50 protein-coding genes, 1 tRNA gene and 2 pseudogenes (1 of these 53 cut by a window edge) are annotated in these 56,098 nt (G+C 72.2%); 36 read left to right on the forward strand and 17 right to left on the reverse strand.

What is annotated here, in order from left to right:
• Positions 1 to 24 precede the first annotated feature (24 nt).
• The 12 genes and pseudogenes from ABZ898_RS21120 to ABZ898_RS21175 form a co-directional block, all read left to right on the forward strand.
• Positions 25 to 1,032 carry a permease gene (locus ABZ898_RS21120; RefSeq protein WP_361661257.1) on the forward strand — a complete coding sequence of 336 codons (1,008 nt, stop codon included), beginning with the start codon at positions 25 to 27 and terminating at the stop codon, positions 1,030 to 1,032.
• Positions 1,029 to 1,781 (forward strand): TIGR03943 family protein, encoded by a 753-nt coding sequence (locus ABZ898_RS21125; protein WP_361660914.1) that lies wholly within the window; start codon positions 1,029 to 1,031, stop codon positions 1,779 to 1,781. Before ABZ898_RS21120 ends, ABZ898_RS21125 begins: the two co-directional genes overlap by 4 nt.
• A 164-nt stretch (positions 1,782 to 1,945) precedes the next feature.
• Positions 1,946 to 2,428: a CrcB family protein gene (locus ABZ898_RS21130; RefSeq protein ID WP_361660917.1), complete on the forward strand. Its 483-nt coding sequence runs from the start codon at positions 1,946 to 1,948 to the stop codon at positions 2,426 to 2,428.
• Entirely contained in the window at positions 2,425 to 2,799 is a 375-nt protein-coding gene (locus tag ABZ898_RS21135) for a DUF190 domain-containing protein (RefSeq protein ID WP_361660920.1), read from the forward strand. Before ABZ898_RS21130 ends, ABZ898_RS21135 begins: the two co-directional genes overlap by 4 nt.
• On the forward strand, positions 2,796 to 3,170 hold the full coding sequence (crcB, locus tag ABZ898_RS21140) for a fluoride efflux transporter CrcB (RefSeq protein WP_361660923.1): 375 nt from the start codon (positions 2,796 to 2,798) through the stop codon (positions 3,168 to 3,170). Before ABZ898_RS21135 ends, crcB begins: the two co-directional genes overlap by 4 nt.
• Positions 3,171 to 3,563: 393 nt before the next feature.
• Positions 3,564 to 4,019 carry a helix-turn-helix transcriptional regulator gene (locus ABZ898_RS21145; RefSeq protein WP_361660926.1) on the forward strand — a complete coding sequence of 152 codons (456 nt, stop codon included), beginning with the start codon at positions 3,564 to 3,566 and terminating at the stop codon, positions 4,017 to 4,019.
• Between the two features lie 344 nt (positions 4,020 to 4,363).
• The gene (locus ABZ898_RS21150) at positions 4,364 to 4,942 is read left to right on the forward strand and encodes a regulator component (protein ID WP_361660929.1); all 579 of its coding nucleotides are present in this window, start codon (positions 4,364 to 4,366) and stop codon (positions 4,940 to 4,942) included.
• Complete coding sequence (locus tag ABZ898_RS21155) at positions 4,939 to 6,162, forward strand: MAB_1171c family putative transporter (RefSeq protein WP_361660932.1); 1,224 nt, start codon at positions 4,939 to 4,941, stop codon at positions 6,160 to 6,162. The genes ABZ898_RS21150 and ABZ898_RS21155 overlap by 4 nt, the downstream gene beginning before the upstream one ends.
• The gene (locus tag ABZ898_RS21160) at positions 6,159 to 7,337 is read left to right on the forward strand and encodes a cytochrome P450 (RefSeq protein ID WP_361660935.1); all 1,179 of its coding nucleotides are present in this window, start codon (positions 6,159 to 6,161) and stop codon (positions 7,335 to 7,337) included. The genes ABZ898_RS21155 and ABZ898_RS21160 overlap by 4 nt, the downstream gene beginning before the upstream one ends.
• Before the next feature lie 120 nt (positions 7,338 to 7,457).
• The gene (locus ABZ898_RS21165) at positions 7,458 to 9,560 is read left to right on the forward strand and encodes a PA14 domain-containing protein (RefSeq protein ID WP_361660938.1); all 2,103 of its coding nucleotides are present in this window, start codon (positions 7,458 to 7,460) and stop codon (positions 9,558 to 9,560) included.
• 114 nt (positions 9,561 to 9,674) lie between these two features.
• On the forward strand, positions 9,675 to 11,849 hold the full coding sequence (locus ABZ898_RS21170) for a VCBS repeat-containing protein (protein ID WP_361660941.1): 2,175 nt from the start codon (positions 9,675 to 9,677) through the stop codon (positions 11,847 to 11,849).
• Positions 11,850 to 12,938: 1,089 nt separating this feature from the next.
• A pseudogene (locus ABZ898_RS21175) lies at positions 12,939 to 13,205 on the forward strand (tyrosine-type recombinase/integrase); the annotation flags it as partial.
• A 97-nt stretch (positions 13,206 to 13,302) separates the two neighbouring features.
• Here ABZ898_RS21175 and ABZ898_RS21180 read toward each other — a convergent pair.
• The 3 genes from ABZ898_RS21180 to ABZ898_RS21190 form a co-directional block, all read right to left on the reverse strand.
• Positions 13,303 to 13,376 (reverse strand) — tRNA-Pro (locus ABZ898_RS21180).
• A 65-nt stretch (positions 13,377 to 13,441) separates the two neighbouring features.
• Entirely contained in the window at positions 13,442 to 14,215 is a 774-nt protein-coding gene (locus ABZ898_RS21185) for a Pr6Pr family membrane protein (protein ID WP_361660944.1), read from the reverse strand.
• Between the two features lie 112 nt (positions 14,216 to 14,327).
• Positions 14,328 to 15,254 carry a metallophosphoesterase gene (locus tag ABZ898_RS21190; protein WP_361660946.1) on the reverse strand — a complete coding sequence of 309 codons (927 nt, stop codon included), beginning with the start codon at positions 15,252 to 15,254 and terminating at the stop codon, positions 14,328 to 14,330.
• Positions 15,255 to 15,360: 106 nt separating this feature from the next.
• Here ABZ898_RS21190 and ABZ898_RS21195 point away from each other — a divergent pair, with 106 nt between their 5' ends.
• Complete coding sequence (locus tag ABZ898_RS21195) at positions 15,361 to 15,828, forward strand: GatB/YqeY domain-containing protein (protein WP_361660949.1); 468 nt, start codon at positions 15,361 to 15,363, stop codon at positions 15,826 to 15,828.
• A gap of 63 nt (positions 15,829 to 15,891) precedes the next feature.
• Here the strand turns inward: ABZ898_RS21195 and ABZ898_RS21200 are convergent, their stop codons facing one another.
• Positions 15,892 to 18,171, reverse strand: coding sequence for a transglycosylase domain-containing protein (locus tag ABZ898_RS21200; protein WP_361660952.1), 2,280 nt, complete (start codon positions 18,169 to 18,171; stop codon positions 15,892 to 15,894).
• 585 nt (positions 18,172 to 18,756) lie between these two features.
• Here ABZ898_RS21200 and wblA point away from each other — a divergent pair.
• A complete protein-coding gene (wblA, locus tag ABZ898_RS21205) occupies positions 18,757 to 19,095 on the forward strand; it encodes a transcriptional regulator WblA (RefSeq protein ID WP_361660955.1) in 339 nt (112 codons plus the stop codon).
• Between the two features lie 219 nt (positions 19,096 to 19,314).
• Here the strand turns inward: wblA and ABZ898_RS21210 are convergent, their stop codons facing one another.
• Complete coding sequence (locus tag ABZ898_RS21210; protein WP_361660958.1) at positions 19,315 to 20,673, reverse strand: ArsA-related P-loop ATPase; 1,359 nt, start codon at positions 20,671 to 20,673, stop codon at positions 19,315 to 19,317.
• Positions 20,670 to 21,647 carry an ArsA-related P-loop ATPase gene (locus tag ABZ898_RS21215; RefSeq protein ID WP_361660961.1) on the reverse strand — a complete coding sequence of 326 codons (978 nt, stop codon included), beginning with the start codon at positions 21,645 to 21,647 and terminating at the stop codon, positions 20,670 to 20,672. The genes ABZ898_RS21210 and ABZ898_RS21215 overlap by 4 nt, the downstream gene beginning before the upstream one ends.
• Positions 21,648 to 21,718: 71 nt before the next feature.
• On the opposite strand from ABZ898_RS21215, the gene ABZ898_RS21220 reads away from it, so the two are divergent.
• The 5 genes from ABZ898_RS21220 to ABZ898_RS21240 all read left to right on the forward strand — a co-directional run bounded on the left by ABZ898_RS21220 (position 21,719) and on the right by ABZ898_RS21240 (position 24,757).
• Complete coding sequence (locus ABZ898_RS21220) at positions 21,719 to 21,877, forward strand: DUF4177 domain-containing protein (RefSeq protein WP_018547934.1); 159 nt, start codon at positions 21,719 to 21,721, stop codon at positions 21,875 to 21,877.
• Entirely contained in the window at positions 21,874 to 22,338 is a 465-nt protein-coding gene (locus ABZ898_RS21225) for a RidA family protein (RefSeq protein WP_361660964.1), read from the forward strand. The genes ABZ898_RS21220 and ABZ898_RS21225 overlap by 4 nt, the downstream gene beginning before the upstream one ends.
• Positions 22,339 to 22,400: 62 nt before the next feature.
• Positions 22,401 to 23,282, forward strand: a complete 882-nt coding sequence (locus ABZ898_RS21230) for an NUDIX hydrolase (RefSeq protein WP_361660966.1) — start codon at positions 22,401 to 22,403, stop codon at positions 23,280 to 23,282.
• On the forward strand, positions 23,279 to 24,109 hold the full coding sequence (locus tag ABZ898_RS21235; protein WP_361660969.1) for an MBL fold metallo-hydrolase: 831 nt from the start codon (positions 23,279 to 23,281) through the stop codon (positions 24,107 to 24,109). The genes ABZ898_RS21230 and ABZ898_RS21235 overlap by 4 nt, the downstream gene beginning before the upstream one ends.
• 33 nt (positions 24,110 to 24,142) lie before the next feature.
• Positions 24,143 to 24,757 carry an ankyrin repeat domain-containing protein gene (locus ABZ898_RS21240; RefSeq protein ID WP_361661260.1) on the forward strand — a complete coding sequence of 205 codons (615 nt, stop codon included), beginning with the start codon at positions 24,143 to 24,145 and terminating at the stop codon, positions 24,755 to 24,757.
• Here ABZ898_RS21240 and ABZ898_RS21245 read toward each other — a convergent pair whose 3' ends face one another.
• A complete protein-coding gene (locus ABZ898_RS21245; RefSeq protein ID WP_361660972.1) occupies positions 24,758 to 25,594 on the reverse strand; it encodes a nucleotidyltransferase domain-containing protein in 837 nt (278 codons plus the stop codon). It abuts the gene before it with no gap.
• Positions 25,595 to 25,681: 87 nt separating this feature from the next.
• The gene (locus ABZ898_RS21250) at positions 25,682 to 26,356 is read right to left on the reverse strand and encodes a Crp/Fnr family transcriptional regulator (protein WP_361660974.1); all 675 of its coding nucleotides are present in this window, start codon (positions 26,354 to 26,356) and stop codon (positions 25,682 to 25,684) included.
• A gap of 335 nt (positions 26,357 to 26,691) precedes the next feature.
• Between ABZ898_RS21250 and nth the strand changes: the two genes are divergently transcribed.
• Genes nth through ABZ898_RS21265 form a run of 3 tightly spaced genes read left to right on the forward strand, consistent with a single transcriptional unit; the run spans position 26,692 to position 29,511 of the window.
• Entirely contained in the window at positions 26,692 to 27,507 is an 816-nt protein-coding gene (gene nth / locus ABZ898_RS21255) for an endonuclease III (RefSeq protein WP_361660977.1), read from the forward strand.
• 51 nt (positions 27,508 to 27,558) lie between these two features.
• Complete coding sequence (locus ABZ898_RS21260; RefSeq protein WP_361660980.1) at positions 27,559 to 28,254, forward strand: CoA pyrophosphatase; 696 nt, start codon at positions 27,559 to 27,561, stop codon at positions 28,252 to 28,254.
• Between the two features lie 57 nt (positions 28,255 to 28,311).
• Positions 28,312 to 29,511, forward strand: coding sequence for a MarP family serine protease (locus tag ABZ898_RS21265; RefSeq protein WP_361660983.1), 1,200 nt, complete (start codon positions 28,312 to 28,314; stop codon positions 29,509 to 29,511).
• A gap of 43 nt (positions 29,512 to 29,554) precedes the next feature.
• Here the strand turns inward: ABZ898_RS21265 and ABZ898_RS21270 are convergent, their stop codons facing one another.
• The 6 genes from ABZ898_RS21270 to ABZ898_RS21295 form a co-directional block, all read right to left on the reverse strand.
• A complete protein-coding gene (locus ABZ898_RS21270) occupies positions 29,555 to 29,737 on the reverse strand; it encodes a hypothetical protein (RefSeq protein ID WP_361660986.1) in 183 nt (60 codons plus the stop codon).
• 139 nt (positions 29,738 to 29,876) lie between these two features.
• Entirely contained in the window at positions 29,877 to 30,812 is a 936-nt protein-coding gene (locus tag ABZ898_RS21275; protein WP_361660989.1) for an alpha/beta hydrolase, read from the reverse strand.
• Positions 30,809 to 31,288: a phage holin family protein gene (locus ABZ898_RS21280; protein WP_361660992.1), complete on the reverse strand. Its 480-nt coding sequence runs from the start codon at positions 31,286 to 31,288 to the stop codon at positions 30,809 to 30,811. The genes ABZ898_RS21275 and ABZ898_RS21280 overlap by 4 nt, the downstream gene beginning before the upstream one ends.
• A 54-nt stretch (positions 31,289 to 31,342) precedes the next feature.
• Complete coding sequence (gene nhaA / locus ABZ898_RS21285) at positions 31,343 to 32,785, reverse strand: Na+/H+ antiporter NhaA (protein ID WP_361660996.1); 1,443 nt, start codon at positions 32,783 to 32,785, stop codon at positions 31,343 to 31,345.
• Between the two features lie 151 nt (positions 32,786 to 32,936).
• Positions 32,937 to 34,892, reverse strand: a complete 1,956-nt coding sequence (gene acs / locus ABZ898_RS21290; protein ID WP_361660999.1) for an acetate--CoA ligase — start codon at positions 34,890 to 34,892, stop codon at positions 32,937 to 32,939.
• Between the two features lie 126 nt (positions 34,893 to 35,018).
• Entirely contained in the window at positions 35,019 to 37,430 is a 2,412-nt protein-coding gene (locus tag ABZ898_RS21295) for a bifunctional SulP family inorganic anion transporter/carbonic anhydrase (protein ID WP_361661002.1), read from the reverse strand.
• A 347-nt stretch (positions 37,431 to 37,777) separates the two neighbouring features.
• Between ABZ898_RS21295 and ABZ898_RS21300 the strand changes: the two genes are divergently transcribed.
• A complete protein-coding gene (locus ABZ898_RS21300; RefSeq protein ID WP_361661005.1) occupies positions 37,778 to 39,043 on the forward strand; it encodes a hypothetical protein in 1,266 nt (421 codons plus the stop codon).
• A 3-nt stretch (positions 39,044 to 39,046) separates the two neighbouring features.
• On the opposite strand, the gene ABZ898_RS21305 is transcribed toward ABZ898_RS21300, so the two are convergent.
• Complete coding sequence (locus ABZ898_RS21305; RefSeq protein ID WP_361661008.1) at positions 39,047 to 40,027, reverse strand: ATP-binding protein; 981 nt, start codon at positions 40,025 to 40,027, stop codon at positions 39,047 to 39,049.
• 139 nt (positions 40,028 to 40,166) lie between these two features.
• Here ABZ898_RS21305 and ABZ898_RS21310 point away from each other — a divergent pair, with 139 nt between their 5' ends.
• The gene (locus ABZ898_RS21310; protein WP_361661011.1) at positions 40,167 to 40,991 is read left to right on the forward strand and encodes an oxidoreductase; all 825 of its coding nucleotides are present in this window, start codon (positions 40,167 to 40,169) and stop codon (positions 40,989 to 40,991) included.
• 350 nt (positions 40,992 to 41,341) lie between these two features.
• Here ABZ898_RS21310 and ABZ898_RS21315 read toward each other — a convergent pair whose 3' ends face one another.
• Positions 41,342 to 42,172 carry an HAD family hydrolase gene (locus ABZ898_RS21315; RefSeq protein ID WP_361661014.1) on the reverse strand — a complete coding sequence of 277 codons (831 nt, stop codon included), beginning with the start codon at positions 42,170 to 42,172 and terminating at the stop codon, positions 41,342 to 41,344.
• A 582-nt stretch (positions 42,173 to 42,754) separates the two neighbouring features.
• On the opposite strand from ABZ898_RS21315, the gene ssd reads away from it, so the two are divergent.
• From ssd to ABZ898_RS21350, 7 genes and pseudogenes are all read left to right on the forward strand, one after another.
• Positions 42,755 to 43,861 (forward strand): septum site-determining protein Ssd, encoded by a 1,107-nt coding sequence (gene ssd, locus ABZ898_RS21320; RefSeq protein WP_361661017.1) that lies wholly within the window; start codon positions 42,755 to 42,757, stop codon positions 43,859 to 43,861.
• A complete protein-coding gene (locus tag ABZ898_RS21325) occupies positions 43,858 to 45,060 on the forward strand; it encodes a TadA family conjugal transfer-associated ATPase (protein WP_361661020.1) in 1,203 nt (400 codons plus the stop codon). Before ssd ends, ABZ898_RS21325 begins: the two co-directional genes overlap by 4 nt.
• On the forward strand, positions 45,053 to 45,928 hold the full coding sequence (locus ABZ898_RS21330; protein ID WP_361661023.1) for a type II secretion system F family protein: 876 nt from the start codon (positions 45,053 to 45,055) through the stop codon (positions 45,926 to 45,928). Before ABZ898_RS21325 ends, ABZ898_RS21330 begins: the two co-directional genes overlap by 8 nt.
• Positions 45,925 to 46,710, forward strand: coding sequence for a type II secretion system F family protein (locus ABZ898_RS21335; RefSeq protein ID WP_361661026.1), 786 nt, complete (start codon positions 45,925 to 45,927; stop codon positions 46,708 to 46,710). Before ABZ898_RS21330 ends, ABZ898_RS21335 begins: the two co-directional genes overlap by 4 nt.
• A gap of 62 nt (positions 46,711 to 46,772) precedes the next feature.
• Complete coding sequence (locus ABZ898_RS21340) at positions 46,773 to 46,973, forward strand: DUF4244 domain-containing protein (RefSeq protein WP_361661029.1); 201 nt, start codon at positions 46,773 to 46,775, stop codon at positions 46,971 to 46,973.
• Positions 46,960 to 47,442: a TadE family type IV pilus minor pilin gene (locus ABZ898_RS21345; RefSeq protein ID WP_361661032.1), complete on the forward strand. Its 483-nt coding sequence runs from the start codon at positions 46,960 to 46,962 to the stop codon at positions 47,440 to 47,442. The genes ABZ898_RS21340 and ABZ898_RS21345 overlap by 14 nt, the downstream gene beginning before the upstream one ends.
• Positions 47,439 to 47,795, forward strand: a pseudogene (locus ABZ898_RS21350) (Rv3654c family TadE-like protein); the annotation flags it as partial. The gene ABZ898_RS21345 and the pseudogene ABZ898_RS21350, both read left to right, overlap by 4 nt.
• 90 nt (positions 47,796 to 47,885) lie before the next feature.
• Here ABZ898_RS21350 and ABZ898_RS21355 read toward each other — a convergent pair.
• Complete coding sequence (locus ABZ898_RS21355) at positions 47,886 to 50,393, reverse strand: DEAD/DEAH box helicase (protein ID WP_361661035.1); 2,508 nt, start codon at positions 50,391 to 50,393, stop codon at positions 47,886 to 47,888.
• Between the two features lie 82 nt (positions 50,394 to 50,475).
• Here ABZ898_RS21355 and bldG point away from each other — a divergent pair, with 82 nt between their 5' ends.
• The 5 genes from bldG to ABZ898_RS21380 all read left to right on the forward strand — a co-directional run.
• Entirely contained in the window at positions 50,476 to 50,817 is a 342-nt protein-coding gene (bldG, locus tag ABZ898_RS21360) for an anti-sigma factor antagonist BldG (RefSeq protein ID WP_010986038.1), read from the forward strand.
• 169 nt (positions 50,818 to 50,986) lie between these two features.
• Entirely contained in the window at positions 50,987 to 51,424 is a 438-nt protein-coding gene (locus ABZ898_RS21365) for an ATP-binding protein (RefSeq protein ID WP_361661039.1), read from the forward strand.
• 478 nt (positions 51,425 to 51,902) lie between these two features.
• A complete protein-coding gene (locus ABZ898_RS21370) occupies positions 51,903 to 54,305 on the forward strand; it encodes a sodium-translocating pyrophosphatase (RefSeq protein WP_361661041.1) in 2,403 nt (800 codons plus the stop codon).
• A gap of 213 nt (positions 54,306 to 54,518) precedes the next feature.
• Positions 54,519 to 55,109, forward strand: coding sequence for a small secreted protein (locus tag ABZ898_RS21375; RefSeq protein WP_361661044.1), 591 nt, complete (start codon positions 54,519 to 54,521; stop codon positions 55,107 to 55,109).
• Positions 55,110 to 55,173: 64 nt separating this feature from the next.
• On the forward strand, positions 55,174 to 56,098 hold the 5' portion of the coding sequence (locus tag ABZ898_RS21380; RefSeq protein ID WP_361661047.1) for a class I SAM-dependent methyltransferase. Its footprint extends 596 nt past the window's final position; 925 of the gene's 1,521 nt are visible here — the first part of the coding sequence; it begins with the start codon at positions 55,174 to 55,176; its stop codon lies beyond the right edge, outside the window.

Raw genomic sequence — 56,098 nt, forward strand, 5'->3', positions numbered from 1 at the left:
CCAAGTACATCCAGTACGAGGGAGATCCGGGCGCACGCCGAGAGCACGCACCAGACGCCGCGGGCTGCTCCACGAAGATCCACCGGACAGGCCCTAGCCCTCACCGCGGCGGCCGCCACCGGGATCGCGGTGCTGCTGCTCGCCCGCGCCGGGGTGCTCGACCGGCCCGCCGTCCAGGCGTGGCGCACCGTCTGCCTGGCGATCACCGTGCAGGCGCTGCCGTTCCTGATCCTCGGCACCGTGCTCTCCGGCGCGATCAACGCCTTCGTCCCCGCCGACCTGTTCACCCGCGTCCTGCCCAGGCGGCCCGCGCTCGCCGTACCGGTGGCCGGGATCGCGGGCGCGGTGCTGCCGGGGTGCGAGTGCGCGTCCGTGCCGGTCGCCAACAGCCTGATCCGGCGCGGGGTGACCCCGGCCGCCGCCTTCGCCTTCCTGCTGTCCGCGCCCGCGATCAACCCCATCGTGCTCACCGCGACCGCCGTCGCCTTCCCGGGCGACCCCGCGATGGTCGCCGCCCGGCTGGCCGCCTCGCTGGCCACCGCCGCCGTGATGGGCTGGCTGTGGCTCTGCCTCGGCAAGGAGAAGTGGCTGCGCCCGGCCGTACGGCACACCGGCCACCAGCACGGCCACAGCCGCTGGGCCGAGTTCCGCCAGGGCTTCCAGCACGACTTCCTGCACGCCGGGGGCTTCCTGGTGCTCGGCGCGATGGCCGCGGCCACCTTCAACGTCGCCGTGCCGGGTTCCGTGCTCGACGCCTTCTCCGGCTCGCCCTGGCTCTCCGTGCTCTTCCTCGCCGGACTCGCCGTACTCCTCGCGGTCTGCTCGGAGGCCGACGCCTTCGTGGCGGCCTCGCTCACGGGCTTCTCCCCCACGGCCAGGCTCGCCTTCATGGTGGTCGGCCCCATGGTGGACCTGAAGCTGATCGCCCTTCAGGCGGGCACCTTCGGCCGGGCCTTCGCCGTACGGTTCTCCGCCGCGACCACGGTCGTCGCGATCGCCGCCAGCGCCCTGACCGGAGGTCTGCTGCTGTGAGACGCCTCGCCCAGACCGCCCTGCTCGCCCTCATCGGCGCCGGCCTGCTGCACACGGCCCTCCTCACCGACCTCTACCTGCGCTACGTCAAGGAGGACCTGCGCCCCGTCCTGATCGCCTCCGGCGCCGTCCTGCTGCTCCTCGCCGCGGTGAACGCGTACGCCGACCTGCGCCGGCCGGAGCCCGCCGGACACGCGCACGCGCACGCCCATGAACACGGGCACGACCACTCGGCCGCCCCCACGGTGGCCTGGCTCCTCGCCCTGCCCGCCGTGAGCCTGCTGGCGTTCGCCCCGCCCGCGCTCGGCGCGTACACGGCCGCCCACTCCGCCGGGAAGCCGGTCACGACCACCGCACGGGAACGCTTCCCCCCGCTGCCCGCGACCTCCCCGCTGCCCCTCACGCTCACCGGCTTCACCCGGCGCGTCCAGCAGGACCCCACGCGGGCGATCGAGGGACGGCAGGTCCGGCTCACCGGCTTCGTCACCCCGGCCGCGTCCGGCGGCGGCTGGTACCTGACCCGGATCATCTTCACCTGCTGCGCCGCCGACTCCCAGACGGTCAAGGTCCGCGTCTACGGCACCGGCGCCCCGCCCGCCGACACCTGGCTCGCGGTCACCGGCACCTGGCACCCGGCGGGCCGGCTCGGCACGAGAACCGCCGAGGCCGCCCTCGACGTCCACGAGACCCGCCCCATCCCCCAGCCGGTCAACGCCTACACGGACGACCTCCCTCTCACCCCCTCCTAGCTCCTGGCCCACCGCGATACTCTGGAGGCTGTCCGCGCCTCACCGCGCGGCGCGGCGGTGGGGCTCGCCGTACCCGAACCGCGGCATCGAGGCCGCCGACAGTCCCTACTTGCGATGGAGCGCGCCCGCCTGCGCGGGCCCCGGCGAGTAGGAGACGTACGCCCATGACACCCCCACGACCCTCCACGAACGAACCCGTGGACCCCGACATCGACCTGCGCGCCCCCGCGCAGTGGCAGGAAGCCTGGCGGGGCCAGGGCCCGGTGGTGGCCGCGGTCTCGCTCGGCGGCGCCATCGGCGCGACCCTCCGGTACGCGGCGTCGCTGCTGTGGCCGGTGGCGGACCCCGGCTTCCCGTGGACCACCCTGCTGGTCAACGCGACCGGCTGCGCGGTCATCGGCGTCTTCATGGTGCTGATCAGCGAGGTGTGGACGGCGCACCGGCTGGTACGGCCGTTCTTCGGCACCGGCGTGCTGGGCGGCTTCACCACGTTCTCCACGTACGCCGTCGAGATCGAGCGGCTGACGGCCGCGGGTCAGGCCCGTACCGCCCTCGCCTACCTGGCCGCGACCCTGTTCGCGGCCCTCGGCTCGGTCGGACTCGCGGTCGCCCTCACGCGCCGCGTCCTGGCCTGGAGGCAGCGATGACCACGACACGTCCGGCCGGCGACGCCCTCAGGGCGACGATCATCGTCGGCGAGCACGACACGTACCACCACAGGCCGCTCTACAGCGAGATCGTGCACCGCGCGCACGCGGCCGGCCTCGCGGGCGCCAGCGTCTTCCGGGGCATCGAGGGCTTCGGCGCGTCCTCCCTGATCCACACCGCCCGGCTGCTCTCCCTGAACGAGGAACTGCCGGTGGCGATCGTCATCGTCGACACCGAGGAGCGCGTACGGGCGTTCCTGCCGGAACTGGACGGGCTGGTGGAGTCGGGGCTGGTGGTCCTGGACGAGTGCCGGGTCATCCGGTACGGGGGCGGGCACACGGGCCGTCCGGGCAAGGAGAGGAACGCGTGAACTGGCTGCTGGTGATCCTCGGAGGCGCGGCGGGAGCGCCCCTCCGCTACCTCACCGACCGCGCCGTGCAGAAGCGCCACGACGCCGTCTTCCCCTGGGGCACCTTCACCGTCAACGTCCTCGGCTGCCTCGTCCTCGGCCTGCTGACCGGCGCGGCGACGGCCGGCGCCGCCTCCCCCCACGTCCAACTCCTCGTCGGCACGGGCCTGTGCGGCGCCCTCACCACCTACTCCACCTTCTCCTACGAGACCCTCCGTCTCACAGAGGACGGCGCGAGGTTCCTGGCCGCGGCCAACGTGACGGCCAGCGTGGTCGCGGGCCTGGGCGCGGCCTTCGTCGGCACGGCCCTGGCGGAGGCGGTCTGGGGCTGAGGAGAGGGTGGGGCGGGCCTCGTACGATGCCCCCTGTGTCCTGGCTCGCGCGTCTCCTCAACCAACTCCTCGGCCGGCCGCCGGGTGTCGTGGACGAAAGAGCAAAACTGGCCGACCTCATCGATGAATTCATCTCGGGCTCCGGAACCCGCATGGATGAGGGCCGGGTTCACCCCCGTCGAACCCGGCCCCGTGCCTGGTGTCGTGCACAGCCCAGGCCAATGAAGAAGCTTCTGACCAGCGACACAACACTCTGGTGCGAGCAGCTCCACCAAGAACGTACACCCTGGTTGCGGGTGTTGGGCAACTACAGTGGTGCGCACACCAGGGTGCTCCCCGCCGAACACGCACCAGAGTGGACGAGGGGACGATCACGACAAGGACGTGCCGGACGTGACTGACGACGAGCCGCGCAGCTTCGCGGAGTTGCTGGACTACCTGTTCAGGCAGGTCCATCCGGACAACCGCGGTCCCTACACGTACGCCGAGGTCGCCGAGGGCATCCAGGAGGCTTCGGGAGGTCAGGGCAAGGGGCTCACCGCCAGCGCGATCCAGCAGTTGCGCACCGGCGCGAAGAAGAACCCGACCCGGCACACCATCAAGGCCCTCGCCGACTTCTTCGGTGTGCCCGCGGGCTACTTCGTCGACGAGGAGGCCGCCCACCGCACCCGCGCGGAGATCGCCGTGCTCGCCGCCATGCGCGACCGCGACGTCCGTACGGTCGCCCTGCGCGCCAACGGCCTGAGCACCGAGACCCTCCAGATGGTCGCGGCGGTGATCGAGCAGGCCCGTGTCCTGGAGGGGCTGCCGGGCGAGACCGTGGCGGACGGCCTCGACCTGGACGACTAGGGCCTGTCCGGCGGATCACGGCGCGGACGCGGGGTCTGGCACGCCCTCCCCCAAGCTCTCGACTTCGCTCGAGCAGGGGGGACCCCCACCGCTCCGCGTCGACTCCCTCCTCCGCCTTGCAGCTGCACGCACCAGACCCCGCTCACCTGGGTCGACGGGCACCGTTTCTCACCCGCACCCTGATCCGCCGGACAGGCCCTAGACCGCCGCTTCCCTGGAGCGTGCTCGAACACTCGTCTAAGCTTCGGGTGATCCGGCGCGGGGGCTTCCGGATCAGCAGATCCCATCCGGGCGTCGCGGCCGCCGTACGTCCGACCCGCGCCCGAGCGACGTCAGGACCGACCATGGACCTCGAGCGGCTCCGCACCGCGTGCGAGGAGCGCGTGGCCGCCCTGCGGCTGCCCCACCGGTTCAGCACCCGGGACCTCTGCGACGCCGTGGCCGCCGAGCGGGGCAGGCCGATCGTCCTCAGGCCGCTGCGGACGCTGGGCGCGATCGACGCGCCGTGCGGAATCCGCCTGGAGACCCCCGAGGCCGACCTCCTCTTCTACGAGGAGGGAACGTCCGCGCTGCACCAGAACCACATCCTGGCGCACGAGGTCAGCCACATCATCTGCGACCACCCCGGCAGTCTGGAGCTGGACCCCGAGGCGTTCCGCGCCATCGGCTTCGACCCCACCCTCGTCCGGCGGATGAACGGCCGTACCGGCTACTCCACGGACGACGAGCGCGAGGCCGAGATGATGGCGACCGTCATCCGGCAGCACATCTACCGCGGACGCGTACTTCCCCCCAGCGCGCCCGCCAGGGGCGCCGAGCGCTGGGAGGCCCTGTTCGCCGAGCCCGGCAGAAGACCGGGCGGCAGACCCGGCAGCCCTGACAGACACGACAGACCCGACAGAAGAGGCCGGCGGCACCCATGATCACCCTGTTGTTCTCGGGGGTGGCCGCCGTGCTGCTCGCCGCCGCCGGTTACTGGCTGCGCGGGCGGGGCGGGCCCAGACCCACCGGCACGTGGGCGATGGCCGCGCTGCTGGTCTCCTTCGCCTTCGCCTTCCTCTCCTACACCCCGCTCGTGGAGAGCGCCGCCGAGAGCGTCGTGCCGCACGTGGGCCGGCTGCTCAGCAACTCCTTCACGCTCGCCGCCGCGACCTCCGTACTGGCGTTCATGCTCCAGCTCAACCTGGAGCCCGAGGACGCCCGGCGCAGCATCCGCCTGCGGGTGCTGTTCCTCGGCGTCTCCGTCGCCGGCATGACCGCGCTGTTCGCCGCCGAGCAGCTGAACGACCGCTCGCCGCAGCTGTACGCGCTCTACGTGCTGATCTACATCACCTACCTGGGCGCCACCGCCAAGGACTTCTGCCTCCAGACCTGGCGGCAGTCCCACCGCTCACGGCGCCGCAGCCAGCGCATCGGACTCCGGGTCACGGCGGCCGGCTGCGTGTCCGCCCTGCTGTACACGGCGTACAAGGTGTTCGCCCTGGTGTCCGTAGGGCTGGGACTGGGGCTGGTCCCGCAGGGTGCCCGGTGCTCGACGCCGGTGACCCCCGGCCGCTGTGTGTTCAGCGTGACCGCGCCCGCCCTGGCCGTCCTCCTCATCACCCTGGGCCTCACCCTGCCCGCGGTGGTCTGGCCCGTCAGCCAGTTCCTGCGGCGGCGGTGGGAGGCGCGGTCGTACGCCGCGCTCGGCCCCCTGTGGGAGCACACCACCGGCGCTACTCCCGAAGTCGTCCTGGCCCCGGCCGAGTTCGACGGCCAGGACCACGCCGCCGACTCCGACTTCTTCCTCCACCGCCGCGTGATCGAGATCAACGACGCCGTCCTCGCCCTGCGCCCCCACCGCTCCCCGGACGTCCTCGGGCGGGCCGGAGCGGCGGTCGCCGAGCGGGGCCTGGCCGGTACGACAGAAGGGGAGGCGATCGTGGAGGCAGCCGTGCTGCGCGCCGCCGTAGCGGCGAAGAAGGACGGAAGCGAGCCGAGGAGGGAGGTCGCGCCGCCGACCCCCGGAGGCCCGGCCCGGGCGGGCAACCTCCACGCGGAGACGGAGTGGCTGCTCCTGGTCTCCCGCGCCTACGCGCACAGCGGGCTCGTCGGCACGGTCACCGCGACGGCGGACCCCGCCGGGACGGGGGCGCGGGCATGACCGACCCGCTGCGCGACCCGCGCTTCTTCGCCGACCCGTACCCGACCTACGCCCTCCTGCGGGACGCCGCCCCGGTACGGAAGGTGCCCACCGGCTCGGGAGGACACCACAGTTACCTGGTCACCGGCTACGAGGAGGCCCGGCAGGCGTTCACCGATCCCCGGCTCTCCAAGGACACCGCCCGCTTCTTCGCGGGCCGGCCGTCACAGCGCGACCTGCATCCGGCCGTGTCCCGGAACATGCTCGCCACCGACCCCCCGCGACACGGACGCCTGCGGTCGCTGGTGACGAAGGCGTTCACCACCGGGGCCGTCGCGCGGCTGCGGCCGTACATCGCCGGGCTGGTCGGTGAACTCCTCGCCGCCTGGCCGGAGCACGGGCCGGTGGACCTTGTGGAGAGCGTGGCGGTGCCCCTGCCCGTCACCGTCATCTGCGAGATGCTCGGGGTGCCCGAGGCCGACCGCGCGCTCCTGCGGAGCTGGTCGGGCGAGCTGTTCGCCGCCGGGGAGCCCGGGCGGATCGACGCCGCCTCCCACGCCGTCGGCGACTACATGACCGAACTGGTCGCCGCGAAAAGGAAGTCGCCCGGCGAGAGCCTGCTCGACGACCTCGTCGCCGTACGCGACAGCCAGGACCGGCTGTCCGAGGACGAGCTGGTGTCGATCGCGGTGCTCCTGCTCGTGGCGGGCCACGAGACCACCACCAACTTCATCGGCAACGCCGCGCTGGCCCTGCTGCAACACCCCGACTCGGCGGCCCGGTTGAGGCAGGACCCGCAGTCGCTGCCGGGCACGCTGGACGAACTGCTGCGCTTCGACTCCCCCGTCGGCATCGCCACGTTCCGCTACAGCACCGAGGAACTCACGCTGGGCGGCACGGTGATCCCCGCCGGAGTGCCCGTCCTCATCGCGCCCGGCGCCGCCAACCGCGACCCCGCCCGCTTCCCCGACCCGGACCGCCTGGACCTCGACCGGAGCGCCACGGGACACCTCGCCTTCGGCCACGGCATCCACCGCTGCCTGGGAGCACCCCTCGCACGGGCGGAGGCCGAACTCGCCCTCGGCGCGATCCTCTCCCGCTTCCCCGAGGCCCGGCTCGCGGTCCCCGCCGAGGACCTGAAGTGGCGCCACACCCGCCTGATGCGCGGCCTGACCGCCCTCCCGCTCCTCGTGTGAGGCGGTGCCGGGCAACTCGTGGCCGGCCGGTGTACAACTATCCGCGGCCTGGCGAGGTCTTGATCGTCGGTGGGAGGCCGTGCCCGGTGCTGCCGCCGCCGATCAAGAGTGAAGGAAGGCATGAAGCGACCCATGCGCCCCCGGCCCGCCCAGCCCCTCGGCCGTCGTACCGCCCAGGCGCTGGCCGCAGGTGTCGTGCTGTCCACCGCCGGTGGCCTGACCGGCCTCACGGCCGGTACCGCCGAAGCCGCCGTGACCTGTGCCTCCCCCGTCTTCAAGCGGACGTTCTACGCGAACACCAGCTTCTCCGGGACGCCGAGGAAGACGGACTGCGACTCCGCCGTCGACCAGAACTGGGGTACCGGAGCCCCGGCGTCCGGTCTGCCCTCGGACCGCTTCGGCGTCCGCTGGACGGTGACCCGGGACTTCGGCTCCGGCGGCCCCTTCACCTTCACCGCCGCCGCGCGTGACGGCGTCCGCGTCTACCTCGACGGCGTGCGCAAGATCGACCTCTGGAGCGACGTCTTGGCCACCCGGTCGAAGACCGTGAACCTCACCGTCCCGTCCGGCACGCACACCCTGCGCGTCGACCACGTCAACTGGACGGGCTCCGCCGACGTCAAGTTCACGTACGGCCCGCGCACCACGGCCGGTACCGACAAGGTGAAGCCGCTGGTCCCGACCGCCCCGACCCTGTCGTACTCCTCGTACAACGCCACCTTCGCCTGGGGCCGCAACAAGGAGATGGACCTCGCGGGCTACCGCGTCTACCGCCGCCTCAAGGGCACGTCGTACCCCGGCAAGCCGCTCGCGACGACGACCGCCACCTCGTACAAGGACACCTCCCTGCCGCGCGACGGCTCGGTCTACTACTACGAGGTGCGTGCCGTCGACAAGCAGGGCAACGAGTCGGCGGGTACGGCGGACATGGGCATCACCACCACCGACACCAAGGCACCGGCCGCGCCGAAGGGCGTCGACCGGAACTGGGCGATGGGCGACGTCGAGAAGGTCTCCCTCTACTGGGACGGGAACACCGAGCCCGACCTCGCCGGCTACCGCGTCTACCGGGGCACCACCTGGACGGTGGCCGCCACCCCGGCGAACCTGGTGAGCGGCGGCACGCTCCGCACCAGCTCCTGGTACGAGGAGGCGCCGCCGAGGACCGGTGACTGGTACCACTACGTCGTCACCGCCGTCGACACGCACGGCAACGAGTCGGCGCCGTCCGCCGCGAGCCAGGAGTTCATGACGCGCGACGAGACGGCCCCGGACGAGACGGCGCTCAACGCCCGCGCCTCGGTGAGCGAGGCCGGGGTGACGCTGACCTGGGACGAGTCGCAGGCCACGACGCACGACTTCGACGGCTACCGCGTCTACCGGTCGAAGAACCCCCGCCCCGCCGGGACGAAGATGCAGGGGGATCTCGTCGGCGAGCACGTACGGGGCACCTCCTTCACCGACCGGGCCCCGCAGCCGGGCACCTACCACTACTGGGTCGTGGCCGTGGACCGCGCCGGGTGCCACGGCACGCCGTCGGTGGACATGGAGGTCCAGGTCCAGGGCAACACCACCGCACCGCCCGCGGTGACCGGCCTGACCGCCGCACCGAAGGCGAACGGCGTCACACTCGACTGGGACGCGAGCGGCGACCCCGGCCTCGACCACTACGAGATCCTGCGCGGCACGCTCAGCGAGGGCGAGTGGACGTACAAGCCGCTGATCGACCCCGTGACCCTCCGGGCCCGGGTGATCACCGGAACGCACCACCACGACCGTACGGTCGCCGACGGCGAGCACGTCCGCTACAGCGTCATCGCCGTCGACCAGTACGGCAACGCGCTCACCCCGGACACCGGAGCCACGGTCACCGAGACGACCGAGGCCGACCTCGGCCCGGACGCCACCGCGACCCCGGCCGCGACCGGCGCCCCCTTCACCTCGCTCGGCGCCCAGTGGCACGGCGACACCGCCTGGGTCCCCTGGATCCTGTCCCCCGAGGCCGACCAGCCCGGCCGCAAGGCCATCGGCTTCAACGTCCACCGCTGGAACCCCACCACCCACACCTTCGACAGACTCACCACGACCCCGCTGCCCCGCACGGACAACGGCTACGCGGACATGCACCTCCCCCAGCACACGACCACCTTCTACCGGGTGACGATCGTCTTCGACGACGGGACGGAGTCGGGGGCGGCGGAGACGGCGGTGGCGGCGGACTGACGACGGGACCACACCACGGTGCGGATCGCGGACGACACCAGCGTCCGCGCCTGACTTGATCGAACACATCGGCGTATCCGTGTCATCGGGTACGCCCTGCCTGGGGGCATTTACATGACTTCGCAGTTCCGCGCGGTGCTCGGCATCGCGCTCACTCCCGTCCTCGCCCTGGCTGCCGCGGCCCCGGCCGCCGCCGCCCACACCACGCTCACGGCCGCGGCCACCGGCACCACCGCCACGGTCGGCGGCACCACCCCGGCCGCCGTCGAGACGCGTGCGCCGGGCCCGTGGGGGACCCGCACCCCGCACGCCCCGAACCCCGACCCCGTCTCCGCCTCGGGCGGGGTGAACGCCCTGGAGTCGGCCGGGAACGGCGCCCTGGTCTCCCTCACCGGCGACGGGCTCTCCCGCTCCACCCGCATCCGGCCCGCCGGCAGCACCGGCTGGCTCGCCCCGCAGACCTGGCCGGACGCCGGCGGGTACAACACCGAGCTCGTCCCGCTCGGCGACGGCTCGGTGCGCCTGGTCTGGCGGGCCAAGCGTGCCGACGACCACGACAACTACTGGCTGAAGGTGGCCACCCTCGCGCCCGGCGCGACCGCCTTCTCCGAGCCCGAGTACATCGCCGCGGTCCCCGAGAAGGGTTACCACCACCTGGCGGCGGCCCCCGACGGCCGGCTGGTCGCCGTCTGGTCGGTCTCCGGTGTCGTGAAGTCCGCGGAGAAGGCCGGCCCGCGGGCCGCGTGGACCGCACCGGCCGACCTCAACGCGCAGCCCCCGTCCGGCAGCCGGGACATATCCAGCATGGACCTGGCGGTCGCCAAGGACGGCACCGCCCTGCTGGTGTGGCAGTGGCAGGCGAGCAAGGCCGTCGTCGCCCTGGAGAAGGCCCCCGGCGCGTCCGCCTGGACCGCGGTCCAGGGCTTCCCGGTCCCGGGCGTGGACCTGGCGCGCCCGAAGGCGTTCGCCGATCCGCAGGGCGGCTTCGACGTGTTCTACGACGACACCGCGCACCTCATGCACACGCACCGGTCCGGCGGCGCCACGCAGTGGAGCACCCCGCGGTCCGCGGCCGTCTCCGGCAGCACGTCCGGGATGGGGGCGCCCGTCCACCTGCCCAACGGTGACCTCTTCGTCGCCGGCGGGACCGGATACTCGACCGGCCCCTGGTACGCGGTGCGCTCGGCGGCCACCGGCACCTGGCAGCCGTACACGCAGCCCTTCTCCACGCACAAGAAGGTCAGCGCGGTCGACGCCGCCGCCACCTCGGGCGGCACGGTCACGGTGACGTGGCGGGAGGGTTACTCGGGCGCGGAGTACGCGATGGCCGCCGTCTTCAAGGGCGGCACCTGGTCCGCTCCGCGGCGACTGAGCGCGACGAGTGCCCAGTTCACCGGGGCGCCCCAGGTGGCCGCGGACGCGCTCGGCCGGCCCGTCGCGCTGTGGGACGAGTACAAGCTGACCGCCACGAACAGCTTCGCCCTGGACGGCGTCTACGAGGCCACCACCACCAGCCGTACCTCGCCCGTGTGGCGCGACCACACGGACGACGGCAAGGCCGACCTGTTCGGCCGCGACGGCACCGCGCTGAAGGTGTACGCGGGCGACGCGACGAAGCTGTCCGCGGGGCAGCGCGCGAGCAGCTGGCCGACGGGCACGCTCGTGCTGCCGTTCGGCGACCTCGACGGCGACCGCTGCAACGACGTGTTCGTCCGCTACCCGAACGGCGAGGCCCGCGTCTACCCGACGGTCTGCGGCGGGCTGCCCGACCAGCAGTCGTCCCACGTCAAGGTCTCCTCCGACTGGAGCGGCTACGACGCGGTCCTCTCGCCCGGCGACGTGACGGGCGACGGGCGGGCCGACCTGCTGACCCGGTCCGCCTCGACCGGTAAGCTGTACGTGTACGCGAACAACGGCGCGGGCGGCTTCAAGGCCCGCGCACTCGCCGGGTCCGGCTTCGGCGCGTACAAGAGGCTGATCGCCGCCGGGGACCTGGACGGCGACGGCAAGAACGACCTGCTGGCCGTCGACGCGTCCAACGAACTGTGGCGGTTCAGGGGCACCGGCACCGGCACGTTCACGTCCCGGTCGCTCGTCTTCAAGGACTGGGGCACCTCCTACAAGGACGTGGTCGGCGGCCTCGACCTGTCCGGAGACGGCCGGCCCGACCTGATCTCCCTGGACAACGACGGCCACGCCTGGCTGAACCGAGGCAACGGCCACGGCGGCTTCGACAACCGGACACAGGCGGGCAAGACGACGAACTGGTCCGGCATCCGCATCTCCTGACGCCCCGAAGCCCGGCCCCCCCCGGGAACACCTGAGGGCCCTTACCGATCCGGTAAGGGCCCTCAGATTTTGCTGTACGGCGGTCGGGGTGGCGGGATTTGAACGTACGACCTCTGCGTCCCGAAGCAACTCGGGCGCTGGTACTGCCTTGGATAGACGCGCCACTCACCCGCGCTGATGGTCCGCTGACGTCCGCGCTCGTCCGCCGTTGTTCGTCGGCGAGCCCGTTGTTCGTGCCGGCGTCTATGGTCTCAAACGCGCGGTCGGCTTCCGGGGGTTCCAGCTCTGAAGAGAATGGTTTGCATCCCCGGCCTGTCTGGGGGCGGCCCGGAGAACGTCCGGGACCTCACCGACGGTCGGGCCTCGTCGATGGCCAGCGGATGACCTGCCAGCGCCGACCGCGCACCCCCTTCCCCATGGGCAGACGCACGCTTTCCAACTGTGTTGGTGGGGTCGCGGGCTGCGTGCGGGGGCGTTCACCTGCGTTCATTGGCGGCTGGCCGCCGATGCGGGTACGGCTTCAGGACTCGCCTGAACGATCGTGGACGGGGCTGAATGAGACGGAAACTGAGACGGCCGTCCATGCTCCTAGAGCCGACCTCGCCACCATGGCGCGTCCAGACTGTCAGCCGGGATGACCTTGGCCCTGGCCAGGATCTTCACGTCCAGGGCCCGCACCAGGGCCCGCAACTCACGCGCGCTCCTCCTCGGCAGGGCGTGAATCACGGCTTCAAGGTGACCGCGGAAGTCGACGCCGTAACACCCGCACTCAAGGATGCCGCAGTCAGGACCTAGTGGGTCCGCAAGCTGTCTGAGAGGGCCGTGGGCCAGGGCCTTCCAGTGCCAGAACGCCTCTTCCGTGGCTTCGGGCCAGAAACGGGTCCTCTCAAGCCGCCGTATGTCAGCAGTGCAAGATCCGGAGAGGCGATCAATGAACGGGTACCGTCGCTGCCTCGGCCGGCGGCTAGGAAGGTCGCCCCGCAGGGCTGACGGGCGCCTACGCGGCATTGCCCCTTCGGTTGTGGGTCATGGGGGCAAGGTACAGAACGACTTGCTCGGTGGCCACCGTGTATCGGGTGGCTGAAGCTCGCCGCCAACGTCCGCCGCGCCTTCCGCCAGGCGCTCAAGGGCATCGACGGGATCCACGCCGAGGAGTGGACGCCGAGGGAGCTCCGGCACAGCTTCGTGTCCCTGCTCTCTGACCGGGGCGTCCCGCTGGAAGAGATCTCCCGGCTCGTCGGGCACTCCGGGACCGCCGTCACAGAGGAGGTCTACCGGAAGCGGATCCGGCCCGTGATCCAGACCGGTGCCGTGGTCATGGACGGCATCTTTGGCACGCAGGAACGGCGGCCGTAGGCACGCGGAAAGCGGTAGTCACTCAGATAGACACGCAAGCAGAAACAGGTGAGGCACCTAGGAACGCTCCTAGGTGCCTCACCTGGTGTTTCAGCTGTCGGGGTGGCGGGATTTGAACCCACGACCTCTTCGTCCCGAACGAAGCGCGCTGCCAAGCTGCGCTACACCCCGATGTCGCTGCTGTCGCGGCGACGTCGTTTACTTTAGCCCACCGGGGGCCGGAGGCGAAATCCGGTTCAGACGCGGCGGCGGACCGGGGTGGGGCGGGCGTGGTCGAGGATGATCAGGGCCAGCGCGGAGGCGTAGATCGCCAGGCCGATCAGGAGCGCGTTGGCCAGGGAGTGCCGGTAGCCGTGGGCCGTGACGTCCAGGAAGGGGTAGAGGTAGCGGGCGGGGGAGGACGTGGGGACGAACATCGCCCGGCCCAGCGTGAAGATCAGGTAGGCCAGCGGGAACAGCAGCCACGCCGCCGCCTGGCGCAGGTGCATCCGTGAGGCCGGGGTCAGCAGGAGCCAGTCCAGTACCGCCGCCAGCGGGACCAGGGTGTGCAGGACCTGGAGTGCCGCCCACTGGGCGTGCCAGCGGGCCGGCGGCGTCGTCGCGCCCGTCATCGTGAACGGGGGCGTCGTGTGGGCCAGCAGTACGTGGTACACCGCCGCGCCGATCACCACGTACAGCAGCACCGCGCCGGTGACCGACGCCGGGAGTGCGCGGCGCGGGCGCCAGGAGCGGGACGCCGCGACGAGCATGACCACCGCCAGCAGGGCCGTGCTCTGCACGCTGAAGTAGCTCAGCGCGCGGGCCGGGCCGGCCAGGAGGATCTCCAGGGCCACTCCGCCCGCCGCCAGCAGCGCGGTCAGCAGGCGGAAGGCGGCGACCAGGGGGCGGCGGACCGGGGCCACCACCGCCGACACCGGGACGTAGGACGGCTGCAGCACGGGGGTGCTTTCCCAGGGGATCGCGGGCAGATCCGGGATCTCCCTGGGAATGGGCGGTATCGGTGCGGTCATGCCCTCACGCTAGGCAGGAGGGCGAAATGCGGCCATTCGGTGCACTCCGGATGGGTTACGCACCTCCGGACGGGCTACGCACCCCGGGACAGGGCCCGCACCCCGCGACGGCTTACGCCCGTTCCACCAGCGTCAGCAGCGTCGCCTCCGGCGGGCAGGCGAAGCGGATCGGGGTGTAGCGGTTGGTGCCGCAGCCGGCCGAGACGTGCAGGTAGGAGGTGTTGCCGTCGGCCGTGTGGGTGGACAGCCCCTTCACCCGGTCGGTGTCCAGGTCGCAGTTGGTGACCAGCGCGCCGTAGAAGGGGATGCAGAGCTGGCCGCCGTGGGTGTGTCCGGCGAGGACCAGGGGATAGCCGTCCGCCGTGAAGGCGTCCAGGGTGCGCAGGTACGGCGCGTGCACGATGCCCATCGAGAAGTCGTACGTACCGGAGGGGCCGCCGGCCACGCGGGCGTAGCGGTCGCGCTTGATGTGCGGGTCGTCCAGGCCCGTCAGCTCGATCGACGCACCCTCGACCTTCAGCACGCCCCGCGTGTTGGTCAGGTTCAGCCAGCCCGCCGTGTCGAAGCCGTCCCTGAGGTCCTCCCAGGGGTTGTGGACCACGCCGACCGCGGGCGCGTTGCCGTTGAGGCCGTGCTTGCCGCTCGCCTTCTCCAGCAGGTACCGCGCGGGGTTGCGGAGCTTGGGGCCGTAGTAGTCGTTGGACCCGAAGACGTACGCGCCGGGGAACTCCATCAGCGGCCCGAGCGCGTCCAGCGTCTCCGGGACGCCCTCGGGGTCGGAGAGGTTGTCGCCGGTGTTGATCACGAAGTCGGGGCGCAGCCCGGCCAGCGACTGCAGCCAGCGCTGCTTCTTGCGCTGGCCGCTCACCATGTGGATGTCGGAGACCTGAAGCATCCGCAGCGGACGCATGCCCGGCGGGAGGACCGGCACGGTCACTCGTCGGAGGCGGAAGGAGCGGGCCTCGAAGCCCGCCGCGTACGCCACTCCGGCGGCACCGGCCGCCATGATTCCCAGGGGTACTCCGTATCGCGCGCGCATACGCCCATCGTGTCAGACGCCGCCGGAGCCTCAAGAGCGGGCGCCCCCTGATCAAGGCCCTTTAATCAGGGGGCGTTCGGCCGTACGCACCTGCGACAATCGCTGCATGACCACCACCCTCAAGTCGAAGCTCCACGACGACCTCAACTCCGCGATCCGTGAGCGTGACGAGCTGCGCTCCGCGACGCTCCGGCTGACCCTCGCCGCGATCACCAAGGAGGAGGTCGCGGGCAAGGAGAAGCGCGAGCTGTCCGACGACGAGGTCCTCAAGGTGATCACCAAGGAGGCCAAGAAGCGGCGCGAGGCGGCCGACGCCTTCGCCCAGGGTGGCCGTCCCGAGCAGGCCGAGCGCGAGAAGGCGGAGGGCGAGCTGCTCGCCACGTACCTGCCCAAGCAGCTCTCCGACGACGAGCTGACCGCGATCGTGGCCCAGGCCGTCGAGGAGGCGAAGGCCGGCGGCGCCGAGGGGCCGCGGGCCATGGGTGCCGTCATGAAGATCGTGAACCCCAAGGTGGCCGGGCAGGCCGACGGCGGCCGGGTCGCCGCGATCGTGAAGCAGCAGCTCCAGGGCTGAGAGACGGCAGTGGGGCCGCACCTTGTCGATCAAGGTGCGGCCCCACTGCCGTGAGCGCGGCGATCAGTTCCGGCGTCCGCCGTTGGTGTTCCCCTGCAGCAGGTTCCCCGGCGTCTTCGGCTTCGGCTTGGGCTGGACGGCGCCGGGGCGGCCGTTGTTGCCGCCGTCGAAGCCGCCGGTCAGCCCGCCGAAGAGGCCGCCGATGAGGCCGCCGCCCGGAGTGCCCTGGCGGCCGCCGTCGTCACCTTCGCGCCGGCCGTCGCCCCGGTCCTCGTCGTCCGGGATGTCGATCGTGTTGAAGTCGGGCGCGTCCTTGCCCACGAGGGCGCCGGACATCGCGTCCCGCCAGATCGGACCCGGCACGCCACCGCCGAAGACGAGGGGGTGGTACGACCCGCCGATGGTGATGTTGATCATCTTCACGTCCTGCCGGGCGCTGCCGACCCAGACCGCGCCGGACATGTTCGGGGTGTAGCCGACGAACCAGGCGTTCTTCCGCTCGTCGGTCGTACCCGTCTTGCCCGCGCTGTCCCGGTCGTTCAGGCCCGCCTCCTGGCCGGTGCCGGAGTCGATCACGTCCCGGAGCAGGGTGTTGACCGTGTCCGCCGTCTTCTCGTTCATCGCGCGCGAGCACGTCGACTTCGGCACGGGCAGCGACTTCTCCTCGTCGCCGGACCGCTCGGTGATCGACTCGATGGCGACCGGAGTGCAGTACATGCCGCGCGCGGCGAAGGTGGCGTACGCGTTGGCCATGGTCAGCGGGGAGAGGCCGATGGAGCCGAGCGCGATGGACGGCTCCTGCGGCAGCTTGGAGCCGTCGCCCTGCACGACGTGCAGCTTGTCGGCCATCTTGGCCACCGGGCACAGCCCGATGTCGGAGATGAGCTGCACGAAGTAGGTGTTGACCGACTTGGCCATGGCCTCCTTCATGCGGTACGGGCCCTTCTCGGACTCGTTCTCGTTCTCCACCGTCTCCTTCTCGGTGTTGCGGTAAGGCGTGGCACCGCAGCGCTGGACGGGGCTCGGGTAGTTCATCTTGTACGGCGCCGAGTACGCCTGGGTCGGCGGCTTGCCGCCCTCGATCGCGGCCGCCGCCACGAACGGCTTGAAGGTCGAACCGGTCGGGAAGCCGAAGTTGGAGCCGCCCAGGTCCCGGTCGACCGAGAAGTTGTACTCCGTCTCGTCCTTGGCGTAGCCGAGCGGCTTCGACTGGCCCATCGCCAGCACCTTGCCGGTGCCCGGCTGCACCAGGGTCGCGGCCGCCGCGACCGAGTCGGACTTGTAGACGTGGTCCTTCAGCGAGTCCTGCACCGACTTCTGCGCCTGCGGGTCCAGCGTCGTACGGATCGTCAGGCCGCCCTTGTTCCAGACCTTGGCCCGCTCCTCGCGGGTCTTGCCGAAGACCGGGTCGGTGAGGAAGACGTTCTCGACGTACTTGCAGAAGAACCCGGAGTCGCGGGTCGCGGTGATGCAGCCGTTCTTGGGGCGGCTGACGTGCAGCCCCAGCGGCGCCTGCCCCGCGAGGTCGGCCTCGGCCTGCGAGATGTCGCCCAGCTCGGCCATGCGCTGGAGCACCGTGTTGCGCCGCTTGGTGGCCTCGGCCTCGTCGTTGACCGGGTCGTAGCGGCTCGGGGACTGCACGATGCCCGCGAGGAGGGCGGATTCCTGGAGGTTGAGGTCCTTGGCGTGCTTGGAGAAGTAGCGCTGGGCCGCGGCCTCGACGCCGTACGCCTGCTCGCCGAAGAAGGTGATGTTGAGGTAGTTCTCCAGGATCTTCTTCTTCCCGAGCTTCTCCTCGATCTGGATCGCGTACTTCAGCTCGCGGACCTTGCGGCCGAGGGTCTGCTGGGTGGCCTGGGCGACCTTGGTCGGGTCGTCGCCGGCCTCCTCGATGAAGTAGTTCTTCACGAGCTGCTGGGTGAGGGTGGACGCGCCCTGGGCGACGCCCCCGCTCTGCGCGTTCTTGTTCAGCGCGCGCAGCACGCCCTTGAGGTCGATGGCGCCGTGCTGGTAGAAGCGCGAGTCCTCGATGGCGACGATGGACTTCTGCATGTACGGCGAGATGTCCTTCAGCTCCACCACCGTGCGGTCACGGGAGTAGACGCTGGCGATCTGGTTGCCCCGGCTGTCCAGTATGGTCGTGCGCTGGCTGAGCTGGGGGCTCTTGAGGTTGGCCGGGATCTCGTCGAAGCCCTGCACCGACCCCTTCGCGGCCAGGCCCAGCGCCCCGGCGGCCGGCAGCGCGATGCCCGCCATGACCGCCCCCGCGAGCACACTGACACCGAGGAACTTGGCGGCCGATTGCGTCGTCGACAGACCACCGCCCGAGCGCTTCTTTGGCATGGGGGCAGCCTAATCCGTAGTGATAAGCGTTCCGGGGGAGCGACGGGCCCTCAGGGCGTACGGGTGCAGGATCGTGACGTCCGGTCGGGTGGCGGACGGCCTCCGGCCGGGTCGTGCGGGGGCCGGTCGGGCGCGCCGGGGCATGCCGGACGGGCGCCGGGTGCGTCACGGCACGGCAAAGCGGGGGCCGAGGTTGTCATTCGCCGGACACACGCACAGGCATTGGCCTAAGCTGCTCTCAACTGTCACAGCGGCGCGGCCATGTAGCAATACGTCCGGCGACCCCGAATCGTTCCGGAGTACCCCGACTTCTCACCGGGGACGTGTCCGAATCCGCCTCGTGTGTCACCCGGCGCCCCATGTGCCGCACCACAACCATCCCGCTTTGCCGGGATGATCACGCATGTCGCCAGCTCACTCCTCCGGGTGATCTGCCGCTTACCCATAGTCCGTTCGGGCCATTCAAGATTGGGCCCGAAGGGGGTGTTGCGCTGTCCGCGCCTTCCGTAACGTCCTCAACTGGCGGCGGTGAATATGCCGCTGCCGCCGTGGGGGAGCCTCGATTCGGGAGAGGACGGCGCCGGTATGGGCTGGGTTACCGACTGGAGTGCGCAGGCTGCCTGCCGCACTACCGATCCGGATGAACTGTTCGTGCAGGGAGCAGCGCAGAACAGGGCCAAGGCGGTGTGCACCGGTTGCCCGGTACGCACCGAGTGCCTGGCCGACGCGCTGGACAACCGCGTCGAGTTCGGCGTGTGGGGAGGCATGACGGAGCGCGAACGCCGGGCGCTGCTGCGCCGGCGTCCCACCGTGAGCTCGTGGCGCAGGCTGCTGGAGACCGCACGCTCGGAGTACGAGCGCGGCACCGGGATGGTGTCCCTCGACGACGACGAGGTGTACGAGAACTACGCCGCCGTGAGCTGAAGGCTTCTGTCGGCATAGGCCGGGGGGCATCGGGGGCGAGGCCGTCGGGGGTGACGTCGGCGTAGCCGGTACGGCCGCCGCACGGCGATGCCGCGCGGGGAGCCGGTGGGCGGGTGCGCCCGCCTGTGCCGTGCTGTGCCGCCGTACACAGGGACGAACAGGCGCGCGGGCATGCCGGTCTACGGCATGCCGTGGGGCCCGGGGGCCGGGCCGCCGCCGCTAGGACAGTTCCGTGTGCCCGGCCGCCAGGAGGTCGCCGATGTCGCGCAGGCCCGTGAGGTCGTGCACATCGCCGGGCAGCGCGGGCACTTCCACGATGGCCACCTCGGGGTGGCGGCTGATGAAACGGTCCCTCGTGCGCTGTTCGCGCGCGAGCAGCCGCATGCGTTCCGCGTGCAGCCGCAGCAGACCCGCGGTCAGGTCGTCCACGGACCGGTCCGGGTCCGGGGCGGGGGAGCCGTCGTCAGGAGCCGGAGAGGTGGAGCCGACCGGGGCGGAATCTGAACTTCCGTCCTTTTCGGGGGAGTTACGAACGTCAGCCTTCCCGTCCTCCTGATCCACAATGCCGGGGCCGGCAAGATTTTCCGCGGCGGCGAGCGCCCGCTCGGCCGACAGCCGGGTGGCGCCGCTGCCGTGGACGCGGTTGAGGACCAGGCCGACCAGCGGCATCTTCTCCGCCGCCAGCCGCTCGACGAAGTACGCCGCCTCGCGCAGCGCGTCCCGCTCCGGGGCCGCGACCACCAGGAACGCCGTACCGGGCGCCTGCAGCAGCTTGAAGGTGGCGTCCGCGCGGGTGCGGAACCCGCCGAACGTGGTGTCCATCGCGGAGACGAACGTCTGCGCGTCCTTGAGCAGCTGACCGCCCAGGATCTTGCCCAGGGTGCCGGTCATCATCGACATCCCGACGTTCAGGAACGCCATCCCCGCGCGGCCGCCCAGTTTCGCCGGAGCGGTCAGGAGCCGGATCAGCTTGCCGTCCAGGAACGAGCCCAGCCGCTTCGGCGCGTCGAGGAAGTCCAGCGCGTTGCGGGAGGGCGGGGTGTCGACGACGATCAGGTCCCACTCGTCCTTGGCCCGCAGCTGGCCGAGCTTCTCCATCGCCATGTACTCCTGCGTGCCCGCGAAGCCGCCGGAGACCGTCTGGTAGAAGGGGTTCGCCAGGATCTGCGCCGCCCGCTCGGGGTCCGCGTGCGCCTCCACGACCTCGTCGAAGGTGCGCTTCATGTCGAGCATCATGGCGTGCAGCTCGCCGGCCTCGGCCCGCTCGCCCGGCGCATCCGCGCGACGGTCCTCGGTGCCCTTGACCCGCCGCGGCACGTTGTCGAGGGAGTCGATGCCCATCGACTGGGCCAGCCGCTTGGCGGGGTCGATGGTGAGGACGACCACCTTGCGGCCCCGCTCGGCGGCCCGGAGCGCGAGCGCGGCCGCCGTGGTGGTCTTGCCGACGCCGCCGGAGCCGCAGCACACCACGATCCGGGTCCGGGGGTCGTCCAGCAGCGGGTCCACGTGCAGGGTCTCCGCCGGGGACAGGCCGGAGCGCGCGTCCGGGTCGGCGGCGGTCTGCGGGTCCGGACTCATGACAACCCCTGCTTCCGCAACTCGGTGGCAAGTTCGTACAGACCGGCGAGGTCCATGTCCTCGGCGAGCAGCGGCAGCTCGTCCACCGGCAGGCCCAGCTCGTCGAGGACCGCGCGCTGCTCCCGCTCCAGCGTGTGCCGTTCGGCGTACTCGGCGGCCTGCGTCAGCAGCGGGTCGACCAGCCGCTCGGCGTGCCCGCCGCGCCGCGCCCCGCCGAGACCCGCCGAGGACAGCGCGCGGGCGACCGCGTTGTGCGGCACGGAGCGCGCCAGATCCAGCTCGGCCGCGTCGAGCAGCTCGGGGCGGACCATGTTCACGATGACACGGCCCACCGGAAGCCCGGCCGCGCGCAGTTCGGCGATGCCGTCGGCGGTCTCCTGGACCGGCATCTCCTCCAGCAGCGTGACCAGGTGCACGGCGGTCTCCGGCGACTTCAGCACCCGCATCACGGCCTGCGCCTGATTGTGTATGGGGCCGATCTTGGCGAGGCCCGCCATCTCGTCGTTGACGTTGAGGAAGCGGGTGATGCGGCCGGTGGGGGGCGCGTCCATCACGACGTGGTCGTAGAGGAACTCTCCGCTCTTGTCCTTGCGGCGCACCGCCTCGCACGCCTTGCCGGTCAGCAGGACGTCACGCAGTCCCGGCGCGATGGTGGTGGCGAAGTCTATGGCGCCGAGTTTTCTCAGCGCGCGGCCCGCGCTGCCGAGTTTGTAGAACATCTGGAGATAGTCCAGAAGGGCCTGTTCGGGATCGATGGCGAGGGCATAGACCTCTCCCCCTCCGGGAGCGACGGCGATCTTCCGCTCCTCGTAGGGCAACGCCTCGGTCTCGAAGAGCTGTGCGATGCCCTGCCGGCCCTCGACCTCGACGAGAAGCGTCCGCTTCCCCTCGGTGGCGAGAGCCAGCGCTAGGGCGGCGGCGACCGTCGTCTTTCCGGTCCCGCCCTTGCCGCTGACGACCTGGAGCCTGCTCACGTCTTCGAGCCTAACCAGTCCGGGCGACACTCACGCGGGAGGCTGTGGATAACAACGACTACAGTCGGCCTATGACCAAGTGGGAATACTCAACGGTGCCGCTGCTCGTCCACGCCACGAAGCAGATCCTGGACAACTGGGGCGAGGACGGCTGGGAGCTCGTCCAGGTGGTGCCCGGGCCCAACCCCGAGCAGCTCGTCGCCTACCTGAAGCGCGAGAAGCAGGCGTGAGCGCGGTCGAGGCCCGGCTCGCCGACCTCGGCCTGACGCTGCCGGAGGTCGTGCCGCCGCTGGCCGCGTACCAGCCCGCCGTGCGGTCCGGGATCTACGTCTACACCGCGGGCCAGTTGCCCATGGTGGACGGGCAGCTGCCCGTCACCGGCAAGGTCGGCGCCGAGGTCACGGCCGAGGAGGCCAAGGACCTGGCCCGGACCTGCGCGCTGAACGCGCTGGCCGCCGTCAAGTCCGTCACCGGCGACCTGGACCTGATCGCCCGCGTGGTGAAGGTCACCGGCTTCGTCGCCTCCGCCGCCGACTTCACCGGCCAGCCTGGCGTCCTCAACGGCGCCAGCGAGCTGCTCGGCGAGGTGCTCGGCGACAAGGGCGTGCACGCCCGCAGCGCGGTGGGCGTCGCGGTGCTGCCGCTGGACGCGCCGGTCGAGGTCGAGATCCTGGTCGAGCTGGTCCCGTAGCCCGTCCGGCCCGCGATCCGGCACCTCTCGAACATCTGCCCTGTTCGGGATAGCCTCCGCCCATGGCGAACGGTCAGTGGTACCCCCCGGAGTGGCCCGACCGCATCCGCGCCCTCGCGGACGGCACGCTCACCCCTGTCGCCCCGAAGCGGGCGGCGACCGTGCTGCTGCTCAAGGACACCCCGGCCGGTCCGGCCGTGCACATGCTGCGCAGACGCGCCTCCATGGCTTTCGCCGGAGGCGCGTACGCGTATCCGGGCGGCGGGGTCGACCCCCGCGACGACGACCACCACGTCCGCTGGGCGGGCCCCACGCGCGCGTGGTGGGCGGACCGGCTCGGCGTCGACGAGGGCGCGGCCCAGGCGATCGTCTGCGCGGCCGTGCGCGAGACGTACGAGGAGGCGGGCGTCCTGCTCGCCGGGACCGGCCCGGACTCCGTCGTCGGCGACACCAGCGGGGACGACTGGGAGGCGGACCGCGCCGCCCTGGTCGCGCACGAGCTGTCCTTCGCCGAGTTCCTCGACCGCAGGGGGCTCGTGCTGCGCTCCGACCTGCTGGGGGCGTGGACCCGCTGGATCACCCCCGAGTTCGAGACCCGGCGCTACGACACCTGGTTCTTCGTCGCCGCCCTGCCCGAGGGCCAGCGCACCCGCGACCTGTCCACCGAGGCCGACCGCACGGTGTGGACGCGGCCCGCCGACGCGGCCGCCGGATACGACCGGGGCGAGCTGCTGATGATGCCGCCCACCATCGCCACCCTGCGCCAGCTGCTGCCCCACGGGACGGCCGCCGAGGCCCTCGCCGCCGCGCCCGGCCGTGATCTCACCCCGGTGCTGGCGCGCGCCCGGCTGCTGGACGGCCGGGTGGAGCTGAGCTGGCCGGGGCACGAGGAGTTCACCAAGCACGTCCCGGCAGCCCCGGGCCCGCGGGGAGGCACGGCATGAGCGACGCCGCCGCCCTGCCCGGCCAGCCCCGTGACGTGGTCCGCTCGGGCCCGGCGACCGAACGCGCCGTCAACGTCCTCGCGCCCAACGCCTCGCCCATGACCCTGGACGGCACCAACACCTGGATCGTCGCCGAACCGGACTCCGACCTCGCCGTGGTCATAGACCCCGGCCCGCTGGACGACGGCCACCTGCGCGAGGTCGTCGACACGGCGGAGAAGGCGGGCAAGCGGATAGCGCTCACCCTGCTCACCCACGGCCACGCCGACCACGCGGAGGGCGCGTCCCGGTTCGCGGAGATCACCGGCACGCGCGTGCGCGCGCTCGACCCGGCGCTGCGGCTCGGGGACGAGGGGCTGGGCGCCGGGGACGTGGTCACGGTCGGCGGTCTGGAGCTGCGGGTCGTGCCCACCCCCGGCCACACCGCGGACTCCCTGAGCTTCCATCTCCCGGCCGACCGCGCGGTGCTCACCGGTGACACCGTCCTCGGGCGCGGCACGACCCTCGTCGCCCACCCCGACGGCCGGCTCGGCGAGTACCTGGCCTCCCTGCGCCGCCTGCGCTCGCTGACCGTGGACGACGGCGTGCACACCGTCCTGCCGGGCCACGGCCCGGTCCTGGAGGACGCCCAGGGCGCCGTCGACTTCTACCTCGCCCACCGCGCCAACCGCCTGGCCCAGATCGAGACGGCGGTCGAGAACGGCCACCGCACCGCCGAGGCCGTGGTGGCCCACGTGTACGCCGACGTCGACCGCTCCCTGTGGCCGGCGGCCGAGCTCTCGGTCCGGGCCCAGCTGGACTATCTGGGCGAGCACGGGCTGATCTGAGCCCCGGCCCGCTAGCGTGGCCGCGTGATCAGGATGGAGTGGGACGGCCTGACCGACCGCGGGCAGTTCGGCGAGGAGTACCTCCGGGAGCGCGACCGCTTCGCCGACCTGGCGCGGGACGCCGACTGGGACGCGGTCTTCGAAGAGCTGGGCAGGCGCCCGGAGTGGGCGAACCTCCCCCGGCCCGGCCTGCGCAGCGGGTTCGCCCCGCTGCACCAGGCCGCCTGGCACGGCGCGGACTTCGCCGTCGTCTCCCGGCTGATCGCGCACGGCGCCTGGCGCACCCGGCGCGCGCGGGACGGCGGGCGAGCCGTGGACGTCGCGCGCGAGCGCGGGCACACGCATCTCCTCGAACTGCTGGAGCCCGTCCCGGTGCGGACGCTCCCGGCCCCGGCGCACGAGCTGGAGAGGCACTTCCACGCGCTGCTCCGGGACCACGCGGGCCACGCCCTGGAGCGGACCGAGCACCTGCTGCCGCCGCTGACGGAGGGCCCGGACGTCGGCGTCGTCTTCCCGGTCGCCGGGATGATGGGCGGCTTCACCTACCGCCTCGGACCGGACCACCTGCACGTGCACGCCCACTCGCGGATGGACTACAGCGACGGCAGCCGCTACCGCGTGACCGCCACGGGCTGGTCCGGGCTCTGATCAGGGCTGGACGGCCCCCGCGTCCGCGCGCCCGGTCTTCTCGCCGTGCACGCGCGCGTACTCCGCGGCCAGCCACGGTCCCAGGTCGTCCGCGTAGCCGCGCAGGACCGCCGGGTCCCCGACGGGCTCGCGGCCGTAGCGGGCCGCCACACGCATCTGGGCGGCCCTGCGGGGGTGGTACGCGCCGAACACCTCCGCCATCTCCGCCGGCTCGCTCGTCCAGCCGTTCCAGCGGGGCATCACCAGGGTGAAGCCGTTGCGCACCAGATGCCGGGACATGAAGCGGACGAGGGGACGCCGGGCCTCCTCGGTGCCGGCGCCGGCGATCCGTGAGCGCCAGCGGGGGAGCAGCAGGGCGAGGTCGCCGTTGGTCTCGCGGGCGAGCAGCGAGGTGGGCCGGTAGCGGGGCAGCCGCCCGGCGAGGTCGTCCCCGAGCAGCGGGGTGCACAGGCAGGCCAGGAACCACCCCATGTCGTACCGCTCGGCCTCGCTCAGCAGCCGGGCCCGGCCGTACAGCAGGCTGCCCACGCCGTCGATCTGCGGGAAGCGCCCGTCGAGGTGGGTACCGAGGTCCGCCACGGCGGCCCGGTCGGCGTCGGAGGGCTCCGAGTCCAGCGCGATGAGCAGGTCCAGGTCGCTGCGTCCCACGCGCGCGGTGCCGCGTGGGACGGACCCGTAGAGGTAGCCGCTGTGCAGCCGCTCCCCGAACACCTCCGCCAGCCCGGTCCGCGCTGCCGCCACCACGGGGCGGAACGCGTCCTGCACGCGCGCGAGGGAGCCTTCACGGGCGATGAACCCCTCGGCGTCGAGGCCGTGGGGCACTGGCGGTGCTGGCATGCGGACACTGTGCACCGCCTCAGGCGGCCGTGCAGGTCATTTACGGACGCCAGGGCCCTGCCCGGCGTGGAGAGGCCCCGGTGGGCGTCAGCGGGACCGCTTGGCCAGCCGCTCGACGTCCAGCAGGATCACCGCGCGCGCCTCCAGGCGGAGCCAGCCGCGCTGGGCGAAGTCGGCGAGCGCCTTGTTGACCGTCTCGCGGGAGGCGCCGACCAGCTGGGCCAGCTCCTCCTGGGTGAGGTCGTGCACCACGTGGATGCCCTCCTCGGACTGCACGCCGAAGCGGCGCGACAGGTCCAGCAGGGCGCGCGCGACACGGCCGGGCACGTCGGAGAAGACCAGGTCGGACATGGCGTCGTTGGTCTTGCGCAGGCGGCGGGCGACGGCGCGCAGCAGGGCGCCGGCGACCTCGGGGCGGGCGTTCAGCCAGGGCTGGAGGTCGCCGTGGCCGAGGCCGAGCATCTTGACCTCGGTCAGCGCGGTCGCGGTGGCCGTGCGCGGGCCCGGGTCGAACAGCGAGAGTTCGCCGATCAGCTCGCTGGGGCCGACGACGGCGAGCATGTTCTCGCGCCCGTCGGGTGAGGTGCGGTGCAGCTTGACCTTGCCCTCGGTGACGACGTAGAGCCGGTCGCCGGGGTCGCCCTCGTGGAACAGGGAGTCGCCCCGAGCGAGGGTCACCTCGCTCATGGAGGCGCGCAGCTCAGCGGCCTGCTCGTCGTCAAGAGCCGCGAAGAGCGGGTTGCGCCGCAGAACGTCGTCCACGAGTTCTCTCCTTGTCGAGCTGCTCAGGGGATGTTCCTCCCCAGCGTGCCAGGGGACCGTGTTCCCCGTTTTCCCGGACGGTCCAAACAGTGTGATCTGTCACAAGGATGCCGCACAGGTGTCCCGGGGTAAGCGGCAGGGGTCCAATCGGGGGCCGATCTTCCGGGTCCGGAGCGGATGTCGGTGCCGGGCTCTAGGCTGGCCGGGTGTCCAAATCGCCGGTGAGAGCGCAGGCCGAGGGGGCTGGGCGGGTGGTTGTACGACGTGATTCCGCCGTGGGCGAACAGGATTCCAGTGGAAGTGGCAAAAAGGTGAAATCCATAAAAAATGCCCCGGTGAAGAAGACGTCCGCGAAACCGTCCGGTACGGCCCCGTCCGGCGAGTCCCGCACGACCCTCGTCCGCCGCGCCCGGCGCATCAACCGCGAACTCGCCGAGGTGTATCCCTACGCCCACCCCGAGCTGGACTTCGAGAACCCCTTCCAGCTCGTGGTCGCCACGGTCCTGTCCGCCCAGACCACCGACCTGCGCGTCAACCAGACCACCCCGGCGCTGTTCGCCAAGTACCCCACCCCGGAGGACCTCGCGGCGGCCGACCCCGCCGAGGTGGAGGAGATCCTGCGGCCCTGCGGCTTCTTCCGCGCCAAGACGCGCTCGGTCATAGGGCTGTCCAAGGCGCTGGTGGAGGACTTCGGCGGTGAGGTCCCCGGCAGGCTGGAGGACCTGGTCAAGCTGCCCGGCGTCGGCCGCAAGACCGCCTTCGTGGTCCTCGGCAACGCCTTCGGCAGGCCCGGCATCACCGTGGACACCCACTTCCAGCGGCTGGTGCGGCGCTGGAAGTGGACCGAGGAGACCGAGCCCGACAAGATCGAGGCCGCGGTCGGCGAGCTCTTCCCCAAGAAGGACTGGACCGACCTCTCCCACCACGTCATCTGGCACGGCCGCCGCATCTGCCACGCCCGCAAGCCGGCCTGCGGCGCCTGCCCCATCGCCCCGCTCTGCCCGTCCTACGGCGAGGGCGAGACCGACCCGGACAAGGCACGGGCGCTCCTGAAGTACGAGAAGGGCGGCTTCCCCGGCCAGCGGCTCAACCCGCCGCAGTCCTATCTGGACGCCGGCGGCATCGCGGCCCCGCCGCTGGGGGCCGGATGACGGAACGATCCCGGGGCACGCGAGCGTTGGACACGGCAGGAGGGGGCGGTCATGACGTACACGCGTGACACGCGAGAGGACCCGGTGGCGCTGCGCAGGGAGGGCCTGCCGGGCTGGCTGGAGCCGGTGGCGCGGGCCGCCGAGACGGTCCAGCCGCTCCAGCTCAGCCGCTTCCTGCCGCCGGAGGACGGCGGCGGCCGCCAGTCGGCGGTGCTGATCCTCTTCGGCGAGGGCGAGCGCGGCCCCGAGCTGCTGCTGATGGAGCGCGCGGGCTCGCTGCGCTCCCACGCGGGGCAGCCCTCCTTCCCGGGCGGCGCCCTCGACGCCGTGGACGGCGACCCCAAGACCGACGGTCCGCTGCGGGCGGCGCTGCGCGAGGCGGAGGAGGAGACCGGCCTCGACCCGGCCGGCGTCCAGCTCTTCGGCGTGCTGCCCGCGCTCTACATCCCGGTCAGCGAGTTCGTCGTCACCCCTGTCCTCGGCTGGTGGCGCGAGCCCAGCCCGGTCGGTGTCGTCGACCCGGGCGAGACCGCCCGCGTCTTCACCGTCCCCGTGGCGGATCTCACGGACCCGGCCAACCGCGCCACCACCGTGCATCCCAGCGGTCACCGGGGTCCGGCATTCCTGGTCGAATCGGCCCTGGTGTGGGGGTTCACGGCCGGTGTCATCGACCGGCTGCTGCACTACGCGGGCTGGGAGCGCCCCTGGGACAGAACCCGGCAGGTCCCGCTCGACCGGTGGTCGTGACAGGGTGTCGTGCGTGTTCGTTGCCGCGGAGAGAGTCGATGGGCGGGGCCTGAAGCGTTGAACGTGCTGGACATCCTGCTGCTGCTGGCCGCCGCGTGGTTCGCGGTCGTGGGTTACCGCCAGGGCTTCGTCGTCGGCATCCTGTCGGTGACCGGCTTCCTCGGCGGCGGCCTGCTCACCGTCTACGCGCTGCCCCCGGTCTGGGACGCCCTGACCGAGGGCGCGGAGGTCAGCACCGCGGCCGCGGTCGTCGCGGTCATCGTCGTGATCGTCATCGCCTCCGTGGGGCAGGCCCTCACCACGCACCTGGGCGGCAAGCTGCGCCGGCACATCACGTGGTCCCCGGCCCGCGCGCTGGACGCCACCGGCGGTGCCCTGGTCAACGTGGCCGCCATGCTGCTGGTCGCGTGGCTCCTCGGCTCCGTCCTGGCCCAGACGACGCTGCCGACGCTCGGCCGCGAGGTGCGCGGCTCCAAGGTGCTGGTCGGGATGGACCAGGTGCTGCCCGAGCGGTCCAACACGTGGTTCAAGGACTTCACCTCGGTCCTCGCGCAGAACGGCTTCCCGCAGGTCTTCAGCCCGTTCTCCGACGAGCAGATCCGCGAGGTCCGCCCGCCCGACCAGGCCCTGGCGAGCAGCGCCGCGGCCACCCGGGCCCAGCGCTCGATCGTCAAGGTCACCGGCACGGCCCGCAGTTGCGGCAAGGTGCTGGAGGGCACCGGCTTCGTCTTCGGCGAGCGGCGGGTGATGACCAACGCCCATGTCGTCGGCGGCGTCGACGAACCCACCGTCCAGATAGGCGGGGAGGGCCGCAAGTACGACGCCACGGTGGTGCTCTACGACTGGCGGCGCGACATCGCCGTCCTGGACGTCCCCGACCTGCGCGCGCCCGTGCTGCGGTTCGCCGCAGAGGGCGCCGGCGGCGGGGACGGCGCGATCGTGGCCGGCTTCCCGGAGAACGGCGCGTACGACGTGCGCGCGGCGCGCGTCCGCGGGCGCATCACGGCGAACGGCCCGGACATCTACCACCGGGGCACGGTCGGCCGGGACGTGTACTCGCTCTACACCACCGTCCGCCAGGGCAACTCCGGCGGCCCGCTGCTGACCCCTCAGGGGAAGGTGTACGGCGTGGTGTTCGCCAAGTCGCTGGACGACGCCGAGACCGGGTACGCCCTCACCACGGACGAGATCCGCGAGGACATCGCCCAGGGACGCACCGCGAACCAGCAGGTCGGAACCGACAACTGCGCGCTCTGAGCGCCCTCATGGGGCCGTGGTCGGCCGGCTGAAGCGGCGGGGCTCAGTCGCGCGCCGTGTGGCGCAGGCGTACGGACACCCAGCGGGCCCGGCGGCGCAGGATGCGCGGAATCCCCACCCTCGGGTCCGCCTCCGCGAGTTGCGGAGTTCCTCCTGGTGGCGAGGTCGGCCCGGAGGCCGAGCGTCGTTCGCGGGGTGCGTCACCGTGGTCGTGCGTCCAGCCCATACCCCGACGTGTGCCCCCGCCCCAAGGTCGATAACCACGTCGGGGCCACCGGATCGGCCTATGCGTCAGGCATGTGGCGATCCGGAGGACAAGTGGTCGGAAACGGTGGGGAAAACGGACACCCAGTGCACCCGAACGGTCACCGATCGGGTTCGGGGTCCTTCAGCCAGTTGATCAGCTCGGTGGAGAACGCCACCGGGTCCTCCTCGTGCGGGAAGTGCCCCAGCCCGTCGAACAGCCGCCAGCGGTAGGGCGCCTCCACGTACTCACCCGAACCGGCCGCGCTGCGGGTCCGGGTGACCGGGTCCAGCGAGCCGTGCAGATGCAGCGTCGGCACCCGGACCGGCCGCTTCATGCGCCGGTTGAACTGGATGCCGTCCGGCCGGGCCAGCGAACGCACCAGCCAGCGGTACGGCTCGATCGAGCAGTGCGCCGTCGACGGGATGCACATCGCCCGCTGGTACGCCTCCACGTCCGCGTCCTCCGGCAGCCGGGGGCCGGACCAGTCGCGGATCAGCTCGCCCACCAGCGCGCCGTCGTCGGCGGTGAGCCGGCGCTCGGGAATCCACGGCCGCTGGAAGCCCCAGATGTAGGAGCTGGCCGCCGTCTGCCGGGCGTCCTTCAGCATCGCCGCGCGCCAGCGCCGGGGGTGCGGCATGGACGCCACGGCGAGCCGCCGCACCAGCTTCGGCCGCATCGCCGCCGCCGTCCACGCCAGGTAACCGCCCAGGTCGTGGCCGACCAGCGCGGCGTCCGGCTCGCCGAGCGAGCGGATCACCCCGGTGACGTCCAGCGCCAGGTTGGCGGGGTCGTACCCGCGCGGGGTGCGGTCGCTGCCGCCGACGCCCCGCAGATCCATGGCGACGGCCCGGTAGCCCGCGCCCGCCAGCGCGGACATCTGGTGCCGCCAGGTCCACCAGAACTGCGGGAAGCCGTGCAGCAGCAGCACCAGGGGGCCGTCGCCCAGCTCGGCGATGTGGAAACGCGCCCCGTTGGCGGCGACGTCCCGGTGCGTCACCTGCTCCCCGGAGGGCAGGTCGAGGCGTACGGCTGGTGCGGCGGCGGGTTCCGTCATGAGGACGAGCGTGCCACAGCCTTGCCCGTACGGTCCGCCGCGGGCAGCTCGCGCGGGTGCGGCTTGGCCTTCTGGAGCACGCCCGCCGACGTCTTCATGGACGCGGCGACCTTCTGCGGGGCCTTGCTCTTCTTGGCCTTCTTGGCGAGGGTCACGCCGATCAGCGCGAGCAGGCCGGCCAGCAGCACGTTGGCGGCGAAGGACAGCAGGAAGCACACCGCGAGGTTCCAGTGGCTCCAGGTCCGGATGCCGTAGGCCAGCGCGAAGTTGAGCATCGGCAGCGAGAACACCAGCACCGCGCCCGCGACGGAGAAGGCGCCGCCGCTCGCCGCGCCGCGCTTCACGTCCCGCTTGAGCTGCGCCTTGGCCAGCGCGATCTCGTCGTGCACCAGCGCCGACATCTCGGTCGTCGCCGAGGCGACCAGCTGGCCGATGCTGTGTTCGGCGCCGACCGGCCTGCCGTCGGGTGCGCTCATCGCGTTCTCTCCCTCTGCTCTGTGTGCCGTCTTGTTTTGTACCGTCTCGTCAGATCATGCCGGACGACCGTTCTCATCGCCTGCCCCGCCCGGCACTTCGGCACGCGCGTGGCGCTGCTCGGCGGACAGTTCGGCGGCCAGACGCCGGTGCTCGGCGGCCTTCCCCTCGTGGATCTCGGCCATGCGCAGGTGATACGCCGGGTCGTCCTGCTCGTAGACGTCGGGGATGCCGTCCAGATCCTCGTCGCGCTCCTCGTCCTCGCACAGCCGCCGGTACTTGGTGTTGCGCACCTTCAGCAGCACGGTCGCACAGATGGCCGCGATCAGCGATCCGACGAGGACGGCCGCCTTCACCTCGGCGGTCAGGACCGTGTCGCCGGCGAAGGCCAGCTCGCCGATGAGCAGGGAGACGGTGAAACCGATCCCGGCGAGCGTGGCGACCGCGAACACGTCCGCCCAGGCCAGCCCGTCGCTCAGCGAGGCGCGGGTGAAGCGGACGGTCAGCCAGGTCCCGCCGAAGACGCCGACCGTCTTGCCGACGACCAGCCCGAGCACCACCCCGAGCGTCTCCGGACGGGTGAACACCTGGGCCAGCGCTCCGCCGGAGATCGGCACCCCCGCGCTGAACAGCGCGAACAGCGGTACCGCGAGTCCGGCCGACAGCGGCCGCATCAGGTGCTCCAGCCGTTCACCCGGCGACTGCTCCTCACCCTCACGGGTGACGCAGCGGAGCATCAGGCCCATCGCCACACCGGCGATGGTCGCGTGGACGCCGCTGTTGTACATCAGGGCCCAGATCACCAGCGCCAGCGGCACGTACACGTACCAGCCGCGCACCCCCTTGCGCAGCAGCAGCCAGAACACCGCGAGGGCGACGACCGCCCCGCCGAGGGCGGCGAAGTCGATCCGGCTGGTGAAGAAGACCGCGATGATCAGGATGGCGAAGAGGTCGTCGACCACGGCGAGGGTCAGCAGGAAGGCGCGCAGCGCGCTGGGCAGCGAGGTGCCGATGACCGCGAGGACGGCCAGCGCGAAGGCGATGTCGGTGGCGGTCGGCACCGCCCAGCCGGCCAGGGAGCCCCCGCCGGTGAGGCCGGTCAGCGTGTACACCAGCGCGGGTACGGCCATCCCGCACAGCGCGGCCACCACGGGCAGGACGGCCGCCTTGGGGTCGCGCAGGTCCCCGGCGACCAGCTCGCGTTTCAGCTCGACCCCGGCGACGAAGAAGAAGATGGCCAGCAGGCCGTCGGCCGCCCAGTGGGCGACGGAGAGGTCGAGGCCGAGGGCGGCGGGGCCGAGGTGGAAGTGGCTGACGGCGTCGTAGGCGTGGCTCAGCGCGGGGATGTTGGCCCAGAGGAGCGCCGCGACGGCGGCGACGAGCAGGAGGACACCGCCGACGGTCTCGGTGCGCAGCGCGTCCGCGACGGCGGTCCGCTCGGGCAGCGACAGCCGACCGAGCGCCTTGCGGGCGGCGTTGGGGGTGCGGGACGCGGCCACGGTGGGAACCTCCGGCTGGTGGGCATGACAGAACGCTTGCCGACCAGACTTCCCGGCGCACCTCGAGGCACGGACAACTGCCGCACTTTGCTTACTTTACCTAAGACCGGGGGTCCCGGCGCGTCGCCGGGACCCCCGGTCCCCTGTCCGCTCAGCCCTCGCTGGAGGAGGACGGCAGCTTGGACTGGATGAGCGACATGACCGTGGAGTCCGTCAGCGTGGTGACGTCTCCGAGCTCACGGTTCTCCGCCACGTCCCGCAGCAGCCGGCGCATGATCTTGCCGGAGCGGGTCTTGGGCAGCTCCACGACCGGCAGGACCCGCTTGGGCTTGGCGATCGGGCCGAGGGTGGAGCCGACGTGGTCGCGCAGCTCGGCGACCAGCTTCTCGTCCTCGGCGGCCGAGCCGCGCAGGATGACGAAGGCGACGATGGCCTGGCCGGTCGTCTCGTCGGCCGCGCCCACGACGGCCGCCTCGGCGACGGCGGGGTGCGACACCAGCGCCGACTCCACCTCCGTGGTGGAGATGTTGTGGCCCGACACCAGCATCACGTCGTCCACGCGACCGAGGAGCCAGATGTCCCCGTCGTCGTCCTTCTTCGCGCCGTCGCCGGCGAAGTACTTGCCCTGGAAGCGCGACCAGTAGGTGTCCAGGAACCGCTGGTCGTCGCCCCAGATGGTGCGCAGCATCGACGGCCACGGCTCGGTGAGGACCAGGTAGCCGCCGCCCCCGTTCGGCACCTCGTTGGCCTCGTCGTCGACGACGGTGGCGCTGATGCCGGGCAGCGGACGCTGCGCGGAGCCGGGCTTGGTCTCGGTGACACCCGGCAGCGGCGAGATCATCATCGCGCCGGTCTCGGTCTGCCACCAGGTGTCCACGACCGGGGTGATGTCGGCGCCGATGTTCTTGCGGTACCAGACCCACGCCTCGGGGTTGATCGGCTCGCCCACCGAGCCCAGCACCCTGAGCGAGGTCAGGTCGAACTGCGCGGGGATCTCGTCGCCCCACTTCATGAACGTCCGGATCGCGGTCGGCGCGGTGTAGAGGATCGAGACGCGGTACTTCTCGACGATCTCCCAGAAGCGGCCCTGGTGCGGGGTGTCCGGGGTGCCCTCGTACATGACCTGGGTCGCGCCGTTGGCCAGCGGGCCGTAGACGATGTAGGAGTGGCCGGTGACCCAGCCGACGTCGGCCGTGCACCAGTAGACGTCCGTCTCCGGCTTGAGGTCGAAGACGGCCCAGTGGGTGTAGGCCGCCTGCGTGAGGTAGCCGCCCGAGGTGTGCAGGATGCCCTTCGGCTTACCCGTGGTGCCGGAGGTGTAGAGGATGAACAGCGGGTGCTCCGCGCCGAACGCCTCCGGGGTGTGCTCGGCCGACTGGCGCCCGACCAGCTCGTCCCACCACACGTCCCGCCCGGCGTCGAACGCCACGTCCTGCCCGGTACGGCGGACCACCAGCACGTGCTCGACGGTGCCGGCCTTGGCGACCGCGTCGTCCACGGCGGGCTTGAGCGCGGAGGGCTGGCCGCGGCGGTATCCGCCGTCGGAGGTGATGACGACCTTGGCGTCCGCGTCCTTGATGCGGGTGGCCAGCGCGTCCGCCGAGAAGCCGCCGAAGACCACCGAGTGCGCGGCGCCGATCCGGGCCGTGGCCAGCATCGCGATCGCGGTCTCGGGGATCATCGGCATGTAGATGGCGACCCGGTCGCCCTTGCGGACACCCAGCTCCAGCAGGGCGTTGGCCGCCTTGGAGACCTCGTCCTTCAGCTCGGCGTAGGTCAGGGAGCGGCTGTCGCCCGGCTCGCCCTCGAAGTGGATGGCGACGCGGTCGCCGTTGCCGGCCTCCACGTGCCGGTCCACGCAGTTGTAGGCGACGTTCAGCTCGCCGTCCTCGAACCACTTGGCGAACGGCGGGTTCGACCAGTCGAGCGTCTTGGTCGGCTCCTTGGCCCAGCTCAGCCTGCGGGCCTGTTCGGCCCAGAAACCGAGCCGGTCGGCGTCGGCCTTTTCGTACGCCTCGGCCGTGACGTTGGCGTTCGCGGCCAGATCGGCCGGCGGCGCGAAGCGTCGCTCCTCCCGAAGAAGGTTGGCCAGGCTCTCGTTGCTCACGACATCTCCCTTTCCCAGGGTGTCCGTTGTGTCCCGGGCCACACCTCATCAGACGTCGGAGCTGATGACAAGGGTGGACCGCAGAATTGGTTTAGACCTCTCTGCGGTCACCGCACGCGTGGCCGCTCAGACCAAGCTGCCCACCTCCGGCCCCTCTCGCACGTCCTCCTTCACGTCCTCTCTCACGTCGTGGAAGACCTCCCCGTCCTCCTCGTCCCCGAGCAGGTACGCCCGCGCCTCGCCGACGTGGAAGTACATGCCGTGCAGCTCCAGCGCACCGGCCGCCAGGGCGCGCCCGACCGACTCGTGCGCCCTCAGATGCGCCAGTTGCTGCACCACGTTGGTCAGGCACAGCTCCTCCACCGCGTCGGCCACCGGGCGCGCGGCCAGCCGGGGGCGCTCCGGGCGCCCGTCGGCCATCCGGCCGAGGCTCGGCTCCCCGTGCCGCAGCCACCGGCGCAGCGGGGTCGTCGCGGTGCCGGGCTCGGCGGCCAGCAGGGCCTGCATCGCCCCGCACCCGGAGTGCCCGCACACGGTGATCGACCTGACGCCGAGCACGTCCACCGCGTACTCGATGGCGGCCGCGACCGAGTCGTCGGAGTGCTCCTGGGCTGGCGGGGGCACGAGGTTGCCGACGTTGCGGACCACGAACAGGTCGCCCGGACCGCTCGCGGTGATCATCGACGTGACGAGCCGGGAGTCGGCGCAGGTCAGGAACAGCTGCGAGGGCCGCTGTCCTTCCTTGGCCAGCCGGGCCAGCTCCTCCCGCACCAGCGGCGCGGTGTTCCTCTGGAACGAGCTGATGCCCCGGGCGAGTTCATGTGTCTCGGGGTGGGGGCGGGTGGCCCAGGAGCCGGCCGTCCCGCGCGGGGTGACCGGGTCCGGGGCCGCTTCCCGGGTGCCCTGCTCTCCGGGTGCCTTCTCGCCCGAGGCCGGCACCGGCATCGCGCACCGGTGGTTCCGCCACGGTGTCCAGGGGCGGCACCGGCAGACGGTGGAGGAGGGCGCGCCCTCGTCCCGTACGCCGGTGCGGCGGTCCTTCAGCTCGGCGGAGCCGCCCCGCGCGGTGTGGGAGCTTCGCCAGTCCTGTAGCGACTCGTACGCCGCGTGGTCCATGAAGGAGCCGTCCAGCTCCACCACGGCACGGGCGCCGGGGGGCACGCGGTGCAGGGCTCTGCTGAGCCGGGGCACGGCGAGGAACGTCAACTGGCCGCGCACATGGATGTGATGGACCCCCTCCCTCTCCTCGTGCGTGATGCGGGTGTGGGTGAGGCGGTGCAGGGCGAGGGCGACGGCCACGGCGATGCCGAGGAGCACCCCCTCCAGGACGCCGAGGCAGACCACGCCGAGGGTGGTGGCGGCGTACACCGGCACCTCGCGGTGGCGGGTCACCGTGCGGATGTGGTGCAGGGACACCATCTGGATGCCGACGGCCATCACCAGGGCGGCCAGCGAGGCCAGCGGGATCTGCTCCAGGAGCGGGACCATCAGCAGGGCGGCGATCACCACCAGGCCGCCGTGCAGCATCGTGGAGTTCCGGCTCACGGCACCCGCGTTCACGTTCGCCGTGCTCCGTACCGCCACTCCCGCGACCGGGAGTCCGCCGAGCGCGCCGGAGAGGATGTTGGCCGCGCCCTGGCCGAGCAGTTCGCGGTCGAGGTCGGAGCGGCCGACGTGCGCGGGGCCGGTGCGGGCGGCGGCCAGCTTGTCCACGGCCACCGCGCCGAGCAGCGACTGCACGCTGCACACCAGGGTGGTGGTCAGCACGGCGGCGACGACGCCCAGCGCGGGTCCTTCGGGGAGTCCGGCCAGGGCGTGACTGCGCCAGGACGGGAGGTCGACGCGGGGCAGGGTGAGTCCGGTCAGCGCGGCCGTCACGGTGGCCCCGATGACGGCGACCAGCGCGGCCGGGACCCGGCGGAGCAGGGTGCCCACGGCGCCGGGGATGCGGGGCCAGGCCAGCAGCAGTGTCAGCGTCAGGGCGCTCATCGCCACGGCGGCCGGGTCGAGGCGGGCCAACTGGGCCGGGAGGGCCCGCAGGTTGGCGAGGACGGAGCTGTCCGGACTACCGCCGAGCACGATGTGCACCTGGGCCACGGCGATCGTGACGCCGATGCCCGCGAGCATGCCGTGCACGACCGCCGGGCTGACGGCGAGCGCGCCGCGTGCCACCCGCAGGCAGCCGAGGCCGAGCTGGGCGATGCCGGCGAGGACGGTGATGCCGCAGGTCGCGCGCCAGCCGTACTGGTGGATGAGGTCGGCGGTGACCACGGTCAGGCCGGCGGCCGGTCCGCTGACCTGCAACGGGCAGCCGCCGATGCGTCCGGCGACGATCCCGCCGACCGCGGCGGCGACCAGGCCCGCCTGGAGCGGGGCGCCGGTGGCCAGGGCGATGCCCAGGGAGAGCGGCAGGGCGATCAGGAAGACCGCGATGGACGCGGAGACGTCGGCGCTCTCGACGCGGAAGCGGCGGCGCCGGGGCGGTGGGTCGGTGTGGGGCGGGGAGTGCTGTGTTCGAGGGGGTGCGCAGGCTGGCATGTTCCCGTCTCCTCCGGGGCAGCGCGGTCGCGGACTTGGGGGGTCCCGCCCGGGGCGGGGATTCGGTCGCGGCCGTGGGTCACGGCGTACAGCGGCGGGATGATTCAACGCTCGGTAAACGAACCGTAATCCAGAGTAAAGGCTCGGCATATCTTTTCCGAGCAAATGGCACATATGTGCACTCTGCCGGGTGAAGCGGTCCTTTCATCGGCTTGTCGTACTAATTCCTTCTCGACCTCGTGCGACCTTGACGGCCCGCCGGGAGGAATCCGGCGGATCGTCAGAAAACGCCCTCGCCGGCGTTCGCCTGAGAGTTCGCCCGAGAGAAGGAAGAAGGTGGGCGGAACATGGCCGCCACCCAGAGGATCGCCGTCTGTGCCATGGTCGCCGCGGCCGGTGCCGCGTCCCTCGCCGGCTGCGCCACCGGCTCCGGCGGGACGAAGGAAGGAGCGCCCGGCCCGCAGAAGGGCGCCCCGGCTCCGGGAAGCGTCGCCCGGCTGATCGGCGACGGCTCCACCGCCTACACCGGCGCGCAGCCGCACCTGCCCCGGCCCGAGAAGCTGAAGCCGGGTCAGAAGCCGCCGCAGTTCGTGGTGTTCTCCTGGGACGGCGCGGGCGAGGACAGCCAGAAGCTGTTCTCGCACTTCCGCAAGGTCGCCAAGGACAACCGCGCGAACATGACGTACTTCCTCAGCGGCGTCTACATGCTGCCGGAGGAGAAGCGGGACCTGTACAAGCCGCCCCAGCACTCCCCGGGGCGCTCCGACATCGGCTTCAACGATGAGCAGGGCATCGCCGACACCGCCAAGCAGGCCCGCCTGGCCTGGCTGGAGGGCAACGAGATCGGCACCCACTTCAACGGCCACTTCTGCGGACCTGACGGCGGTGTCGGTCAGTGGTCCGTGGCCGAGTGGAAGAGCGAGATCGGCCAGGCCAAGGAGTTCGTGAAGACCTGGAAGACCAACTCGGGCCTGAAGAAGTCGTCGCCGCTGCCCTTCGACTACGACAAGGAACTCATCGGCGCCCGCACCCCCTGCCTGGAAGGGCAGAAGAACTTCATCAAGGCGGCGAGCCAGATGGGCTTCCGCTACGACTCCAGCGGTGTCAACGACCAGGTCTGGCCCAAGAAGCGGCAGGGCCTGTGGGACCTGTCCATGCAGCTGGTCCCCTTCCCCGGCCACACCTTCGAGCAGCTGACCATGGACTACAACTTCATGGTCAACCAGTCCGGCACCCAGACCCAGGGTGACCCCGACAAGTTCGCCATGTGGGGCGACGAGATGCGCGACGGCCTGCTCAAGGGCTTCTACCGGGCCTACGACGGCAACCGCGCGCCCCTGATCATCGGCAACCACTTCGAGTCCTGGAACGGCGGCACCTACATGCGCGCCGTCGAGGACGTGGTCAAGGAGGTGTGCACCCGGTCCGAGGTCCGCTGCGTGTCCTTCCGCCAGCTCGCCGACTGGCTGGACGCCCAGGACCCGCAGACGCTGGCCAAGCTGCGCACCCTGGAGGTGGGCGAGACGCCCAAGCAGGGCTGGGCCTCCCTGCTCTCCGGCCGCCCGGCCCCGGCGCCGAAGGGCGTCCCCGGAGCGCCGGCCGCCAGGCAGTAGGGGTCAGACGGGGGCCGCCACGCTCTCGCCGAGCACGAAACCGGGGTCGACCTGCGCCGCCAGGTCGGTCCCGGTGCGCTCGTTGCCCCAGGACCGGGCGTTGCGCAGATGGAAGTCGACCATCTGCCGGGTGTAGCGCTCCCAGTCGCGCTGCCGGTAGGTCGCGTCGGCGGCGGCGCGCAGTTCCCCGAGCGCGCGGACGTTGCCGTCCTCCAGGAGGCCGAAGCGGGGCGGACGGCCCTTCTCCATGGCGCGCACCCAGTCCGAGTGCCCGACCGTCACCAGCAGGTCGTCCCCGACCTCCGCGCGCAGGAACTCGACGTCGTCCGGCCCCTGGACCTTGTTGCCGACCACCTTCAGCGTGACGCCGTAGTCGCGGGCGTACTCCTTGTACTGGCGGTAGACGGAGACGCCCTTCCGGGTCGGTTCGGCGACCAGGAACGTCATGTCGAAGCGGGTGAACATGCCCGAGGCGAAGGAGTCCGACCCCGCGGTCATGTCGACCACCACGTATTCGCCGGGGCCGTCGACGAGGTGGTTCAGGAACAGCTCCACCGCGCCCGTCTTGGAGTGGTAGCAGGCCACTCCCAGGTCGGCGTCGGTGAAGGGGCCCGTGACCATCAGGCGGACCGTGCCCTGGTCGAGCCGCACCGGGCGGGCGCAGGCGTCGTGGATCGCGTCGGGCCCGCCGACCCGGACCAGCCGGGAGCCGGTGCCGGGCGGGGTGGTCTTGATCATCGTCTCGGCCGAGGTGATGCGCGGGTTGGAGCCGCGCAGATGGTCCTTGATCAGCGGCAGCCGGTCGCCCATGGCGGGCAGCGCCGCGGCTTCGGACTCGTCGAGGCCGAGAGCGGGCCCGAGGTGCTGGTTGATGTCCGCGTCGATGGCGACGACCGGGGCCCCGGCGGCCGCGAGATGGCGGATGAAGAGGGAGGAGAGCGTGGTCTTGCCGCTGCCGCCCTTCCCGACGAAAGCAATTTTCATGTTCACCAAGCGTAGTGATGCGATGGCTCTGTGTGCCGGGAAGGGCGGGAAGGTCACTCCTTCGAGGGGTGTGACGAGGAGTTGGCCGCTGAAGAGGGGTGCCGGTCACCGGGAGAGCGGGCCGCGTAGGGTCGACCTCATGAGTACGACAGGAGCCACCGCAGATCCGCTCGCGGCCCTGGGCTCACTGCCCGGCGTGGCCGACTCCGTGGAATCCGTGCGCAAGGCCGTGGACCGGGTCTACGGACACCGGATCATGCGCCGCCGCAGCAACGCCATCACCTCCGAGGCCGCCCTGCGCGGGGCCCGCGGCTCGGCCGCGCTGTCCGGCGCCGACTGGGCGCTGGAGGAGGTGCGGCGTCGCACCGACTTCAGCACCGGCGGCGAGGCGCAGGTCATGGGCGCCGCCCTGAGGCTCAGCGCCGAGGCCGGGCAGATGCTGTCCATCTGGCGGCAGTCCCCGCTGCGTGTGCTGGCCCGCCTGCACATGGTGGCCGCGGCGAGCGACGGCGACGAGGTCGGCCGCCCGCGCCGCGCGGGCGAGGTCGCCGACGAACCGCTCATCGAACTCCCGCTGCCGGACGCCGCCGAGGTGTCCGGACGGCTGGACGGCCTCGCCGAGCTGATCATCGCCGGCTCCTCCGCGCCCGCGCTGGTGACGGCCGCCGTGGTGCACGGCGAACTCCTCGCGCTGCGCCCCTTCGGCTCCCACAACGGCCTGGTGGCGCGCGCCGCCGAGCGGATCGTGCTGATCGGCAGCGGCCTCGACCCGAAGTCGGTCTGTCCGGCCGAGGTCGGTCACGCGGAGCTGGGCCGCGCCTCCTACCTCGCCGCGCTGGACGGATACGTCTCCGGCACCCCGGGCGGCATGGCGGCGTGGATCGCCCACTGCGGCCGGGCGGTCGAGCTGGGCGCGCGCGAGTCGACGGCCGTGTGCGAGGCCCTGCAGCGCGGAGCGGCCTGACCGGCCCGTACGAAAGGCCCCCTGGGAAGGGGGCCTGAACAGGGTTGCGGCGGTACGAGTTCTCGTACCGCCGCTGGCACGTTCACCGGGTTACCAAGCGTCCTCGTGATGTTGCTCATCAGGTCGGGGTCTTTGCCCGGCCCTGGTGCAGCAGGCCCGTAATCGACGGTCCGACGTCGCGTGGGTGCCCTGTGTCGGTGCGAGGTCCGTGGGGCCAGATGCGTATGTAGGGAATCCTCTCGGATGTCCTTGGTCCCGCAGGCCGCTGCTTCCTTTGTACTGCACCCGGGGGGTGAGCGAAACCCCTGCCCGGACTTCTTTACTTTTAGGTTCAAACGGGGGTGAAACGGTCAGGTGGCCGCGCCCCGGCGCCTGCTCGCGTACCAGACGAGGCCGGCCGTCGCGGCGGCCGCGCCCAGGGCCGCCGCCGCCACGACCACCGGGCGCGGCGCGGACAGGGTGGGCAGGCGCTGCTTGAGCCGGACCGGCTTGCGGAACTCCAGCACCGGCCAGCCGCGGGAGACGGCTTCCCGGCGCAGCGCGCGGTCGGGGTTCACGGCGTGCGGGTGGCCGACGGCCTGCAGCATCGGCAGGTCGGTCGCCGAGTCGCTGTAGGCGAAGCTGCGGTCGAGGTCGTACCCCTCGGAGGCGGCCAGTTCCCGGATCGCCTCGGCCTTGGTGGGGCCGTAGGCGTAGTACTCCACCTCACCGGTGAAGCAGCCGTCCTCGCCGACCACCAGGCGGGTGGCCACCACCCGGTCGGCGCCGAGCAGTTCGCCGATCGGTTCCACGACCTCGGCGCCCGACGTGGACACGATCACGACATCGCGGCCCGCCGTGTGGTGCTCCTCGATGAGCGAGGCGGCCTCGTCGTAGATGATCGGGTCGATCAGGTCGTGCAGGGTCTCGGCCACGATCTCTCTGACCTGCCGTACGTTCCAGCCCCGGCACAGTGCGGAAAGGTACTCCCGCATGCGCTCCATCTGGTCATGGTCCATACCGCCGACCAGGAAGACGAACTGGGCATACGCGGTGCGCAACGCCGCCCTGCGGTTGATCAGTCCGCCTTGGTAGAAGGACTTGCTGAACGTGAGGGTGCTGGACTTCGCAATGACCGTCTTGTCCAGGTCGAAGAAGGCCGCTGCGCGGGGCAAGGAGTGGTTTTCCACGCCCCCGAGCATAGGCGCCCACCATTCGGCGTAAGGTGGGGCGTGTGGGTTTGCCTGAGAAGCCTCTCGGGTACACCATGGAAGTCACGGATCGTTCGCGACCGTGCTAACCCCGGTCCGACTCCTCCCCCCCCCCCGAGTCGGCCGTGGGGACGACCCCCGCTCTCCCCCCCGGCGGGGGTCGTCGCATGTCCGGACGCGTTTTCCTCCTCCTTCGGCCGCCGGCCGGCCTGTGTCGGGCGGCTGCGGCCGCCCTTTCGTCATGCTCACGATTGATTACTTAGGGTAATCATCAAGGTGCGCTCGGAAACTCGTACACAGCCCGTACATGCATCACCGGTTTGAGTGACGAAGTTATTCACAGGCGCTCCGCCGTCCACAGATTTTGACCAAGATCCACACGATTTCGCGGATCGCCGCATCGTGATTCCAGCGCGTCTGATCCGGGCCCGTTCATGGCCGGATCGCATTGCCGGGCGCGTTTGGCCGGTTCCTATCGGCCGTTCATATGGAGACCGTTACCGGCTCTCCACATCTTCGGAATCGCGCGGCCGGGCAGAGCGGCGCGGAAGACGCAGTGAAGGGGGAACACCCGTGACCGGAACCATCGCGCACGAACCGCCACCGTCCACGGCCGCACGAGGGGGGCGGCCGCTCATCGTCACCGAGGACGCGGCCCTTCTCGACGACCTGCTGCGCCTGTGCGCGGCGGCCGGAGCCACGCCGGAGGTCCACCACGGCGTCCCCGACCACGGCGGGGGATGGGACGGAGCACCCCTCGTCCTGGTCGGCGACGACGCGGCCGGCCGGGTGCGCGATGCCGCGCGCCGGCGCGGGGTGGTCCTGGTCGGCCGCGACAGGGGCGACCCCGACGTGTGGAAGCGCGCGGTCGGGATCGGCGCCGACCACGTGCTGATGCTGCCCGACGGCGAGCAGTGGCTGATCGACCGCATCGCCGACGTGGCCGAGGGCGTCGGCCGCCCCGCCCTCACGGTCGGCGTCATCGGCGGCCGGGGCGGCGCCGGAGCGTCCACCCTGGCCTGCGCCCTCGCCGTCACCTCCGCTCACCGGGGCCTGCGCACCCTGCTCGTGGACGCCGATCCGCTCGGTGGCGGACTCGATGTGCTCCTCGGCGGCGAGACCGCCGACGGGCTGCGCTGGCCCGCCTTCGCGGCATCGCGCGGCCGGGTCGGCGGGGGCGCCCTGGAGGAGTCGCTTCCCGCGCTGCACGCGCTGCGGGTGCTCAGCTGGGACCGGGGCGACTGCCTCGCCGTGCCGCCCCAGGCCGTCCGTGCCGTGCTCGCCGCCGCCAGGCGGCGCGGCGGCACCGTCGTGGTCGACCTTCCGCGCCGCCTGGACGACGGAGTCGCCGAAGCCCTCGCCCAGCTCGACATGGCCGTGCTCGTCGTCCCGGCGGAGCTGCGCGCGCTGGCGGCGGCCGGCCGCGTCGCGTCCGCCATGGGCCTGGTCGTGCGGGACCTGCGGGTGGCGGTGCGAGGGCCCTGCGCACCGGGACTGGACGAGGACGAGGTGGCCCGGCTGCTCGGGCTGCCGCTGATCGGCACCGTGCCCGCCGAGCCCGCGCTGCTGCGTCCGCGGGGCGCCGCCAGGCCGCCCGGCGCTGCGGGTCGCGGCCCGCTGTCCCGCTTCTGCGCCGCCTTCTGGGAGCAGGCGCTGACCGAGGCGGGAGGCGTCCGATGACCCTCCCCGGACTCGGTCACGCCGACGGCGCGGCCCTCCTGGACGGTGTCCGGCGCAGGCTCGCCGAGACCGGCGCCGAACCCACCCCCGCCCGTGTCGCGCAGGCGCTGCGCGAACAGGGCCGGGTGCTGGGTGACGCCGAGGTCCTCGGCGCGGCCGAGCACCTGCGCTCCGAACTCGTCGGCTCCGGCCCGCTGGAGCCGCTGCTGGCCGACCCCGCCGTCACCGACGTGCTGGTCACCGCGCCGGACCGGGTGTGGGTGGACCGGGGCGGCGGCCTGGAACTGACCCCGGTCACCTTCCCGGACGCCCCGGCGGTACGACGGCTCGCCCAGCGGCTGGCCGCCGTCGCGGGACGCCGCCTGGACGACGCGCGCCCCTGGGCCGACGCCCGCCTCCCCGACGGGACCCGGCTGCACGCGGTCCTGCCCCCGGTGGCGGTCGGCTGTACGTGCCTGTCCCTGCGCGTGGTGCGGCCCCGCGCCTTCACCCTGGGCGAGCTGGCCCGCGCGGGCACGCTCCCGCCGGGCGGCGAGGGCCTGCTGAAGGCGCTGATGGAGGCCCGGCTGTCCTTCCTGATCAGCGGCGGCACCGGCAGCGGCAAGACGACGCTGCTGAGCGCGCTGCTCGGTCTGGTCGGGACCGGCGAACGGATCGTGCTGGCCGAGGACTCGGCCGAGCTGCGGCCGGACCACCCGCATGTCGTCCGGCTGGAGACACGCCCCGCCAACCAGGAGGGCGCGGGGCTGGTCACGCTGGAGGACCTGGTCCGGCAGGCCCTGCGGATGCGGCCCGACCGGCTGGTCGTCGGGGAGGTGCGCGGCCCCGAGGTGGTGCATCTGCTGGCCGCGCTCAACACCGGTCACGAGGGCGGCTGCGGCACCGTGCACGCCAATGCCGCCGCCGACGTCCCGGCCCGCCTGGAGGCGCTGGGCACGGCCGCCGGGCTCGACCGGGCCGCGCTGCACAGCCAGGTGGCGGCCGCCCTGTCGGTGGTGATCCACCTGGCCCGGGACCGGGCCGGGCGGCGCCGGCTCGCGGAAGTGCACGTGCTGGAGCGGGACGCCTCCGGGCTGGTGCGGACGGTGCCCGCACTGCGGTGGGGCGAGAGGGCCTTCGTGCCGCAGCGCGGCTGGGAGCGGCTGCGGGCGGCACTGGACGGACCCGGGAGCGGGACGGGCGGTGGCGGAGATGGGTGACGTGAGCATGGGCGAGACGTTGTCGGGTGCCCTGCTGCTCTGCGCCGGGGGAGCGGCGTGGTCGCTGAACGCGCGTCAGCAGGGGGTGCGGCGGGCGAGGCTGCTGTTCGCGGGCGCGGGCGTGGCGGGCGTCGGGGCGGCGCCCTGGGAGCGGGTCCTCGGCGGACTGCGGCGGCTGTACGGCCGGGTGGGCGCCGAGTGGTGGTCGCTCGTGGCGGGGATGGTACTGGCGGTGATGGGGGCCTCTGTCGTCCCGGTGGTCGCCGGTGCCGCCGGGGTGCCGGTACTGCGCCGGACGGTAAGGGCGCGTTGGGCCCGAGTGGAGAAGGAGCGCCGGACGGACGCGGTGGTCGCCCTGTGCGGGGTGCTCGCCGGGGAGGTCCGCGCCGGCCGGCAGCCCGGCGAGGCCCTGCTGCGGGCCGGGCGGGACTCCGGCGGGCTGGGCGAGGCACAGGCGGCCGTGATCGCGGCGGCCCGGTTCGGCGGTGACGTGCCGGGGGCGCTGGCCGCCGCGGCCCGGGTGCCGGGCGCCGAAGGGCTGTCGGGTCTGGCCGCCTGCTGGCGGGTGGCGGTGGACCAGGGCGCGGGACTCGCCGCCGGTCTCGACCGGCTGGACGGCGCCCTGCGCGCCGAGCGGGATCAACGGGCGGACCTGAGAGCCCAGTTGTCCGGCGCCCGTGCGACGGCCCTGCTGCTGGCGGTGCTGCCCCTGCTCGGCCTGCTCCTCGGCGCGGCCATGGGAGCGGAACCGCTGCGGGTTCTCCTGCACACCGGGGCCGGACTGGGATGTCTCGTGGCGGGAGCGGCTTTCGAGGGTGCCGGGGTGTGGTGGGCCGCCCGGATCGTGCGGGGAGCCGAGGCGTCATGAGCGCCGATGCCGTCCACACCCTGAGGACGACCGCGGCGGCGGCCCTGGCCCTCGGTCTGGTGGCCCGTTGGCTCCGGTCGGCCCGCCAACGGCGCCTGGCACGGATGCGGGTGGCCGGACTGCTGGCCGTGCCGCCTTCCAGGACCGCCCACTCCCTCCCGGTCGTGAGCACCGGCAAGAAGTGGCTGCCGATGGTCGGGGTCGGCTGCGGGACGTGGGCCGTGATCGGCGGGGTGTTCGGAGCCCTGGTGGGCATCGGAGCCGCCGTGGCGCTGTGGAAGTGGCAGCAACGCCGGTCGGCTTCGGGCCCGGCGGCGCAGCCGGACACGGCAGCCGCCGCCCGTCAGCTCCCGCTCGCCGCGGAGCTGCTGGCCGCCTGCATCGAGGCCGGCGCGGGCCCGGTCGTCGCCGCCCAGGCGGTGGGGGAAGCGCTCGGCGGGCCGGTCGGGGACGCGCTGGCGCGGGGCGCCGCGGAAGCCCGGCTCGGCGGCGAACCGGCGGACGCCTGGGCTCGGTTGACGGCGCTGCCCGGTGCCGGGGCGCTGGCCCGGCTGCTGGAGCGGGCGGACCGGTCGGGACTCCCGGCGGCGGACCCCGCGGCCCGGCTCGCCTCGGACGCGCGGGCGGAGTCGATACGGGCGGCCACCGTCCGGGCCCGCAGGGCGGCCGTGCTGATCTCCGCACCGGTCGGGCTGTGCTTCCTGCCCGCCTTCATCGCGGTCGGCGTCCTGCCCGTGGTGATCGGCCTCGCGGGCGGCGCGCTGGAAGGAGGTGGCCCCTGATCGAGCGGGCCGAGAGGAACGACACAACAGGACAACCGAGCTGGAACGAAAGGGATTTCGGTATGCGGGAGAAGACGGTCAAGGCGTGGGCGCTGTTGCGGAAGCGATGCCGCAGGGACGCCGGGATGGTGACCTCCGAGTACGCGATGGGGATCATCGCGGCGGTCGGATTCGCGTTGCTGCTCTACGAGGTCGTCACCAGCGGCCAGGTCAAGGCGGAACTCCAGAGCATCGTGAAACGAGCGCTCAGTGCGCGGATGTGAACGGGGCGCGGACCGGGGGTTCGTGACGGCGGAGGCGGCCTTGGTGCTGTCGGTGCTGGTGGCGTTCACCATGGCGCTGGTCTGGGGGCTGCTCGCCGTGGCCGCCCAGATCCAGTGCGTGGACGCGGCCCGCGTCGGTGCGCGGGCTGCCGCCCGCCAGGACCCGCCGGACGCGGTGGCGCGACTGGCCCGCGAGGCGGCACCTCGCGGGGCGACGGTGAGCGTGGCCCGGGAGGGCGAGCGGGTGCGCGTGACGGTGGCGGCGAGACCCCCGGTGCTGAGCGGTCTGCCGTTCGAGGTGCGGGAGGAGGCTGTGGCGGCCGCTGAGGAAGCGGCGAGTGACGGGCAAGCGGCGAGTGACGGGCAAGCGGCGAGTGACGGGCAAGCGGCGGGCGCCGGTGATGCAGCGGGTGCCGGGGAATCGGTGGGCGCTGGGGAAGCGGCGGGGGACGAGGAGGTGGCGCCGTGAGGTGCGTCAGCGATGACCGGGGTTCCGCCACCGTCTGGAGTCTCGGGGTCATCGCGGTGCTGTGCCTGGTGTTCGGCGCCGTGCTCGGCATGGGGCACGCCGTGGTCGTCCGGCACCGGGCGGCGGGTGCGGCCGATCTGGCGGCGCTCGCGGCGGCGGACCACTGGGCCGAGGGCGCGGAGGCGGCCTGCGCGGCGGGGCGGCGGGTGGCGTCGGCCCAGGGCGCGAGGCTGGTCAGGTGCGCGGTCGTCGGCGAGACCTCGGACGTGAGCGCGGGCTCGGGACACGGGCCCTTCGCGGCGGAGGTACGGGCCAGAGCGGGACCTCCGGACCCTCCAGACCTCCCGAGCCCCTCGGACCCCAAGAAACCCCACGAGCCCCGTGGACCCCACGGGCCCCACGGCCACGACACCTCCGCCACCCGGGCCGCGCGGCGCCGGACCCTAGCCCGCGTCCCCTCCCGCCTCGGTGCTCGCCTCCGTGCCCGCCCCGGTGTCCGGTTCCTCCGGCGCCCCTCGCAACAGCGTCGTCAGGAGCCGCACCGCTCCCCGCTTGTGCAGCGGTTCGTTGCCGTTGCCGCACTTGGGGGACTGGATGCAGGAGGGGCAGCCGGCCTCGCACTCGCAGGAGGCGATGGCCTCGCGGGTGGCCGTCAGCCAGGCGCGCGCGGTGTGGAAGGCGCGCTCGGCGAAGCCCGCCCCGCCGGGGTGGCCGTCGTAGACGAAGACCGTGGGGAGCAGCGTGTCGGGGTGGAGGGGTACGGACACCCCGCCGATGTCCCAGCGGTCGCAGGTGGCGAACAGCGGCAGCATGCCGATCGAGGCGTGTTCGGCGGCGTGCAGGGCGCCGCCGAGGATCTCCGGGTTGATCCGGGCCTCGTCGAGCTGGTCCTCGGTGACCGTCCACCACACCGCGCGGGTACGGAGCGTGCGCGGAGGGAGATCGAGTTTCGTCTCGCCCATCACCTCACCGGTGATCAGGCGTCTGCGCAGGAAGGAGACCACTTGGTTGGTGACCTCGACCGAGCCGAGGCACAGGCGGCCGGAGCCCCAGGGGATCTCGGTCTCCGTCTCCAGGACGGCGATGGACGTGGTGTCGCGGGCGGCGGTCGAATACGGCGGGTCGGCCTGCTCGACCAGGGCGACCGAGTCCTTGAGGTCGAGCGAACGCACCAGGTAGGTACGGCCCTGGTGCAGGTGGACCGCGCCTTCGTGGACGGCGGAGTGCGCGGCCTCGGCGTCGACCGTGCCGAGCAGGCGCCCGGTGCCCTCCTCCACGATCTGCACCGGAGGCCCGCCGGTGCCCCGGATGTCGGTCAGGTCGGCGGCCCGCTCACGGCGTGTCCAGTGCCAGGCCCTGGTCCGGCGGCGCAGCAGCTTCGCTGCCTCCAGCTGGGTCAGCACATCGGCGCTGACCGGGCCGAAGAGTTCGAGGTCGGCCTCGGTCAGCGGGATCTCGGCGGCGGCGGCGCACAGGTGCGGGGCGAGGACGTAGGGGTTGTCCGGGTCGAGGACCGTGGACTCCACCGGGCGGTCGAACAGGGCCTCCGGGTGGTGGACGAGATAGGTGTCCAGCGGATCGTCGCGGGCCACCAGGACCGCCAGCGCGCCCTGCCCGGAGCGTCCCGCCCGGCCCGCCTGCTGCCACAGGGAGGCACGGGTGCCCGGATACCCGGCGATCACCACCGCGTCCAGGCCGGAGACGTCCACGCCCAGCTCCAGCGCGGTCGTGGCGGCCAGGCCGAGCAGCTCGCCGGAGTGCAGGGCGCGCTCCAGGGCCCGGCGTTCCTCGGGGAGGTAGCCGCCCCGGTAGGCGGCGACACGCCGGACCAGCGAGCGGTCGACCTCGGCGAGCCGTTCCTGCGCGATGACCGAGATCAGCTCGGCCCCGCGCCGGGAACGGACGAAGGCGACCGAGCGCACGCCCTGCACGGTGAGGTCGGTCAGCAGGTCGGCGGTCTCGGCGGTGGCGGTGCGGCGCACCGGGGCGCCCTTCTCGCCGTGCAGCTCGGTGAGCGGCGGCTCCCAGAGGGCGAAGACGAGTTCCCCGCGCGGGGAGGCGTCGTCGGCGACCTCCACCACCGGCAGCCCGGTCAGCCGGCGGGCGGCCACGGAGGGCTCGGCGGCCGTGGCGGAGGCCAGCAGGAAGACGGGCGACGCGCCGTAGCGGGCGCACAGTCTGCGCAGCCGGCGCAGCACCTGGGCGACGTGCGAGCCGAACACACCCCGGTAGGTGTGGCACTCGTCGATGACGACGTACTTGAGCGACTTCAGGAAGGAGGACCAGCGGGGGTGGGAGGGCAGGATGCCCCGGTGCAGCATGTCCGGGTTGGTCAGCACGTAGTTGGCGTACTGCCGTACCCACTCGCGTCCCTCGAACGGGGTGTCCCCGTCGTAGACCGCCGGGCGCACCGCGTTGCCCAGCGGCGCGGCGAGCTCCCGTACGGCCCGGCACTGGTCGGCGGCCAGGGCCTTGGTGGGGGAGAGGTACAGGGCGGTGGCGCCCCGGCCGTTGGGGGCCTCGGAGCCGTCCAGCAGGGCGGACAGCACCGGCATCAGATAGGCCAGCGACTTGCCGGAGGCGGTGCCGGTGGCGACGACCACCGAGTCGCCGTCCAGGGCGTGCTCGGCGGCGAGTGCCTGGTGGGCCCAGGGGTGCTCGATTCCGCGGTCCCGGACCGCCGCGATCACCTCGGAACGAATCCGGTCCGGCCAGACGGCATGCCGACCCGCACGCGGGGGCAAGTGCTCCGTATGAGTGATGCGCGCGGACCTGCTCGGTCCGGAGGCGAGACGGTGCAGAACCGCCTCCGGAGACGGGCGGGACGCCGGGTCCGGCTGGGGGTGATCGGGTCGGTGATTCTTGGCCATCGGCACCGAGTGTGTCACCGGCTTGACGGACAATGGAGCCAAGGCGTCGTGCACACCTGCCGGTAAGTGATTGAATGCCATCGCGGCTGACGTTGTGTTCCAAGGGCCGCAAGCCGGGATGTCCCGAGGGGCGACCGCTCGATAGCAAGGTGCTGGAGGATTCGTGGACCTGTCCCTGTCGACCCGTACCGTCGGCGATCGTACGGTCGTCGAGGTCGGTGGCGAAATCGATGTGTATACCGCGCCCAAGCTGCGCGAGCAGTTGGTCGAGCTGGTGAACGACGGCAATTTCCACCTTGTCGTCGACATGGAGGGCGTGGACTTCCTCGACTCCACCGGGCTCGGCGTTCTGGTCGGCGGCCTGAAGCGGGTGCGTGCCCACGAGGGCTCGCTCCGTCTGGTCTGCAACCAGGAGCGCATTCTGAAGATCTTCCGTATCACCGGCCTCACCAAGGTGTTCCCGATCCACACCTCGGTCGAGGAAGCGGTGGCGGCCACCGACTGACACAGGTCGTTCGCCGGGTCCGGGCCGCGTGCGGTCCGGACACCGGTCGGCCTGCTCAGCCTCGGCCCCTCAGGGGTCCGGGGCGCACAAGTTTCATCATGGGGGTGCGGGCTTTCGGCGGCCCCGGCCCCGGCCCCGCACCGTACGCCCGTAGTACCGAGGGGGATGTATGGCCACCGTCGAACTCCGCTTCAGCGCGCTGCCCGAGCACGTCCGGACCGCCCGTCTGGTGGCGGCAGCGGTGGCGCGCAGGGCCGGAGTGGACGAGGCGGTGCTCGACGAGGTCCGCCTCGCCGTCGGTGAGGCGTGCTCCCGCGCGGTCGGGCTCCACCAGAGCGTCGGCATCACCGCGCCGGTGAAGGTCGCGCTGATCGAGGAGGAGAAGCAGTTCTCCATCGAGGTCGGTGACGAGGCCCCGCACGCCGTGCCCGCCGAGCGGGTGGCCGGCGGCGCCGCCGCCGACGCGGACGTGGAGGCCGAGGAGGACGAGATGGGCCTCGCGGTGATCAGCGGCCTCGTGGACGACGTCGAGGTCACCACCAGCGAGAGCGGCGGACTGATCCGCATGTCCTGGCCGACCGTCCCGCCGCCCACCGTGCTGATCTGACCACCGTGCCGATCTGACCACCGTGCCGACCTGGCCACGGTGCTGATCCGCAGGACCGCGCCGGTATGATCCGCGCACCCGAACCACCGCCGAAGGGCCCCGCGACCGTGGGGCCCTTCGCGCTGCCCCGGCCGCTTCGGGCCGGCCGCCCCGGCCGACCGCCTCGGGCCGGCCCCGCAGCCGGATCTCCCCGACCCGGCCGGCCCCACAGCCGGATCTCCCCAGCCGGATCTCCGCGGCCGCGAATGCGGGCAGGAATTCGCGGCCGGAAAACCGCAGATCACGCCCGCCGGACCCATGACCATAAATGCTTCAGGGCTATTACTCCGTCCGGGTTCCGTGCTCTGGTCCTCCATCCGATCGTTTGCTAAAGGGTAAGGGTCGGGCAATTCTGATGAGCGTGCCCAGTCCGGATCACGCTCGGAGATCTACGAGTACGTCCAGATCTTGAGCTCAGCCCAAGCGTCAAGGAGGACGAATGACGGGGCTTTCCATCCCCAGTCAGGCGGGTCACCCCGCATCCCTCGCGGCCGTGGTCCTGACCGACGGCAACCGCGTCCTGGTCGCCGTGATCGCGGCGGTCGCCCTGGCAGCCCTGGTGGTCGCGGGCGTCCTGGTGCGCCAGGTGCTGTCCGCCGGCGAGGGCACCGAACGCATGCGGGAGATCGCCGAGGCGGTCCAGGAGGGCGCGAAGGCGTATCTCGCCCGGCAGTTGCGCACGCTCGCGGTATTCGCCGTCGTCGTGTTCTTCCTGCTCCTTCTGCTGCCCGCGGACGACTGGAATCAGCGGGCCGGGCGATCGGTGTTCTTCCTGGTCGGCGCGGTGTTCTCGGCGGCCACCGGCTATATCGGCATGTGGCTCGCCGTGCGCAGCAATGTGCGCGTCGCCGCGGCCGCGCGCGAGGCGACTCCACGCCTGGGCGAACCGGAAAAGGATCTCACCGTCGTCTCGCACAAGGCGATGAAGATCGCATTCCGCACGGGCGGCGTCGTCGGCATGTTCACGGTCGGCCTCGGCCTGCTCGGCGCCTCCTGCGTGGTGCTGGTCTACGCGGCCGACGCGCCCAAGGTGCTGGAGGGATTCGGTCTGGGCGCCGCGCTGATCGCCATGTTCATGCGCGTCGGCGGCGGCATCTTCACCAAGGCCGCCGACGTCGGCGCCGACCTGGTCGGCAAGGTCGAGCAGGGCATCCCGGAGGACGACCCGCGCAACGCCGCGACCATCGCGGACAACGTGGGCGACAACGTCGGCGACTGCGCGGGCATGGCGGCCGACCTCTTCGAGTCCTACGCCGTCACCCTGGTGGCCGCGCTGATCCTCGGCAAGACCGCCTTCGGCGACGCCGGTCTCGCGTTCCCGCTGCTGGTTCCGGCCATCGGGGTCGTCACCGCGATGATCGGCATCTTCGCGGTCGCCCCGCGCCGCGCCGACCGCAGCGGCATGAGCGCCATCAACCGGGGCTTCTTCGTCTCCGCCGTGATCTCCCTCGTACTGGTCGCGGTGGCCGTCTACACCTACCTCCCCGGCCGCTACTCCGAGCTGGACGGGGTGACCGACGCGGCGATCAGCGGCAAGGACGGCGACCCCAGGGTGCTGGCGCTGGTCGCGGTGGCCATCGGCATCCTGCTCGCCGCCGTCATCCAGCAGCTGACCGGCTACTTCACCGAGACCAGTCGGCGCCCGGTCCGCGACGTCGGCCGGACCTCCCTGACCGGCCCCGCCACCGTCGTGCTCTCCGGCATCTCGCTCGGCCTGGAGTCCGCCGTCTACACCGGGCTCCTGATCGGCCTCGGCGTGTACGGCGCGTTCCTGCTCGGCGGCACCTCGATCATGCTGGCGCTGTTCGCGGTGGCTCTCGCCGGGACCGGGCTGCTGACCACGGTCGGGGTGATCGTGGCCATGGACACCTTCGGGCCTGTCTCCGACAACGCGCAGGGCATCGCCGAGATGTCGTCCGACGTCGAGGGGGCCGGGGCCCAGGTGCTCACCGACCTGGACGCGGTCGGCAACACGACCAAGGCCATCACCAAGGGCATCGCCATCGCCACCGCCGTCCTCGCGGCCGCGGCGCTCTTCGGCTCGTACCGGGACGCGATCACCACCGGGGTGCGGGAGGTGGGGGACAGTCTGACCGGGCCGGGCGCGCCGCTGACCCTGTCGATGGACATCTCCCAGCCCAACAACCTCGTCGGTCTGGTCGCGGGCGCGGCGGTCGTCTTCCTCTTCTCCGGACTCGCCATCAACGCCGTGTCGCGCTCGGCCGGTTCGGTGGTGTTCGAGGTGCGGCGGCAGTTCCGGGAGCGGCCGGGGATCATGAACTACACGGAGAAGCCCGAGTACGGCCGGGTGGTCGACATCTGCACCCGGGACGCCCTGCGCGAGCTGGCCACGCCCGGACTGCTCGCCGTGATGGCGCCGATCTTCATCGGGTTCACGCTCGGTGTCGGCGCCCTGGGCGCCTTCCTCGCCGGTGCCATCGGCGCGGGCACGCTGATGGCGGTCTTCCTCGCCAACTCCGGCGGGGCCTGGGACAACGCCAAGAAACTGGTGGAGGACGGTCACCACGGCGGCAAGGGCAGCGACGCGCACGCGGCCACGGTGATCGGCGACACGGTCGGCGACCCCTTCAAGGACACGGCGGGCCCGGCGATCAACCCCCTGCTGAAGGTGATGAACCTGGTGGCTCTGCTCATCGCGCCCGCGGTGATCAAGTTCTCCTACGGGGACGACGCCAGCATGCTGGTCCGCGTCCTGATCGCGGTGTTCGCGCTGCTGGTGATCGTCGTCGCGGTGTACGTGTCCAAGCGGCGCGGGATCGCGGTGGGCGACGAGGACGCCGGCGAGGTCTCCAACTCATCCCCTCCGGCGACGGTTCCGTAGACAGGCCGTACGGCCCGGCCAACGGGCGGGCGGACGGCGCGTACTGACGCGCCGCCGCCCGTCCGCGCGTGTGTGGACGCCCGCCGGCCGTGAGCCTTGTCTCGCATGGTGCGAAGCGCCATAAAAGTCTGCTTATAGGGCATCGGTCGTGTGGAGGGTCTCGGTCCGCCGTGTAGATTCCGGGGGCCGAGAGCCATGGAAGGGACCGATCCGGTGAACAACAAACTCGCGGCCGCCCTGTCCGGCGGCGCGGTACTGATAACAGCGCTGACGGGATGCGGCAGCGACGGCGGCGGCCCCGACCCCAAGCTGGGTGTCTGGGCGAAGTCGGTGTGCGACGCGGTGCCCGCGCAGTACACCAAGATCAAGGCGGCCAACGCCGGTATCGCCAAGATCGCCAGTGACAGCGACCTCCCGCCCAAGACGGCCAAGGAGACGTACGCGCAGGCGTTCCAGGACATGTCCGACGGCTACAAGGCCATCGCCACCGCCATCAACGGCGCCGGCGCTCCCCCCGGGGTCGAGGGCGGTGCCAAGCGGCAGCAGGACGCGGTCAAGAACCTCAACAGCCTGGCCACCTCCTACGCCGACCTGAAGAAGAAGGTGGACGGCCTGGACACCAAGGACCAGGGCAAGTTCGCCAAGGGCCTGCACGAGGTCGCCGACCAGACCAAGGAGATCGGCCGCCAGTCCAACAGCGGCACCGAGGCGCTGAAGCGGCTGGAGCAGGGCGACGTCAAGGAGGCGATCGCCGAGCAGCAGAGCTGCAAGGTCTCGGCCTCGGCGCCCGCCGCGAACGGCTGACGGCATCCGCCGCGCACACTGACGGCGGCGGAGCGGGGGCGGCACGGCGGGCCACAATGGGGTCGTGACTGACTCCGGCTCCGCCCCCCTGCCCGCCACCGACCGGCCCGAAGCGGCCGCCCGTCTGCGCGACGCCCTGCTGTCGGCCTCCTTCACCGCGGACGGCCTGCTCGATCTGCTCGGCGCCCCCGCGTACGCGGCGCTGGCCCGCAGCGAGACCGTGCCCGCCCTGCGCGCGACCCGCGGCGACTCGCCGCTGGAGGCCCTGGTGCGGCTGTTCCTGCTCCAGCAACCGGTGCCCCGCGCCCGCCTGGCGGACGTGCTGCCGGTCCAGGACGCCGTGGACGCCGGCTGGCTCGCGCCCGTGGGCGGCGACGAACTGGCCGCCACCGTCGACGTGCGCCCCTACGGCGGGCCCGACGGCGAGGACTGGTTCATCGTCTCCGACCTCGGCTGTGCGGTCGGCGGCGCGGGCGGCATCGGCAGCCGGGAGGAGGACGTGGTCCTCGGCGTCGGCGGCGCCTCCACCACCCTCGCGGGCATCACCGTGCGCACCCCCGTCTCCGCCGCGCTCGACCTGGGCACCGGCTCCGGCATCCAGGCGCTGCACGCGGCCCAGCACGCGACCCGGGTCACCGCCACCGACCTCAACCCGCGCGCCCTGCACATCACCGCGCTCACCCTCGCCCTCTCCGGCGCCCAGGCCGCCACGCTGGGCGAGGGCTCGCTGTTCGAACCGGTGCGGGACGACGAGACGTTCGACCTGATCGTGTCCAACCCGCCCTTCGTCATCTCGCCCGGCGCCCGGCTCACCTACCGCGACGGCGGCATGAGCGGCGACGACCTGTGCCGCTCCCTCGTCCAGCAGGCGGGGGACCGGCTGAACGAGGGTGGGTTCGCCCAGTTCCTCGCCAACTGGCAGCACGTGGAAGGGGAGGACTGGCAGGACCGGGTGCGCGCCTGGGTGCCCCGCGGCTGCGACGCGTGGA

Origin of the sequence: Streptomyces sp. NPDC046860, assembly GCF_040645115.1 — a bacterium.
Lineage (GTDB): Bacteria > Actinomycetota > Actinomycetes > Streptomycetales > Streptomycetaceae > Streptomyces.

What these genes read in the sequence shown, in the direction of transcription:
- ABZ898_RS21365 (WP_361661039.1), top strand. Translation starts at nt 50,987, where the DNA reads ATGGCCACCGTCGAACTCCGCTTCAGCGCGCTGCCCGAGCACGTCCGG.
- ABZ898_RS21260 (WP_361660980.1), top strand. Translation starts at nt 27,559, where the DNA reads ATGACGTACACGCGTGACACGCGAGAGGACCCGGTGGCGCTGCGCAGG.
- ABZ898_RS21330 (WP_361661023.1), top strand. Translation starts at nt 45,053, where the DNA reads ATGGGTGACGTGAGCATGGGCGAGACGTTGTCGGGTGCCCTGCTGCTC.
- ABZ898_RS21245 (WP_361660972.1), bottom strand. Translation starts at nt 25,594, where the DNA reads ATGCCAGCACCGCCAGTGCCCCACGGCCTCGACGCCGAGGGGTTCATC.
- ABZ898_RS21220 (WP_018547934.1), top strand. Translation starts at nt 21,719, where the DNA reads ATGACCAAGTGGGAATACTCAACGGTGCCGCTGCTCGTCCACGCCACG.
- ABZ898_RS21170 (WP_361660941.1), top strand. Translation starts at nt 9,675, where the DNA reads ATGACTTCGCAGTTCCGCGCGGTGCTCGGCATCGCGCTCACTCCCGTC.
- wblA (WP_361660955.1), top strand. Translation starts at nt 18,757, where the DNA reads ATGGGCTGGGTTACCGACTGGAGTGCGCAGGCTGCCTGCCGCACTACC.
- ABZ898_RS21280 (WP_361660992.1), bottom strand. Translation starts at nt 31,288, where the DNA reads ATGAGCGCACCCGACGGCAGGCCGGTCGGCGCCGAACACAGCATCGGC.
- ABZ898_RS21135 (WP_361660920.1), top strand. Translation starts at nt 2,425, where the DNA reads ATGACCACGACACGTCCGGCCGGCGACGCCCTCAGGGCGACGATCATC.
- ABZ898_RS21270 (WP_361660986.1), bottom strand. Translation starts at nt 29,737, where the DNA reads ATGGGCTGGACGCACGACCACGGTGACGCACCCCGCGAACGACGCTCG.
- ABZ898_RS21340 (WP_361661029.1), top strand. Translation starts at nt 46,773, where the DNA reads ATGCGGGAGAAGACGGTCAAGGCGTGGGCGCTGTTGCGGAAGCGATGC.
- ABZ898_RS21195 (WP_361660949.1), top strand. Translation starts at nt 15,361, where the DNA reads ATGACCACCACCCTCAAGTCGAAGCTCCACGACGACCTCAACTCCGCG.
- ABZ898_RS21275 (WP_361660989.1), bottom strand. Translation starts at nt 30,812, where the DNA reads ATGACGGAACCCGCCGCCGCACCAGCCGTACGCCTCGACCTGCCCTCC.
- ABZ898_RS21150 (WP_361660929.1), top strand. Translation starts at nt 4,364, where the DNA reads ATGGACCTCGAGCGGCTCCGCACCGCGTGCGAGGAGCGCGTGGCCGCC.
- ABZ898_RS21210 (WP_361660958.1), bottom strand. Translation starts at nt 20,673, where the DNA reads ATGAGTCCGGACCCGCAGACCGCCGCCGACCCGGACGCGCGCTCCGGC.
- ABZ898_RS21130 (WP_361660917.1), top strand. Translation starts at nt 1,946, where the DNA reads ATGACACCCCCACGACCCTCCACGAACGAACCCGTGGACCCCGACATC.
- ABZ898_RS21370 (WP_361661041.1), top strand. Translation starts at nt 51,903, where the DNA reads ATGACGGGGCTTTCCATCCCCAGTCAGGCGGGTCACCCCGCATCCCTC.
- ABZ898_RS21190 (WP_361660946.1), bottom strand. Translation starts at nt 15,254, where the DNA reads ATGCGCGCGCGATACGGAGTACCCCTGGGAATCATGGCGGCCGGTGCC.
- ABZ898_RS21335 (WP_361661026.1), top strand. Translation starts at nt 45,925, where the DNA reads ATGAGCGCCGATGCCGTCCACACCCTGAGGACGACCGCGGCGGCGGCC.
- ABZ898_RS21235 (WP_361660969.1), top strand. Translation starts at nt 23,279, where the DNA reads ATGAGCGACGCCGCCGCCCTGCCCGGCCAGCCCCGTGACGTGGTCCGC.
- ABZ898_RS21295 (WP_361661002.1), bottom strand. Translation starts at nt 37,430, where the DNA reads ATGCCAGCCTGCGCACCCCCTCGAACACAGCACTCCCCGCCCCACACC.
- ABZ898_RS21355 (WP_361661035.1), bottom strand. Translation starts at nt 50,393, where the DNA reads ATGGCATTCAATCACTTACCGGCAGGTGTGCACGACGCCTTGGCTCCA.
- ABZ898_RS21185 (WP_361660944.1), bottom strand. Translation starts at nt 14,215, where the DNA reads ATGACCGCACCGATACCGCCCATTCCCAGGGAGATCCCGGATCTGCCC.
- ABZ898_RS21305 (WP_361661008.1), bottom strand. Translation starts at nt 40,027, where the DNA reads ATGAAAATTGCTTTCGTCGGGAAGGGCGGCAGCGGCAAGACCACGCTC.
- ABZ898_RS21230 (WP_361660966.1), top strand. Translation starts at nt 22,401, where the DNA reads ATGGCGAACGGTCAGTGGTACCCCCCGGAGTGGCCCGACCGCATCCGC.
- ABZ898_RS21310 (WP_361661011.1), top strand. Translation starts at nt 40,167, where the DNA reads ATGAGTACGACAGGAGCCACCGCAGATCCGCTCGCGGCCCTGGGCTCA.
- ABZ898_RS21325 (WP_361661020.1), top strand. Translation starts at nt 43,858, where the DNA reads ATGACCCTCCCCGGACTCGGTCACGCCGACGGCGCGGCCCTCCTGGAC.
- ABZ898_RS21300 (WP_361661005.1), top strand. Translation starts at nt 37,778, where the DNA reads ATGGCCGCCACCCAGAGGATCGCCGTCTGTGCCATGGTCGCCGCGGCC.
- ABZ898_RS21240 (WP_361661260.1), top strand. Translation starts at nt 24,143, where the DNA reads ATGGAGTGGGACGGCCTGACCGACCGCGGGCAGTTCGGCGAGGAGTAC.
- ABZ898_RS21165 (WP_361660938.1), top strand. Translation starts at nt 7,458, where the DNA reads ATGAAGCGACCCATGCGCCCCCGGCCCGCCCAGCCCCTCGGCCGTCGT.
- ABZ898_RS21315 (WP_361661014.1), bottom strand. Translation starts at nt 42,172, where the DNA reads ATGCTCGGGGGCGTGGAAAACCACTCCTTGCCCCGCGCAGCGGCCTTC.
- ABZ898_RS21155 (WP_361660932.1), top strand. Translation starts at nt 4,939, where the DNA reads ATGATCACCCTGTTGTTCTCGGGGGTGGCCGCCGTGCTGCTCGCCGCC.
- ABZ898_RS21200 (WP_361660952.1), bottom strand. Translation starts at nt 18,171, where the DNA reads ATGCCAAAGAAGCGCTCGGGCGGTGGTCTGTCGACGACGCAATCGGCC.
- ABZ898_RS21160 (WP_361660935.1), top strand. Translation starts at nt 6,159, where the DNA reads ATGACCGACCCGCTGCGCGACCCGCGCTTCTTCGCCGACCCGTACCCG.